At 72.1% G+C, this 54,540-nt stretch carries 55 protein-coding genes and 1 riboswitch; of the genes, 38 read left to right on the forward strand and 17 right to left on the reverse strand.

Translation table 11 applies throughout. From position 1 onward, the window contains the following. Window positions 1-206 precede the first annotated feature (206 nt). The 4 genes from MKL01_RS23520 to crcB all read left to right on the forward strand — a co-directional run bounded on the left by MKL01_RS23520 (window position 207) and on the right by crcB (window position 3,388). Window positions 207-1,541, forward strand: a complete 1,335-nt coding sequence (locus MKL01_RS23520; RefSeq protein WP_243907591.1) for a hypothetical protein — start codon at window positions 207-209, stop codon at window positions 1,539-1,541. 102 nt (window positions 1,542-1,643) lie between these two features. Next, entirely contained in the window at window positions 1,644-2,075 is a 432-nt protein-coding gene (locus tag MKL01_RS23525) for an EF-hand domain-containing protein (RefSeq protein WP_243907592.1), read from the forward strand. 179 nt (window positions 2,076-2,254) lie between these two features. Continuing rightward, window positions 2,255-2,755: a hypothetical protein gene (locus tag MKL01_RS23530; protein WP_243907593.1), complete on the forward strand. Its 501-nt coding sequence runs from the start codon at window positions 2,255-2,257 to the stop codon at window positions 2,753-2,755. Window positions 2,756-2,837: 82 nt separating this feature from the next. After that, window positions 2,838-2,915: riboswitch (Fluoride riboswitch) on the forward strand. 83 nt (window positions 2,916-2,998) lie between these two features. Further along, complete coding sequence (gene crcB / locus MKL01_RS23535; RefSeq protein WP_243907594.1) at window positions 2,999-3,388, forward strand: fluoride efflux transporter CrcB; 390 nt, start codon at window positions 2,999-3,001, stop codon at window positions 3,386-3,388. A 46-nt stretch (window positions 3,389-3,434) separates the two neighbouring features. Here crcB and MKL01_RS23540 read toward each other — a convergent pair whose 3' ends face one another. Further along, complete coding sequence (locus MKL01_RS23540; protein WP_243907595.1) at window positions 3,435-4,265, reverse strand: pyruvate, water dikinase regulatory protein; 831 nt, start codon at window positions 4,263-4,265, stop codon at window positions 3,435-3,437. 503 nt (window positions 4,266-4,768) lie between these two features. Here MKL01_RS23540 and MKL01_RS23545 point away from each other — a divergent pair. The 3 genes from MKL01_RS23545 (at window position 4,769) to MKL01_RS23555 (ending at window position 6,745) form a co-directional block, all read left to right on the forward strand. Next, window positions 4,769-5,869 carry a uroporphyrinogen decarboxylase gene (locus MKL01_RS23545; RefSeq protein WP_409566318.1) on the forward strand — a complete coding sequence of 367 codons (1,101 nt, stop codon included), beginning with the start codon at window positions 4,769-4,771 and terminating at the stop codon, window positions 5,867-5,869. Window positions 5,870-5,873: 4 nt separating this feature from the next. After that, window positions 5,874-6,305, forward strand: a complete 432-nt coding sequence (hemJ, locus tag MKL01_RS23550) for a protoporphyrinogen oxidase HemJ (protein ID WP_243907597.1) — start codon at window positions 5,874-5,876, stop codon at window positions 6,303-6,305. Window positions 6,306-6,388: 83 nt separating this feature from the next. Further along, window positions 6,389-6,745, forward strand: coding sequence for a lysozyme inhibitor LprI family protein (locus tag MKL01_RS23555; RefSeq protein WP_243907598.1), 357 nt, complete (start codon window positions 6,389-6,391; stop codon window positions 6,743-6,745). Window positions 6,746-6,770: 25 nt separating this feature from the next. Here MKL01_RS23555 and MKL01_RS23560 read toward each other — a convergent pair whose 3' ends face one another. The 4 genes from MKL01_RS23560 to MKL01_RS23575 all read right to left on the reverse strand — a co-directional run bounded on the left by MKL01_RS23560 (window position 6,771) and on the right by MKL01_RS23575 (window position 9,757). After that, complete coding sequence (locus MKL01_RS23560) at window positions 6,771-7,178, reverse strand: type II toxin-antitoxin system HigA family antitoxin (RefSeq protein WP_243907599.1); 408 nt, start codon at window positions 7,176-7,178, stop codon at window positions 6,771-6,773. A 4-nt stretch (window positions 7,179-7,182) separates the two neighbouring features. Then, window positions 7,183-7,470 (reverse strand): type II toxin-antitoxin system HigB family toxin, encoded by a 288-nt coding sequence (locus MKL01_RS23565; RefSeq protein WP_243907600.1) that lies wholly within the window; start codon window positions 7,468-7,470, stop codon window positions 7,183-7,185. 143 nt (window positions 7,471-7,613) lie between these two features. Continuing rightward, complete coding sequence (hisG, locus tag MKL01_RS23570; RefSeq protein WP_243907601.1) at window positions 7,614-8,606, reverse strand: ATP phosphoribosyltransferase; 993 nt, start codon at window positions 8,604-8,606, stop codon at window positions 7,614-7,616. Further along, entirely contained in the window at window positions 8,603-9,757 is a 1,155-nt protein-coding gene (locus tag MKL01_RS23575; RefSeq protein ID WP_243907602.1) for an ATP phosphoribosyltransferase regulatory subunit, read from the reverse strand. Before MKL01_RS23575 ends, hisG begins: the two co-directional genes overlap by 4 nt. A 180-nt stretch (window positions 9,758-9,937) precedes the next feature. On the opposite strand from MKL01_RS23575, the gene MKL01_RS23580 reads away from it, so the two are divergent. Both MKL01_RS23580 and MKL01_RS23585 read left to right on the forward strand, forming a co-directional pair. Beyond that, window positions 9,938-11,626, forward strand: coding sequence for a methyl-accepting chemotaxis protein (locus MKL01_RS23580; RefSeq protein ID WP_243907603.1), 1,689 nt, complete (start codon window positions 9,938-9,940; stop codon window positions 11,624-11,626). Between the two features lie 45 nt (window positions 11,627-11,671). Then, window positions 11,672-12,982 carry a histidine-type phosphatase gene (locus MKL01_RS23585; RefSeq protein ID WP_243907604.1) on the forward strand — a complete coding sequence of 437 codons (1,311 nt, stop codon included), beginning with the start codon at window positions 11,672-11,674 and terminating at the stop codon, window positions 12,980-12,982. Between the two features lie 9 nt (window positions 12,983-12,991). On the opposite strand, the gene MKL01_RS23590 is transcribed toward MKL01_RS23585, so the two are convergent. The 3 genes from MKL01_RS23590 to MKL01_RS23600 all read right to left on the reverse strand — a co-directional run bounded on the left by MKL01_RS23590 (window position 12,992) and on the right by MKL01_RS23600 (window position 15,706). After that, the gene (locus MKL01_RS23590; RefSeq protein WP_243907605.1) at window positions 12,992-13,246 is read right to left on the reverse strand and encodes a hypothetical protein; all 255 of its coding nucleotides are present in this window, start codon (window positions 13,244-13,246) and stop codon (window positions 12,992-12,994) included. 68 nt (window positions 13,247-13,314) lie between these two features. Continuing rightward, window positions 13,315-14,838: a histidine--tRNA ligase gene (gene hisS, locus MKL01_RS23595; protein WP_243907606.1), complete on the reverse strand. Its 1,524-nt coding sequence runs from the start codon at window positions 14,836-14,838 to the stop codon at window positions 13,315-13,317. Window positions 14,839-15,202: 364 nt separating this feature from the next. Continuing rightward, window positions 15,203-15,706, reverse strand: coding sequence for a DUF3429 domain-containing protein (locus MKL01_RS23600; protein ID WP_243907607.1), 504 nt, complete (start codon window positions 15,704-15,706; stop codon window positions 15,203-15,205). A gap of 425 nt (window positions 15,707-16,131) precedes the next feature. Between MKL01_RS23600 and rho the strand changes: the two genes are divergently transcribed. From rho to MKL01_RS23655, 11 genes are all read left to right on the forward strand, one after another. Continuing rightward, the gene (rho, locus tag MKL01_RS23605; protein WP_243907608.1) at window positions 16,132-17,484 is read left to right on the forward strand and encodes a transcription termination factor Rho; all 1,353 of its coding nucleotides are present in this window, start codon (window positions 16,132-16,134) and stop codon (window positions 17,482-17,484) included. A gap of 299 nt (window positions 17,485-17,783) precedes the next feature. Next, window positions 17,784-18,395, forward strand: coding sequence for a Maf family protein (locus tag MKL01_RS23610; RefSeq protein ID WP_243907609.1), 612 nt, complete (start codon window positions 17,784-17,786; stop codon window positions 18,393-18,395). A gap of 11 nt (window positions 18,396-18,406) precedes the next feature. Further along, window positions 18,407-19,402 (forward strand): cation diffusion facilitator family transporter, encoded by a 996-nt coding sequence (locus MKL01_RS23615; protein ID WP_243907610.1) that lies wholly within the window; start codon window positions 18,407-18,409, stop codon window positions 19,400-19,402. Continuing rightward, window positions 19,399-20,250 carry a shikimate dehydrogenase gene (locus tag MKL01_RS23620; protein ID WP_243907611.1) on the forward strand — a complete coding sequence of 284 codons (852 nt, stop codon included), beginning with the start codon at window positions 19,399-19,401 and terminating at the stop codon, window positions 20,248-20,250. Before MKL01_RS23615 ends, MKL01_RS23620 begins: the two co-directional genes overlap by 4 nt. Next, on the forward strand, window positions 20,247-20,885 hold the full coding sequence (gene coaE / locus MKL01_RS23625; protein ID WP_243907612.1) for a dephospho-CoA kinase: 639 nt from the start codon (window positions 20,247-20,249) through the stop codon (window positions 20,883-20,885). Before MKL01_RS23620 ends, coaE begins: the two co-directional genes overlap by 4 nt. Window positions 20,886-21,007: 122 nt before the next feature. Next, the gene (locus tag MKL01_RS23630) at window positions 21,008-21,169 is read left to right on the forward strand and encodes a hypothetical protein (RefSeq protein ID WP_409566319.1); all 162 of its coding nucleotides are present in this window, start codon (window positions 21,008-21,010) and stop codon (window positions 21,167-21,169) included. Window positions 21,170-21,242: 73 nt separating this feature from the next. Continuing rightward, window positions 21,243-21,965 (forward strand): DNA polymerase III subunit epsilon, encoded by a 723-nt coding sequence (gene dnaQ / locus MKL01_RS23635; protein WP_243907613.1) that lies wholly within the window; start codon window positions 21,243-21,245, stop codon window positions 21,963-21,965. Window positions 21,966-22,228: 263 nt separating this feature from the next. Continuing rightward, window positions 22,229-23,449 carry an alpha/beta hydrolase family esterase gene (locus tag MKL01_RS23640; RefSeq protein ID WP_243907614.1) on the forward strand — a complete coding sequence of 407 codons (1,221 nt, stop codon included), beginning with the start codon at window positions 22,229-22,231 and terminating at the stop codon, window positions 23,447-23,449. Window positions 23,450-23,549: 100 nt separating this feature from the next. Next, window positions 23,550-24,428, forward strand: a complete 879-nt coding sequence (locus tag MKL01_RS23645; protein ID WP_243907615.1) for a TIGR01459 family HAD-type hydrolase — start codon at window positions 23,550-23,552, stop codon at window positions 24,426-24,428. A 29-nt stretch (window positions 24,429-24,457) separates the two neighbouring features. Continuing rightward, window positions 24,458-25,282, forward strand: a complete 825-nt coding sequence (locus MKL01_RS23650; protein ID WP_243907616.1) for a 2-keto-4-pentenoate hydratase — start codon at window positions 24,458-24,460, stop codon at window positions 25,280-25,282. 102 nt (window positions 25,283-25,384) lie between these two features. Beyond that, window positions 25,385-25,621, forward strand: a complete 237-nt coding sequence (locus MKL01_RS23655) for a hypothetical protein (RefSeq protein ID WP_243907617.1) — start codon at window positions 25,385-25,387, stop codon at window positions 25,619-25,621. A gap of 25 nt (window positions 25,622-25,646) precedes the next feature. On the opposite strand, the gene MKL01_RS23660 is transcribed toward MKL01_RS23655, so the two are convergent. Continuing rightward, the gene (locus MKL01_RS23660) at window positions 25,647-26,354 is read right to left on the reverse strand and encodes a response regulator (protein WP_243907618.1); all 708 of its coding nucleotides are present in this window, start codon (window positions 26,352-26,354) and stop codon (window positions 25,647-25,649) included. Next, entirely contained in the window at window positions 26,351-26,899 is a 549-nt protein-coding gene (locus MKL01_RS23665; protein WP_409566320.1) for a MarR family winged helix-turn-helix transcriptional regulator, read from the reverse strand. Before MKL01_RS23665 ends, MKL01_RS23660 begins: the two co-directional genes overlap by 4 nt. A 168-nt stretch (window positions 26,900-27,067) precedes the next feature. Between MKL01_RS23665 and MKL01_RS23670 the strand changes: the two genes are divergently transcribed. The 3 genes from MKL01_RS23670 to MKL01_RS23680 all read left to right on the forward strand — a co-directional run bounded on the left by MKL01_RS23670 (window position 27,068) and on the right by MKL01_RS23680 (window position 29,351). Beyond that, a complete protein-coding gene (locus tag MKL01_RS23670; protein ID WP_243907619.1) occupies window positions 27,068-27,580 on the forward strand; it encodes a DUF305 domain-containing protein in 513 nt (170 codons plus the stop codon). A gap of 67 nt (window positions 27,581-27,647) precedes the next feature. Continuing rightward, window positions 27,648-29,015 carry an 8-oxoguanine deaminase gene (locus MKL01_RS23675; RefSeq protein ID WP_243907620.1) on the forward strand — a complete coding sequence of 456 codons (1,368 nt, stop codon included), beginning with the start codon at window positions 27,648-27,650 and terminating at the stop codon, window positions 29,013-29,015. Between the two features lie 78 nt (window positions 29,016-29,093). Further along, window positions 29,094-29,351, forward strand: coding sequence for a type II toxin-antitoxin system prevent-host-death family antitoxin (locus MKL01_RS23680; RefSeq protein WP_243907621.1), 258 nt, complete (start codon window positions 29,094-29,096; stop codon window positions 29,349-29,351). Between the two features lie 94 nt (window positions 29,352-29,445). On the opposite strand, the gene MKL01_RS23685 is transcribed toward MKL01_RS23680, so the two are convergent. Both MKL01_RS23685 and MKL01_RS23690 read right to left on the reverse strand, forming a co-directional pair. Continuing rightward, complete coding sequence (locus MKL01_RS23685; RefSeq protein WP_243907622.1) at window positions 29,446-31,119, reverse strand: formate--tetrahydrofolate ligase; 1,674 nt, start codon at window positions 31,117-31,119, stop codon at window positions 29,446-29,448. Between the two features lie 371 nt (window positions 31,120-31,490). Beyond that, window positions 31,491-33,359: a tetratricopeptide repeat protein gene (locus MKL01_RS23690; RefSeq protein ID WP_243907623.1), complete on the reverse strand. Its 1,869-nt coding sequence runs from the start codon at window positions 33,357-33,359 to the stop codon at window positions 31,491-31,493. A gap of 376 nt (window positions 33,360-33,735) precedes the next feature. Between MKL01_RS23690 and MKL01_RS23695 the strand changes: the two genes are divergently transcribed. Then, window positions 33,736-34,563: a DUF3800 domain-containing protein gene (locus tag MKL01_RS23695; protein WP_243907624.1), complete on the forward strand. Its 828-nt coding sequence runs from the start codon at window positions 33,736-33,738 to the stop codon at window positions 34,561-34,563. Window positions 34,564-34,706: 143 nt separating this feature from the next. Here the strand turns inward: MKL01_RS23695 and MKL01_RS23700 are convergent, their stop codons facing one another. Next, window positions 34,707-36,380, reverse strand: coding sequence for an electron transfer flavoprotein-ubiquinone oxidoreductase (locus MKL01_RS23700; RefSeq protein ID WP_243907625.1), 1,674 nt, complete (start codon window positions 36,378-36,380; stop codon window positions 34,707-34,709). 406 nt (window positions 36,381-36,786) lie between these two features. On the opposite strand from MKL01_RS23700, the gene MKL01_RS23705 reads away from it, so the two are divergent. After that, complete coding sequence (locus MKL01_RS23705; protein ID WP_243907626.1) at window positions 36,787-37,665, forward strand: uracil-DNA glycosylase; 879 nt, start codon at window positions 36,787-36,789, stop codon at window positions 37,663-37,665. 143 nt (window positions 37,666-37,808) lie between these two features. Then, on the forward strand, window positions 37,809-38,720 hold the full coding sequence (locus MKL01_RS23710) for a neutral zinc metallopeptidase (protein ID WP_243907627.1): 912 nt from the start codon (window positions 37,809-37,811) through the stop codon (window positions 38,718-38,720). A gap of 136 nt (window positions 38,721-38,856) precedes the next feature. Here the strand turns inward: MKL01_RS23710 and MKL01_RS23715 are convergent, their stop codons facing one another. Beyond that, window positions 38,857-39,117 carry a hypothetical protein gene (locus tag MKL01_RS23715; RefSeq protein ID WP_243907628.1) on the reverse strand — a complete coding sequence of 87 codons (261 nt, stop codon included), beginning with the start codon at window positions 39,115-39,117 and terminating at the stop codon, window positions 38,857-38,859. A 239-nt stretch (window positions 39,118-39,356) separates the two neighbouring features. Between MKL01_RS23715 and MKL01_RS23720 the strand changes: the two genes are divergently transcribed. After that, complete coding sequence (locus MKL01_RS23720; RefSeq protein ID WP_243907629.1) at window positions 39,357-40,979, forward strand: ABC-F family ATP-binding cassette domain-containing protein; 1,623 nt, start codon at window positions 39,357-39,359, stop codon at window positions 40,977-40,979. Between the two features lie 170 nt (window positions 40,980-41,149). Beyond that, the gene (locus MKL01_RS23725; RefSeq protein ID WP_243907630.1) at window positions 41,150-41,629 is read left to right on the forward strand and encodes a hypothetical protein; all 480 of its coding nucleotides are present in this window, start codon (window positions 41,150-41,152) and stop codon (window positions 41,627-41,629) included. A 176-nt stretch (window positions 41,630-41,805) separates the two neighbouring features. Here MKL01_RS23725 and mnmE read toward each other — a convergent pair whose 3' ends face one another. After that, the gene (gene mnmE / locus MKL01_RS23730; RefSeq protein WP_243907631.1) at window positions 41,806-43,131 is read right to left on the reverse strand and encodes a tRNA uridine-5-carboxymethylaminomethyl(34) synthesis GTPase MnmE; all 1,326 of its coding nucleotides are present in this window, start codon (window positions 43,129-43,131) and stop codon (window positions 41,806-41,808) included. 116 nt (window positions 43,132-43,247) lie between these two features. Here mnmE and bla point away from each other — a divergent pair, with 116 nt between their 5' ends. The 5 genes from bla (at window position 43,248) to MKL01_RS23755 (ending at window position 47,592) form a co-directional block, all read left to right on the forward strand. Beyond that, on the forward strand, window positions 43,248-44,129 hold the full coding sequence (bla, locus tag MKL01_RS23735; RefSeq protein WP_243907632.1) for a class A beta-lactamase: 882 nt from the start codon (window positions 43,248-43,250) through the stop codon (window positions 44,127-44,129). 13 nt (window positions 44,130-44,142) lie between these two features. Then, a complete protein-coding gene (locus MKL01_RS23740; RefSeq protein WP_243907633.1) occupies window positions 44,143-44,646 on the forward strand; it encodes an aminoacyl-tRNA deacylase in 504 nt (167 codons plus the stop codon). A gap of 62 nt (window positions 44,647-44,708) precedes the next feature. After that, window positions 44,709-45,059: a hypothetical protein gene (locus tag MKL01_RS23745; protein WP_409566321.1), complete on the forward strand. Its 351-nt coding sequence runs from the start codon at window positions 44,709-44,711 to the stop codon at window positions 45,057-45,059. Window positions 45,060-45,300: 241 nt separating this feature from the next. Beyond that, window positions 45,301-46,137, forward strand: a complete 837-nt coding sequence (panC, locus tag MKL01_RS23750; RefSeq protein WP_243907635.1) for a pantoate--beta-alanine ligase — start codon at window positions 45,301-45,303, stop codon at window positions 46,135-46,137. A 168-nt stretch (window positions 46,138-46,305) separates the two neighbouring features. Then, window positions 46,306-47,592, forward strand: a complete 1,287-nt coding sequence (locus tag MKL01_RS23755) for an OprO/OprP family phosphate-selective porin (RefSeq protein WP_243907636.1) — start codon at window positions 46,306-46,308, stop codon at window positions 47,590-47,592. A gap of 29 nt (window positions 47,593-47,621) precedes the next feature. On the opposite strand, the gene MKL01_RS23760 is transcribed toward MKL01_RS23755, so the two are convergent. Continuing rightward, window positions 47,622-49,067 (reverse strand): EAL domain-containing protein, encoded by a 1,446-nt coding sequence (locus MKL01_RS23760; protein ID WP_279604844.1) that lies wholly within the window; start codon window positions 49,065-49,067, stop codon window positions 47,622-47,624. A 284-nt stretch (window positions 49,068-49,351) separates the two neighbouring features. Here MKL01_RS23760 and MKL01_RS23765 point away from each other — a divergent pair, with 284 nt between their 5' ends. Together MKL01_RS23765 and MKL01_RS23770 are read left to right on the forward strand one after the other, a co-directional pair. Further along, window positions 49,352-50,224: a MipA/OmpV family protein gene (locus tag MKL01_RS23765; RefSeq protein WP_313901484.1), complete on the forward strand. Its 873-nt coding sequence runs from the start codon at window positions 49,352-49,354 to the stop codon at window positions 50,222-50,224. Between the two features lie 69 nt (window positions 50,225-50,293). Then, window positions 50,294-50,515 carry a heavy-metal-associated domain-containing protein gene (locus tag MKL01_RS23770; RefSeq protein ID WP_243907639.1) on the forward strand — a complete coding sequence of 74 codons (222 nt, stop codon included), beginning with the start codon at window positions 50,294-50,296 and terminating at the stop codon, window positions 50,513-50,515. A 78-nt stretch (window positions 50,516-50,593) separates the two neighbouring features. On the opposite strand, the gene MKL01_RS23775 is transcribed toward MKL01_RS23770, so the two are convergent. After that, window positions 50,594-50,743: a hypothetical protein gene (locus MKL01_RS23775; protein ID WP_243907640.1), complete on the reverse strand. Its 150-nt coding sequence runs from the start codon at window positions 50,741-50,743 to the stop codon at window positions 50,594-50,596. A gap of 384 nt (window positions 50,744-51,127) precedes the next feature. Here MKL01_RS23775 and mnmG point away from each other — a divergent pair, with 384 nt between their 5' ends. The 3 genes from mnmG to MKL01_RS23790 are packed head-to-tail and all read left to right on the forward strand — an operon-like array spanning window position 51,128 to window position 54,535. Beyond that, window positions 51,128-53,014 carry a tRNA uridine-5-carboxymethylaminomethyl(34) synthesis enzyme MnmG gene (mnmG, locus tag MKL01_RS23780; protein ID WP_243907641.1) on the forward strand — a complete coding sequence of 629 codons (1,887 nt, stop codon included), beginning with the start codon at window positions 51,128-51,130 and terminating at the stop codon, window positions 53,012-53,014. A 31-nt stretch (window positions 53,015-53,045) separates the two neighbouring features. Then, complete coding sequence (rsmG, locus tag MKL01_RS23785; protein WP_243907642.1) at window positions 53,046-53,678, forward strand: 16S rRNA (guanine(527)-N(7))-methyltransferase RsmG; 633 nt, start codon at window positions 53,046-53,048, stop codon at window positions 53,676-53,678. Further along, on the forward strand, window positions 53,678-54,535 hold the full coding sequence (locus tag MKL01_RS23790; RefSeq protein ID WP_279604840.1) for a ParA family protein: 858 nt from the start codon (window positions 53,678-53,680) through the stop codon (window positions 54,533-54,535). The genes rsmG and MKL01_RS23790 overlap by 1 nt, the downstream gene beginning before the upstream one ends. The last annotated feature ends 5 nt before the right edge of the window (window positions 54,536-54,540 follow it).

Below are 54,540 nucleotides of genomic sequence, written 5' to 3' on the forward strand. Positions count from 1 at the left end.
AAGCTGCGCCTGCGCGCCGAGCAGACCCGCCGGGTCGAGGCCGGCACCGCGATTCCCGCCGGGAGCAACCCGTGGTGATTCTTTTGAGTCTTCCGCGATGCGCGATTGCCCTCCCCCCTCTGCGGGGGAGGGTGGCCCCCGGAGGGGGTCGGGAGAGGGGAGCCCGGCTTCCGGAGAGGACTGAGCCCGTCAGGTCGGGCGAGACCATGCCCGAAGCAGCGCTCCCCTCGCCCCCCCTGCTCCGCAGGGGACCCTCCCCCGCAGAGGGGGGAGGGAGGGCGCGCATCCTGGCCGCCCTGCTCCTCACCCTCCTCGCCCCCCTCCTCGCCCCACGCGCCGCCCGGGCCGAGATCGAGCCGGGCGACCTCACCCTCACGGTCACCGCGGAGCTGAACGGCAACAGCGCCCCCTTCCCCCGCGAGATGGTGCTGTTGAAGATCCACGGGGTCTACCGGCAGCCGATCCTGCTGGAGGAAGTGGTGCAGCCCTCGCTGGCGAACTTTTCCTGGACGCAGCTCGGCCGGGACCACTGGAGCAAGGCCAAGCTTCCGGACGGCCAGAGCGCCATCGCGTTCGACCGCACCGTGGCGGTCTTCCCCCACCATGCCGGCCAGTTCACCATCGAGCCGTTCACCCACAAGCTCACGGTCAACGACGTCGGCGAGCGCCGGGTGGTCGAGGTCCGCTCGACGCCGATCCCGTTCCCGGTGACGCCCTGGACCGCCCCCACGGGCGGCCCGGACGTCCCGGAGCCCTGGTGGCTGCCCGCCAGGGACGTGGCGATCACCGATTCCTGGAGTCCGGATCCCGAGACCGTGAAGGTCGGCGAGACCACCCGGCGGATCGTCACCCTGGAGGCCCAGGGCATGGTCGCCGAGGGCCTGCCGCCCCGGCCGGTGATGCGCACCCGCGGCATCATCACCTTCGCGGGTCCCGTCACCCGCGAGACCCTGCTGACCCCCTCCGGACCGGTGGCCCGGGCCACCTACCAGTGGGACGTGAAGCCCGGCGTGCCCGAGATCATCCCCCTCGACGCCATCGCGATCCCGTGGTTCGACACCGGCACCCGCACGATGCGGGAGACCGAGATCCCGGCCCGGCAGATCGGCGGCGGCCTCCCCGACCGCGCGACCGACCGGGCGCCCCCGCCGATCCCCTCGCCGCTCGTGGTCGCCGGTGCGGCGCTCGCGGCCTTCGGGCTCGGACTGGCGCTGATCGGCTTCGGCCTCGGCCGGCCGCGCCTGCGCCTCTCCGGCCCGGCCCGGCGCGCCCTGCGGGCGACGGCCCGCGCGGGGGACCCGGCCGGGTTCCGCGCGAGTCTGGACGCGGCGATGCGCGAGGCCCCGGATCTCGCCCGGATCTGGCGGGCACGGCCCGACCTCGCGGCGGCCTTCGCGGCCCTCGACCGATCGGTCTTCGGAGCCGGGGGTGCGGGCGGCCCGGACCTGCCCGCCCTGGCCCGCGCCCTGTCGCGCTCCGAACCGGTCGCCGCGGAGCCCGGGCCGGACCGCCTGGCGCCGCTCGACGGGCCGGCCCGCTGATCGCCGCCGGGGCGATCCAGGCTTTGTGAAGACCCGTCCGGGAACGGCCCGCGCCGCGGCGATTTGGGCTGCCGGCGCTGATCGCCACCGGAGATGTCATCCATGCCCGCGACCCTGCACCGACCCGCCCGTGCGCTCGCCGCGACGCTGGTCGCCGCCCTCGTCCTGCCGGCCGCGCTCCCGACCGCGGCCTCCGCCCGGTCCTCGGGGACCGAGCGCACCCTGAAGATGGTCGACACCGACAACGACGGCACGATCGATCTGGCCGAGGCCCAGGCCGCCGCCGGCAAGACCTTCGACGCCGCCGAGAAGGACAAGGACGGCACCGTCGACGCCAAGGAGCTGAAGGGCCGGGTCAGCAAGAAGGACCTGAAGGCGGCCGACACCGACGCCGACGGCACCCTCGACCGCAAGGAGTACCTCGCCCTGGCCGAGAGCCGCTTCAAGGCGGCCGATCCCGACGGCGACGGCAAGCTCGACGCCAAGGAACTCAAGACCGCGGCCGGACGGAGCCTGCTGCAGCTCCTCAAGTAAGGCCGCCGGCCCGGACGAGCGCCGTTGCACAGTTCCTGAGCAAGTATTATTCCTGTGCAACGGCTCAAGATCTGAGCAGGCATCAATATCTTGCACGTCATTGCGTCAACTGAATTGCCTCCGTAGGGTCTCGATCACCGAGCGACAAGCATCGGGTCGAACAATCTGGGAGGCACGCGATGGCACGCACGAACGAGGTCAAGGACAGGTTTCGCGCACGGCTGCAGGAGGCCGATGCCCGCAGCAACGATTTCCGCAGGAAGCTGCTGGAGGACGGCGCCCGGGCGCTGGAGCCGGTGGTCGGGGTGCTGAACCTCATGGCCGAAGTCCTCAACGAGGAGGACAACGTCCACGGCAGCATCAGCGGCCTCGAGGCCAAGATCGATCAGGACAACTTCATCAGCCTCTGCGCGCAGCTGCGCGGGACCGACACCGAGCAGAAGATCAAGATCAAGTACGGTCCGGAACTCGGCGGCAGCAACTACATCTCGGTCTCGGGCCTGAACCAGCGCTACAACGAGCGCCTCGTGCCGGGGGCCGCGAGCTGCGCCGTCGGCCGGACCGTCGGCAGCGACATCCAGCTCGACGAGCATCGGGGGGACGAACTCGCCGAGGTGGTCCGCGAGGTGGTGGAGGATTTCTACGCCGCCCAGATCGAGCAGCGCAGCCATTTCGCCTAAACGCGCTGACGCCCCCGCGGATCCGGAGGCGGGACGGGTCCGCAAAACCCGATTCCCCTTTGCGGCGTCCTGCGCTAAGCCTGCCCGCGATGGGGATGGAGCTCCCCGACAACCGCCCGGCGCACCGATCCTGTGCCGGGCTGATGGCTCCTACCGCACGGGCGCGCCTCCGCGGCCCGCGGTGGGGCCGTGTGCCGAAGCCGCGACATGACGGGGCCGCCCGACCGTACAGGAAGGGCAGGCATGATCAACACCCTCATCGTCATCCTCGGGGCCGGGCTCGGAGGCGGGGCCCGCCACGGCGTCAACGTGGCGGTGGCGCGGCTGCTGCCGGGCCTCGGCTTTCCGCTGGCCACGCTGATCATCAACGTGCTGGGCTCGTTCCTGATGGGGGTGCTGGCGGAAGGCTTCGCCCTGCGCGGCGCGGCGGGCCATCCGGCCCGGCTGTTCCTGACCACCGGGGTGCTCGGCGGCTTCACCACCTTCTCGACCTTCTCGCTCGACGCGATCAGCCTGTACGAGCGCGGCGAGACGGCGGCGGCCGCCCTCTACGTGCTGGCCTCGGTGGCGGCGGGGCTCGCGGGTCTGCTCGCGGGCCTCGCCCTGGTCCGGTCGGTCCTGAGCGGGGGTTGAACGGGTCCCGGTCTCGAACGGCCCGCGGCCTTCGGAAGCCCGGGCCTCAATCGGCGATGAACTTCAGCCGGTGGTCGCGGTGGAGATCGACGATCGCCGCCGCGGTCTCCTCGATGGAGCGCCGGGTCACGTCGATGGTCGGCCAGCGGTTCTTCGTGAACAGCCGGCGGGACGCGGTGATCTCGTCGGCCACCGCCGAGCGGTCGACATACATCGAGGATTCGTCGGCGTTCAGGCTGGACAGCCGGTTCTGGCGGATCTGCACGATCCGCTCCGGCGAGGCGAACAGGCCCACCACCAGGGGCTTGCGGGCGCGCTCGAGGGCGGGCGGCAGCGGCATCCCCGGCACCAGCGGCAGGTTGGTGGTCTTGAGGCCGCGATTGGCGAGGTAGATCGAGGTCGGGGTCTTCGAGGTCCGGCTGACCCCGAGCAGGATCACGTCGGCCTCCTCCAGGTCCTCGGGCAGGTTGCCGTCGTCGTGGGCGAGCGTGAAGTTCATCGCGTCGATGCGCTTGAAATACTCCGCGTTGAGCATGTGCTGGGCGCCGGGCCGGGCGGTGGTCTCGGCGCCGAGATAGGCGCGCAGCAGGTCGTGGACCGGCCGCAGCACCGACAGGCAGGGCGACCCGGTCTCCCGGGCGACCTCCTCCAGCCGCTCGCCGAGGTCGCCCCCCACCAGGGTGTAGAGCACGAGGCCCGGCGCCGCCCGGATCTCCGAGATCACCCGGTCGAGCTGCGCCGCCGAGCGCACCAGCGGGTAGACGTGCTCGATCGCCGACACGCCCTCGTACTGCGCGGCGGCCGCCCGCCCGACATTGATCAGCGTCTCGCCGGTGGAGTCGGAGACGAGGTGGAGGTGGAAATAGCTGCGGCCCATCCGGTCGTCTCCGCGGTCGCTGTCCTGCCGGGACCGCGTTGTCCACCGTCGGCCGCCAGGGGAGTCGATGAGTGTGGATAGGATGCCGCGTCGGGCCGGTCCAGGGCGATTCCGTTGCGCACTATCGACTCCGCCGTTCACAGGCGGATGATCGGCGCACGCGGAATCCGCCCCGCTGGGAGAATCCGGGACGAATCCGCGGCCGCACAGGACTCGGCGCTGCCAAGCGGCTGCCGGATCTGGCCGTTCTGGCAAGATGGAGCGAATCCTTTAAAGCTCCGTTAACGGCGCGGCGGCGGGGACCGCCTGTGGACCGGATTGCGCTCCCGACATTCCGGCCCCCAAGAGAAAAAACAGAGTCCTAGATTCTCTCTTTTCTTTTCGAAGGGGCCTGTGTGGGGATCGCGGCGCCGCGACTCGACACGGGGCGCGCCGACGGGCATGCGGGATGGGCTGAGCGGGTGGGAGCGCAGATGACGGGGACGCCGCAGGTGGGTCGCAGGATGATGCGTGTCCTCGACGGGGAGACGATCGGGCCGCCCCCCGCCTGGATGATGCGCCAGGCCGGCCGCTACCTGCCGGAATACCGGGCGACCCGGGCGGAGGCGGGCTCGTTCCTCGACCTCTGCTACAATCCGGATTTCGCCGTCGAGGTGACGCTCCAGCCGATCCGCCGCTTCGGCTTCGACGCCGCGATCCTGTTCTCGGACATCCTGGTCGTCCCCCACGCGCTCGGCCAGGACGTGCGCTTCGTGGAGGGCGAGGGGCCGCGCCTCGATCCGCTCGACGGCCGGGGGGCGTTCTCGCGGCTGCGGGAGGCCGGCGATCCGGCGGTGATGGCGCATCTCGCCCCGGTCTTCGAGACGGTGCGACGGCTGCGCGCCGAACTGCCGGGCGAGACCACGCTGCTGGGCTTCTGCGGTGCGCCCTGGACGGTGGCGAGCTACATGATCGGCGGCCGCGGCACGCCGGACCTCGCCCCCGCGCGGGCGCTGGCCGAGGGCGACACCGCCCTGGTCGACGCCCTGATCGACCGGCTCGTCACGGTGCAGACCGATTACCTCGTGCGCCAGCTCGAGGCCGGCGCCGACGCCGTGCAGATCTTCGAGTCCCATGCCGGCACCCTGCCGCTCGCCGTGCCGGCCTCCGGCGGGGTCGTCGAGCCCGTGGGCGACGTCGCCGAGAGCGCCCTGCCGGATGCCCCCGCGGCCGACGCCCTCACCCGCTGGTCCCTGCAACCCATCGCCCGCATGATCGCCGGCGTCCGCGCCCGCGTGCCCCACGCGAAGATCATCGTGTTCGCCCGCGGCTCGGGTCTCGACGGCCATGCCCGGGTGGTGCCGGAGACGGGCGCCGACGCGGTCGGGGTCGATTGGGGCGTGGATCTGAAGGCCCTGCGGGCCCGGGTGCCGGCCGCCACGGTGACGCAGGGCAACCTCCATCCCGACACGCTGATCGCGGGCGGCGCCGCCCTCGACGCGGCGGTGGATGCCGTGCTGGCGGCCACCGCGGGGCTGCCCCACGTGTTCAACCTCGGCCACGGCATCACGCCGCAGACGCCGGTCGCCCATGTCGAGCGCATGCTCGCCCGGCTGCGCGGGTGAGAGCGTGCTGTACGACTGGATCAAGGCCGGGCACGTCATCAGCCTGATCGCCTGGATGGCGGGGATGCTCTACCTGCCGCGGCTGTTCGTCTACCACGCCGGCCTGCCGCCGGGCTCGGAGGCGCAGGCCGCGACCTTCAAGGTGATGGAGCGCCGCCTGCTCAAGGCGATCATGACCCCGGCGCTGATCGCCACCTGGGTGTTCGGGCTGATCCTCGCCGGGATGAGCGGCTACTACGCGGCTCCGTGGCTGCAGGCGAAGGTCGTGCTGGTCCTGGCGATGTCGGGGATCCACGGCTGGCTCGCCCGGATGGTCAAGGACTTCGCGGCCGACCGGAACACCCGCGCGCCCCGGTTCTACCGGGTGCTCAACGAGGTGCCGACGCTCCTGATGATCGGCATCGTTATCCTGGCGATCGTCAAGCCGGGCCTCTGATCCGGGGATCCTGTGATCCCCGCCGGATTCCCCACGCCCCGACGCGGCGCGGAGCCTTTGCACCGCCGGGCCGTTGGGAGGCCATGACGAAGCCGCTCCTCCTCGCCGCCTTGCTAGCCGCCCTCGCCGGCTCGACCGCCGCGCCACCCGCCCGGGCCGCGAGCTTCCCCTGCGCGAAGGCCGGGGCCCCCGACGAGACGGCGATCTGCGCCCATCTCCCGCTCAACGACCGGGACGTCGAGATGGCGACCCGGTTCGAGATCCTGAAGAGCGTGCTGCCGATGGGCGGCCAGGCGAAGCTGCGCGACGATCAGGAGGCGTGGCTGCAGGAGCGCCGGACCTGCGGCGCCGACGTCGCCTGCCTCACCACGGCCTACGACGCCCGGCTCAAGGTGCTGCGCGGGGTGCTGGCGGAGTTCGCCAAGCAGGGGCCGCAGTAGAGATCGACGCAAACACGCCGGATCCCTACAGACCGAGGAACATCGCCGCCGGGAACGCGAAGCGCGCGCTCAGGGCCCGGGCCTGACGGATGTTGATCTGACGCTTGCCGCTCAGGATCTCCGAGACGACGGATTGCGGACCTACCTCCGGCAGCTCACCCTGGCCGAGGCCGCGTTCGTCCATGATGTAGCGCAACGCGGCGGCACCGGTGACCTGCGGCATGGGGCGCTGCGCCGCGTCGTAGGCCTCGATCAAATCGCCCATGCGGGAGGCGAGAACCGCCAGGGGATGATCCTCGTCCTCGCCGATGAGGCTCAGGATCTGGTCCATGGCCTGGACCAGCCGATCGTAGTCACGTCGGTTCGCCGGGGCGGTCAGCAGGGGGGCGACGTGCGGCCAATGCGCGACGGCCTTCTCCACGAGGGTGGTCATCGATCTACCCCTTCCATTTGCCCTTGTCGTACGTGGCGTGATCCATAATAGCTTGGATATAGATCTTCTTGTATTTATATTGAACGACAGAAATTAAACTCAATTTTTTGCCGCCGATATCGAACACATGCAGGCGACCGACCTTGTCGGTTGCCGAAAACAGCGCTTTCATTTGAGCGAAGTCGCGCGGTTCCGAACTCCTTATCAGTCGATACCGGGCATCGAGCGCATCGGCGGCATGGGGCCATGTCCGCTTGGCCTCCCAGATCCGCGCTTGCGTGATGACGTGCATGGGTTCGAGGCCACATCGCAGTGTGCGATGCGCGCAGGCCGGTGTCACGGCGAGAAGCGACCGCCGGCGCAAAGCGGCCCGCGCATGCCAGTGGCGAATGCCGGCGCTGTCCGATCAGCAACGCGCGCTTTTGAGCCGGCTCGTTACAACCGCGCCAGCAGCCGCTCCGCCAGGGGATTCTCGGCCGCGAAGGCGTAATCCACCCGCCGCACCGTCACGGCCCGCGCCCCGGCCTCGACCAGCGCCCCGGCGAGCTCGAACACCGCCCCCTCGGGGCAGCGCAGGACGATCTCGCCCTCGGGTCCCTCCGGGGCGCCGTAGGGCAGTTCGGCCTCGTGCAGGCCCGCGAGGCTGGCGAGGTCGATCGTGCCGCTCTCCGGCAGGGCGGCCCGCACCTCCCGGGTCGTGCGGGCGCGCTCCTCGGCGGCGATCCGGCCGAGGACGGTGCGGAGCGCGGCCCGCTGGCCCTCGCCCCACGGAGCCCGGAGCGACGCCACGAGGTTGGCCTCCGAGCGCAGGATGATCCCGTCGTCCAGGATCTTCAGGGCGTTGGCGCCGAGCGTCGCCCCCGTGGTGGTGATGTCGACCACGATCTCGGCCGAGCCCGCCGCCGGTGCCCCCTCGGTGGCGCCCAGGCTCTCGACGATCCGGTAGTCGGCGACGCCCTTCTCGGCGAAGAACCGCCGGGTCAGGTTCACGTACTTGGTGGCGACCCGCAGGCGCCGCCCGTGCCGGGCGCGCATGCCGGCCGCGACCTCGTCGAGGTCGGACATGTCGCGCACGTCGATCCAGGCCTGGGGCACCGCCACCACCACGGTGGCGTTGCCGAAGCCGAGCGGCGTCAGCAGCTCCACCTGGCCGCGCACGTCCGGCAGGGTCTCGCGGATCAGGTCCTCGCCGGTGACCCCGAGATGGGCGGCGCCCGAGGCGAGCTGCGCGGCGATCTCCGAGGCCGAGAGGTAGCGCACCTCGACGTCGGGGACGCCCAGCAGCTTGCCCCGGTAGTCGCGGGCGCCCGCTCCTTGCGCGAGCTTCAGCCCGGCCCGGCCGAAGAACGCGTTGGCGTTCTCCTGCAGGCGACCCTTGGACGGGACGGCGAGGATCAGCGGCATGGCGGCCGGGTCCGAGGACGTCATCGGCCGGCTCCCGCCACGCGCGCGATCCAGAAGGTGCAGCCCACCGCCGGAAGCGGGACCGGGCTGCCGAGATGGCCCAGCAGGCCGTCGTAGCGGCCGCCGCCGACCAGGATCGGCCCGTCGCCCCAACCGTCCCCCTCGGTCACCTCGAAGATGAAGCCGGTATAGTAGTCGAGATTGCGGGCGAAGCCGCCCTGGAAGCGGAACCGCTCGATCGGCAGGCCCCGGGCCGCGATGAAGCCGGTGCGCTCCTCGAACAGGTCGAGGGCCGCCGCGAGCGCGTCGTGCCGGAGGTTCGCGTCCGCCACCAGGGCCCGCAGGTCGCGCGCCGCCGCGTCCGGGTGGCCCCCGATGGCCCGGTAGCGGTCGAGCACGGCGCGGTTCTCGGCGTTGAGCCCGGCCCCGCCATGGGCTTGCGCGGCCGCCTTGGCGAGGAAGCGCTCGGCGATCTCGCCGGCGCTGCGCCCGCCCACCGCCGAGATCCCGGCGATCGCCAGCACGTCCTCCACGAAGGCGCGCACGCCCCGGGGATCCTGGCCCTGGATCGCCGCCAGCAGGCCCGCATGGGGGTCCTCGGGCCGGACGCCCTCGGCGCCGTTGGTCACCGCGTCGAGCGAGCGCCCGGCCGCGAGCGCCCGGAGCGTCCGGCGCTTGGCCGCGGGCGGCACCGCGAGGCCGTCGAGCAGCGCCACGGTCAGGCCCATGTCGCCGAGCCGCACCGCCGGAGCGACGCGGCCGAACAGCGCGAGCCCCTCGAGGGCGAGGCCCAGCACCTCGGCATCGGCCGCCGGGGTGTCGGTGCGCCCGATCGACTCGATGCCGGCCTGGAAGAACTCGTCGGGCTCGTCGGCGGCCAGCCGGAAGACCGGGCCGCAATAGCTGTAATCGGCCGCGCGCCCGTCGGCCTCGGCCCGGTGCAGGCGGCAGACCGGAATGGTGAATTCCGGCCGCAGGCACAGCTCGGCCCCGCCCGCATCCTGGGTCACGAAGATCCGCCGGCGGATATCCTCGCCCGACAGTTCCAGGAACGGCTCCAGCGGCTGCAGCACCGGCGGCGTCACCGGCCGGTAGCCCGCCGACGCCAGATGGGCGGAGAGCCGCGCGCGCGCCGCGTCCCCCGCCCCCGTCTCCCCCGCCTCCGGTCGTGTCATCGCATCCATCCTCGCGGGCGCTCTGTAGCAACCGCGACCGGCCTTGGCGACAGGGGGCGTGCCGGCCCGATGCGTCACGCAGGATCGCGCAAGGCGCGGTCCGATGACCGATAACCTTTACGGAGCTGCAACGGCGATCCGCTACACGGGCCGCTTCCGGCCCGTCATCGGTGAACGACCGTGCATCTCCCTGTCCGCCTCAGAACCCAGTTCCTGGTGCTCGCCGGCCTCATCGGGGCGATCGTCATCGCGGTCGGCACCCAGGCCGCCCTGCGCGTCTGGCAGAGTACCGCGACCACCGAGGAGATCGGCGACCGGCTGTTGCCGGCCGTCGACCTCCTGGGCGATCTGCGCGCGACCATGACCCGCGTGCGCCTGGGGGCCACCCGGGTGCTCGACGAGACCGAACCCGGCGCCCTCGCCCAGGCCCGGGACCGCAACGATGCCCGGATCGCCGAGATGCAGGGCCTGATCCGGGACGTCGCCGCCCTGCTGTCGGCGAGCCCCGATACGGCCGCGTCCATGACGGCCTTCACCGGGCAATGGCAGGCCTATCTGGAGGCCCAGCGCGGGGCCTTCGCGCTGGCGGCCGGAGGCGAGGCGGCCCGGGCCCGGACGGCCTTCAACGGTCCGGCCAATAAGCTGTACGACACGGCCTGGAAGAGCCTCGATGGCCTGAAGGGATCCGCGAGCCGGGCGGCCCGGGCCGCCACCGGGGCGGCCCGCGAGGCCAGCGCGACGGCGGTGACGACGATCCTGGTCGGCACCGGCCTCGGCACGGTCCTGGCGCTGGCCCTGATGGCGTGGCTCGCCCGGGACATCGCCGGGCGCGCCCTGTGGGTCGCCGCCGCCATGACGGAGCTGGCCGCCGGCAACGCCGCGGTCGCCGTGCCCTGCACCGAGCGGCGCGACGAGATCGCCGAGATCGCCCGGGCCGCCCTCGGTTTCCGGGCGAGCCTGGAGCGCAACCGGGCCCTCGAGGCCGAGACCGCGCTGGCCCGGGCGGGCGCGGAGGCCCAGCGCCGGGCGGCGATGCAGAGCCTGGCGACGGCCTTCGAGGGCAGCGTCGGCGGGGTGATCGTCGCGGTGACGGACGCCGTCGCCCAGCTCCAGACCACGGCCGGAAGCATGAGCGCGATCGCCGCCCAGGCCTCGGCCCAGTCGGGGGGCGTCGCCCGGGCGGCCGAGGACGCCGCCGGCAATGTCGGCACGGTGGCGGCCGCCGCCGAGCAGCTCGGCGCCTCGGTTCAGGAGATCGGCCGGCAGGTTCAGGCTTCGGCCAGCTTGGCGCAGGGGGCGGTCGCGGAATCCGGCCAGACCGCGGCCCTCGTGGAGGATCTCAGCGCCGCCGCGTCCCGGATCGGCGACGTGGTCGCGCTCATCTCCGGCATCGCGGCCCAGACCAACCTCCTGGCCCTCAACGCGACCATCGAGGCGGCCCGGGCCGGGTCCGCCGGCCGGGGCTTCGCCGTGGTCGCCTCCGAGGTGAAGGCCCTGGCCGAGCAGACCACCCGGGCCACCGCGGAGATCACCGGGCAGATCGGCCGGATCCAGGCCTCCACCGGCCAGGCCGTCGGGGCGATCGGCTCGATCACCGCCCGCATCGAGGAGATCAGCGGCGTGGCGACCTCGATCGCCGCCGCCGTGGAGCAGCAGTGTGCAGCCACCCAGGAAATCGTCCGCAACGTGTCGGAGGCCGCCGCCGGGACCAGCGCGGTGACCGGCAACGTCGCGGGCCTGGCGGGGGCCGCCGACGAGACCGGGGCCGCTGCCGCCCAGGTCCTGGCCTCGGCGCAGGCCCTGTCGCGCGAGTCGGGACGGCTCGGCGCCGCCGTGGGGCAGTTCCTGTCCGGCCTGCGGGCGGCCTGAGCCCGGGCCGCCGGATCATTCCATGCGGAGACGGGGGCGACCGTGATGGCTCGGAGGATCCCGCAGGTGCCCGGCCGGGGGCGAGGCCCGAGGGTTGCAGTCTCGGGCACCGCGTCCGCGTGCATCGCCCTCGCGATCCTCCTGTCGGCGCAGGCCCCCGTCCGGGCCGAGCCCCGGCTGGAGCGCGTGGTGATGGTCTCCCGCCACGGCGGGCGCGCGCCGACCGCTTCGCCGGCCGCCCTGGAGGCCAGGACCGGCCGGCCCTGGCCGGCCTTTCCCGGCGAGCCGGGGGATTTGACGCCGCACGGCGTCGAGGCGCTGTCCCGGATGGGGGCCTACCTGCGGAGCGTCTATGCCCGGGCGGAGCTGCTGCCCGAGACCGGTTGCCCGGCGCCCGACGCCGTGCAGGTCTGGGCGGACGGCGCCACGAACCGCACCCGCCGGAGCGGGCATGTCCTGGCCGATGCCGTCGCGCCGGGCTGCGGCCTCGTCGCCCGCCACGGGCCGGCGGGTGCTTCCGATCCGGTCTTCGACAGCGGTCGCGTCTGCCCCCTGGATCCGGCCGAGGCCCTGGCGGCGGTGCAGGCGCGCACGGCGGGGGGGACCGCCGTGACCGACAAACCCGCCGACAAGGCCATCGCGGCGCTGAAGCGGATCCTGGGTCCGGGTGCCTGCAAGGCGGTTCCGGCGGCCTGCCTCGAGGGCCCGAGCACGCTGGTGGCCACGCCCGCCGGGCCGAGGATCGACGGTCCGCTGGCGCTGGCCGCCACGGTGTCGGAGGCCCTGCTCCTGGACTACGCCGAGGGCCTGCCGGCCGATCAGGTCGCCTGGGGACAGGGCGCGCCCGAGACCCTGGCCCAGATCCTCCCCGCCCACCGGCGGTGGGCCGACCTCCTGCGCCGGACCCCCGGGATCGCCCGGTTCCGCGCCGCGACCCTGCTGCGGATGCTCGCCGACCTGCTGACGGGCGAGGCGCCCCGGGGCCTCGGCGTGCCGCCGCTGGGGTCGAGCGCGCGCCTCGTCGTGCTGGCCGGGGACGACACCACCCTGTCGAGCCTGTCGGGCGCCCTCGGCCTCGGCTGGTCGCTGCCGGGACAGCCGGACCCCACGGCGCCCGGCACCACCCTCGCCTTCGAGGTCTGGCGCAACCCGGAGACCGGCGCGCGGACGGTGCGGGTCCGGGTCTACGCCCAGACCCTCGACCAGCTGCGCTCCGCCCGGCCGCTCGGTCCCTTCGACCCGCCGGTGTCGCTGCCGCTGGCGATCGGGATCTGCCAGGCGCGGGAGGGCGCCTGCGGCCTGGAGACCTTCGCGGCCAATGTCCGCGCCGCGATCCCGCCCGTCTGTCTCCGGTAGCGCCCGCGCTCAGAGCGGCCGGGCGCTGCCGAGGCGCGCCCCGCGGGCCCGCCGCAGGGGCTTGCGCCGGGTCAGGGCCGCCATGGCGGGGGCGCCCGCGACGCCGGCGCTGAGGATTGGGGCGCTGCCGGTTCCGGGCGTGGCCGCCGCGACGGCGCTCGGCAGGGGACCGGGGATCGGGCGGCCTGCCCAGGCCGGGGCCGCGCCGGCCAGAACCAGCCCGGCCGCCAGGACCAGGGTCTTCGACAGGATCTCGGCGCGCATCCCCGGCTCTCCCGGCCGACGGCGTCGCGGCCCAGACCCGGGATCAACGCGGCCGGAGCCGGGGCGTTTCAACCGGCGGTGGATGAGAAATGCCGGGCCAGCACGGCGCGGACCTGCGCCACCAGATCGGCCTCCGGGCAGGAAAACTGGGCCGGCCGCGCCGCCTTCCACTCGGCGTTGCTGGCGATCGACTCGGCCGCCCGGGCGCCCTCGATCAGGTCCTTGATCTGGACCTCGCCGGCCAGCCGCTCGTTCGAGCCCTGGATGACCGCCACCGGGGCGCGGCGCCGGTCGGCATATTTCATCTGCGCCTTCATGCCGGCGGAGCCGAGATAGAGTTCGGCCCGGATGCCGTCCGCCCGCAACTGGGCGACCAGCCTCTGGTAATCGGCCATGTTCTCCCGGTCGAGGACCAGCACCACCACCGGCCCGGGGGTCTCGACGCCGGCCAGCAGCGGGCTGCCCACGAGCTGCAGGGCCGCGAACAGCCGCGAGACGCCGATCGAGAAGCCGGTCGCCGGCACCGGCTCGGCCCGGAACCGCCCGACGAGGCCGTCGTAGCGCCCGCCCCCCGCCACCGAGCCGAACCGCACGGTCTGCCCGTCCTCGTTGGTCACCGGGAAGGTCAGCTCCGCCTCGTAGACCGGGCCGGTGTAGTATTCGAGCCCGCGCACCACGCTCGGATCGGCCCGGATCACGTCGTGGCCGTAGCCAGCGGCGGCGCAGAGGCGCATGATCGCGTGCAGTTCGGCGATGCCCTCGCGGCCGGTCTCGGACTCGCCCACCGCCTCGTGCCAGCCGGCGAAGAACTTCTCCCAGAACGCCATCCGGTCGGCGCCGTCGCCGGCATCGGCCTGGAACGACACGTAGGCCAGGATCCGGGACACCGCCGTCGCGTCGAGGCCGGCGCCCTTGGTGAAATCGCCGCTCTCGTCCTTGCGGCCGGCGCCCAGCAGGTCGCGCACGCCGTCGACGCCCAGCCGGTCGAGCTTGTCGATGGCGCGCAGGACCGTGAGGCGCTGGCCGGCCCGGTCGGGACCCGCCAGCCCGATCGCCTCCATGACGCCGTCGAGCACCTTGCGGTTGTTGACCTTGACCACGTACTGGCCGCCCAGCCCGAGCCGGTCGAGGGTGTCGGCCATCAGCATGCAGGTCTCGGCATCGGCCGCCACCGAACCCGCCCCGACGATGTCGGCGTCGAACTGCATGAACTGGCGGAACCGGCCCGGCCCCGGCTTCTCATTGCGGAAGACGGCGCCGGCCCGGTAGCTGCGGTAGGGCTTCGGCAGCGCGTCGAAATGCTCGGCCACGAACCGCGCGAGCGGCGCCGTGAGGTCGTAACGGAGCGACAGCCACGCCTCGTCGTCGTCCTGGAACGAGAACACGCCGGCGTTCGGGCGGTCGAGGTCGGGCAGGAACTTGCCGAGCGCCTCCGTGTACTCGACGAAGGGCGTCTCCAGGGCCTCGAAGCCGTAGAGCTCGAAGCTCCTGCGGATCGTCTCCAGCATCCGCCCCTGCGCGGCGATCTCGTCGGCGCGGCGGTCGACGAAGCCGCGGGGCAGGCGGGGTTTCAGGGTCTCGGGCTTGGACATGGGATCGTGTTCGCTTCTCGCGGACCCGGAGCCCGGGTCCGGATTGAGTCGTCTCCCCGGCGCGGCGGAGATCCTGGGGTCGGGCTCTAGAACATGACGGGCGAAAGGGGAATTCGGTTCGCGGATGTCGCCCCGAGCTTGGCCGGGCGCCTGCCGTCCGCGGCGCCCCTTTTCCCGGGCGCCTGCAGCGTCAGCGGAATGCGACCCGGGATCCGGCACACGAAGCGCCGCCGAAGCGGCACGCTATCCGAGGGGTGCGACGCGTAAACGTCGACCTTGCCGCGGATGGACGCTGCGCACCGTCCCGCACCGGGTCCCGCTCCGCTTCGCCTGTCCGGGAAAGGGGGCGCCGCATCCGGCAACCTCAGTACGGCGCCGTCAGCTTCAGCCACAGGAGGGCCGCGAGGCTCACCACGGCGATGGGCATCTGCAGTGGGCGCAGGCGGGCATGGGCGAGCGGCACCGTCCCGGCCCGGGCGGCGATCGGGTCGAGGATCCCGATGGCCGCGTAGCCGAGGATCAGCATGGCGAGCGCCGGCACCGCCTTGCCCATCACGGCGGCGCACAGGCTGAACAGCCCGAGCCCGTACAGGACCAGCATGGTCACGATCTGCGACAGGTGCGGGCCGCCCTCGGTCCGGAAGCTGACGCCCCGGTGCACCCCGGCCAGGAACAGCAGGATCGAGGCGGCGTAGAGCAGGGTGAACAGGGCCACCAGGTAGTCGAGGGGCTGCCCGTTCAGCCACCAGGCCGCGCCGGCGCCGACCGCGATCGGCACCATGGGGCCGAAGCCGAAGACGAGGTCGAGCCAGGGGATCCGGCGCGGCTCGTGGGCGATGATGGTGCGTCCGGTGGCGTCGTCGCGCATGGTGCTCAGGTGGGTTCCCGGGTGGATCTCTGTTGCGCTGCGGCGCCGGCACGATGAACGGTCCCGCGGGAGCCCGGTTCCGAACCGGCCCGGCCCGCGTGCCGCGCCGGGCCGCGGGCCTGCGTACCGGGCGCGCCTTCCGGAGCCCAGCCCCCGGGCGTGCGGAGCCGATCCTGACGATCCGATCTTGCCGGACGCTTGCGACCACTTGAGTGCGGTGAAGAAACGCGTTATTTCTCCCCTGCCCTCATCACAAGGTCTGCGCCACAGCGCGCCCGTGAACCGTGAGGGTCCTGCCAAAACGGTTTCGCCAACCTGATCCTCGGGCCCCTCGCCTCAGCGCGGCCCGCCCTTCGGCGCCCGTCCCCCGGGTGCTTGGCACAGAACCGGCCCTCCCACCTTTCTCGTCGGTTGCAAGACACCCCATGACGCCACATCCCGACGCCCTCGCCGACCTCGAGACCGCGGAGCCGGCCGCCGATCTGCCGACGATGCCCGCCGCCCTCGAAGGCGTCCGCGAGGTCAAGCTCCAGGACCTCAAGTCCAAGACGCCCACCGACCTCACGGCCTTCGCCGAGGAGGTCGAGGTCGAGAACGCCTCGACCATGCGCAAGCAGGAGTTGATGTTCGCGATCCTGAAGCAGCTCGCTGCCAAGGAGGTCGAGATCATCGGCTCGGGCACCGTCGAGGTGCTGCAGGACGGCTTCGGCTTCCTGCGCTCCTCCGACTCGAACTACCTGCCCGGTCCCGACGACATCTACATCTCGCCGACCCAGATCCGCCGCTTCGGCCTGCGCACCGGCGACACCGTCGAGGGCCCGATCCGCGGACCCAAGGACGGCGAGCGTTATTTTGCCCTTCTCAAGGTCAACACGATCAACTTCGAAAATCCGGAAAAAATCAAGCACAAGGTCCACTTCGACAACCTGACGCCGCTCTTCCCGACGAAGCGGTTCAAGCTCGAGCTGGACAACCCGACCAAGAAGGATTTCTCCCCGCGGATCATCGACATCGTGGCGCCGATCGGCAAGGGCCAGCGCGCCCTGATCGTGGCGCCGCCGCGCACGGGCAAGACCGTGCTGATGCAGAACATCGCGCAGTCGATCACCCTCAACCACCCCGAGTGCTACCTGATCGTGCTGCTCATCGACGAGCGGCCCGAGGAGGTCACCGACATGCAGCGCTCGGTGAAGGGCGAGGTCATCGCCTCGACCTTCGACGAGCCGGCCACCCGCCACGTGCAGGTCGCCGAGATGGTGATCGAGAAGGCCAAGCGCCTCGTGGAGCACGGCCGCGACGTGGTGATCCTGCTGGATTCCATCACCCGGCTCGGCCGCGCCTACAACACCGTGGTGCCGTCCTCCGGCAAGGTGCTCACCGGCGGCGTCGACGCCAACGCCCTGCAGCGGCCCAAGCGCTTCTTCGGCGCCGCCCGCAACATCGAGGAGGGCGGCTCGCTGTCGATCATCGCCACGGCGCTGATCGACACCGGCTCGCGCATGGACGAGGTGATCTTCGAGGAGTTCAAGGGCACCGGCAACTCCGAGATCATCCTGGACCGCAAGGTCTCGGACAAGCGCATCTTCCCGGCGATCGACATCACCCGCTCGGGCACCCGCAAGGAGGAGCTGCTGGTCCCGCCGGACGCCCTCAAGAAGACCTACGTGCTGCGCCGCATCCTCAACCCGATGGGCGTCACCGACGCGATCGAGTTCCTGCTCGACAAGCTGCGCCAGACCAAGAGCAACAGCGACTTCTTCGACTCGATGAACACCTGAGACGGCGATACGAAGGGCACTGTCCCGGATCTCATCCGCGCGTCCCCCTCCCCCCTCTGCGGGGGAGGGAGAGAAGCGGAACGGGATTCAGCCACTCCCTGTCCCGCCGCGGCACGGAACGGCTTGGCGCGGCGATCCGGCCGTTGACCTTCCCCTAACCGGTCCCTGCCAATGTCGGCCCTGGGCGCCAGGTTGCGTATCGGCCCCGCGACAGCCCCGCCGGCCGGTCCAACCCGGCGGCGGGGCTCGTCGCAGCGCCCCCGACTTGCACCGGCCGCCGGATCCGTGACACTGGCGCGATGCTCCGCTCGCCCTGGACCGGCTCGGCCCCGCTCCTCCTCGCCTCCACCAGCCCGACCCGGCGCCTCCTGCTGGAGAGCGCCGCCCTGCCCGTCGAGACCGCCGTCCCCGACGTGGACGAGCGCGCCCTGGAGGCGGCGGGCGCCGGCCTGTCGCCCCGTGACCTCGCCCTGCGGCTCGCGCGCGCCAAGGCCGATTCGGTGGCGGCCCGGTTCCCCGGGCGGCTCGTCGTCGGCGCCGACCAAGTGCTCGACCGCGACGGCACGGTGTTCCACAAGCCGGCCGATGCCGCCGAGGCCCGCGCGCAGCTCGCCCGGCTCGCCGGCCGGACCCACGCCCTCCATTCCGCCGTCGTCCTGGCGGGGGCGGTCGAGGACGCCTTCGTGGCGACCGCCCGCCTGACCCTGCGCGCCCTCGATGCCCGGGCCATCGCGGCCTATGTGGAGTGCGCCGGCGAGGCCCGGGTGCGGTCGAGCGTCGGCGGCTATCAGCTGGAAGGGCCGGGCATCCACCTGTTCGAATCGGTGGCGGGGGATCACAGCACCGTGCTGGGCCTGCCGCTGCTGCCGCTCCTCGCGCGCCTGCGCGCCGCCGGGTATCTGGATTTCTGAGGGAGCACCGCTTGGCCGGGCACGACCATTCTTTGCATGCCGACCCGTCCCACGGCGGCCACTCCCATGCCGGCCATTCCCACGGCGGCCATTCCCACGGCGGCCATGCGCATCTCCCGAAAGACTTCGGGCCGGCCTTCGCCATCGGCATCGCGCTCAACACCGCCTTCGTGGGGATCGAGGCGGCCTACGGCTACCTCAGCAACTCCATGTCGCTTGTGGCCGATGCCGGCCACAACCTGTCGGACGTGCTGGGCCTCGCGGCCGCCTGGATCGCCACGATCCTGGTGCGCCGGCGCGCCACCGCGCGCTTCACCTACGGCTACCGGGGCTCCTCGATCCTGGCCGCCCTGTTCAACGCCGTGTTCCTGCTGATCGCCATGGGGGCGGTCATCTGGGAGGCGCTGGTCCGGCTGGTCCATCCGGAGCCCGTGGCGGGCGCGACCGTGATGGTGGTGGCCGCCGTGGGGATCCTGGTCAACGGCGTGACCGCGTGGCTCTTCGCCAGCGGCGCCAAGGGCGACATCAACCTCCGCGGCGCCTTCCTGCACATGGCGGCCGATGCCGCGGTCTCGGCCGGGGTGGTGATCGCCGGCCTGGTGATCCTGCTCACCGGGTTCACCTGGCTGGACCCCGCGGTCAGCCTCGTCATCGCGGGTCTCGTGGTCTGGGCGACCTGGGGCCTGCTGCGCGACAGCGTGGCGATGTCCCTCGACGCCGTGCCGCCGGAGATCTCCCCCGAGGCGGTGACGGTCTTCCTGCGCGACCAGCCCGGCGTCGCCGACCTGCACGACCTGCACATCTGGCCGATGAGCACCACCAGCGTCGCCCTCACGGTCCATCTGGTGATGGTCGCGGGTCACGAGGCGCATCGCCAGCCCGGCAACGGCTTCCTGACCGCGACCGCCGAAGGCCTGCGCGCGCGCTTCGGGATCGGCCACGCGACCCTGCAGATCGAGGAGGCCGGCGGGCCGGCCTGCCGCCTCGCCCGCGACTGCGCGGCATGAGCGGATCGGCGATCCCCCGCGCCTTCGTGGTCGGCCACCCGATCGCGCATTCGCGCTCGCCCCTGATCCACCGCCACTGGCTCGCCGAGCACGGGCTCCCGGGCTCCTACGAGCGCCTGGACGTGGCTCCGGAGGCCTTCCCGGACTTCGTCCGCGGCCTGCCGGGATCGGGCTTCCGGGGGGGCAACGTCACCCTGCCCCACAAGGAGGCGGCCGCTGCGCTGGCCGATTCCCTGACGCCGCGGGCGGAGCGGATCGGCGCCGTCAACACCCTGGTGATCGGACCCGACGGGCACATCCGCGGCGACAACACCGACGCGCCGGGCTTCTGCGCCCATCTCGACCAGAGCCTGGGGGCGGCCTGGCCGGGGCGCGCGGGCGGCACCGCCCTGGTGCTCGGGGCCGGCGGGGCGGCGCGCGCCATCGTGGTCGGGCTCGCCGAGCGCGGCGTGGCCCGCATCCGGATCGCCAACCGCACCCCGGCCCGGGCGGAGGCTCTGGCCGCGCTGGCGCCGGGGATCGGCGCGGCCCTCGCCTGGGACGACCTCCCGGCCGCCCTGGCGGACGCCGGGCTCCTCGTCAACACCACCTCCCTCGGCATGCGCGGTCAGCCGCCCCTCGACATCGACCTCGCGCCCCTGCCGCCGGACGCCGCGGTGGCCGACATCGTCTACGCCCCCCTGGAGACGCCGCTCCTCGCCGCGGCGCGGCGGCGGGGTCTCGCGGCGGTGGACGGGCTCGGCATGCTGCTGCATCAGGCGGTCCCGGGCTTCGAGGCCTGGTTCGGCCCGCGCCCGACCGTCACCCCGGCGCTCCGGGACCGGATCGTGGCGGATCTCGCCCGATGAGGGCGAAGGCCGGGCCGGGCCCCGTCGTCCTCGGGCTCACCGGCTCGATCGGCATGGGCAAATCCGCCACCGCGGGGATGTTCGCCGCCCTGGGCGTCCCGGTTCACGATGCCGACGCCGCGGTCCACGCCCTCTACGGGCCCGGCGGCGCGGCCGCCGCGGCGATCGGCGCGGCCTTCCCCGGCGTGCTCGATCCCCGGGGCGGCGTCGACCGGACGCGCCTGCGCGCGGCGGTGCTCGGCGCCCCCGACCGGATGGCGGCGCTGGAGGCGCTCGTCCACCCGCTGGTCCGGGCGGCCAGCGCGGCCTTCCTGGAGCGGCACGCGGGGGCCCCCCTCGTCGTCCTCGACGTCCCGCTCCTCTTCGAGACCGGCGGCGAGGCGCGCTGCGACGCCGTCGCGGTGGTGAGCGCCCCGCCGGAGGTCCAGCGCGCCCGGGTGCTGGCCCGCCCCGGCATGACCGAGGCGGCCTTCGCGGCGATCCTGGCCAAGCAGATGCCCGATGCCGAGAAGCGCGCCCGGGCGGATTTCGTCATCGACACGAGCCGGGGCTTCCCGGCGGCCGAGGCCGAGGTGGCGGGGATCGTGGCCCGGCTCACGGCGGGGCGTGCGTCGCCGCACCGGATCGGGGCATGACGCGGTCCCGCCGCCACGGGTCGGGGGTTGTCGTCTCAGTGGGGTGATCCGGCCGTAGGGGCATGATGATGAGCAGGTGTCTCGGAGGTCGCGATCGGATTGGTTCGGCCCGCATCCTGGCCGTGACCGTCCTCGCGTTGCTCGGCGTCGCGCCGGCCCGGGCCCAGTACGCCGCCTCCTGCCCGCCGCCGAAGAAATTCGCGGCCGGCGCCTGCGTCGCCGCCTGCCCGGCCGGGTACGAGGACCAGGGGCGCGTCTGCGTGTACCGCAACATGTCCCGGTGAGGCGCGTACGGCGGGTTAACCGCGCCGGCCTATCCGGTTAAGCTCCATCCCCCGCCTGCGAGCCGCGAGACCCATGCTGCGCGAGATCGTCCTCGACACCGAGACCACCGGCACGGAGGCCAGGGGCGGCGACCGGCTGATCGAGATCGGCGCGGTCGAGCTCCTGAACCACATCCCCACGGGCCGGACCTTCCACCGCTACTGCAACCCGCAGCGGCCGGTCTCCGAGGGCGCGTTCAACGTCCACGGCCTGTCCGACGCGTTCCTGTCCGACAAGCCGGTCTTCGCCGCGATCGTCGGCGACCTCCGGGCTTTCCTGGCCGACGGACGCCTCGTGATTCACAACGCGCCCTTCGACGTCGGCTTCCTCAACATGGAATACGCCCGGCTCGGGGCCGACGCGCCGCCGCCGATCCGGCTGGAGGACGTGGTCGACACCCTGCCGATGGCCCGCCGCAAGCACCCCGGGGCGGCCAACAACCTCGACGCCCTCTGCAGCCGCTACGGCATCGACAACACCCGGCGCACCAAGCACGGGGCGCTCCTCGACGCGCAGATCCTGGCCGAGGTCTATGTCGAGCTGCTCGGCGGCAAGCAGACCAGCCTCGGGCTCATGGAGGCGGCGGTCACGGCCGCGGCCGCCGGATCGGTCGCCCAGCCGGCGACCGCGGCCGCGCCCCGGTTCCACCGGAGCCGGCTGACGGACGCGGAGCGGGCCCGGCACGACGGCTTCCGGGCGAGCCTCGGTCCCGCCGCGATCTGGGGCGACTACATCGGCGCGGACGATCCCGCCTGATCCGCCGCCGCCACCCTCACTCCGACCTGTGCCGGAGGGTGTTGCCGCATCGCACGCCGATGTTTATTGCAATGCACAATGCGCCGGAGACGGACCCTCGCGTCCGATGGTGAGGATGGCCCATGCGGTGGCTCAGGCGTGTACGTCCCGATCCCCGTGGGGATGCTGAGGCAGGCGATGCCGAGGCCAAGCAGGCAGGGGCCGGCCATCCAGGAACCAAGCATGCGGGGGCCGGAACCGCTGGGGCGAAGGGACGCGAACGCATGACCGAGGATTTCGGCGGCCGCGACGGCGAGCGTGACGCCCGGGGCGGCGCGTGGCCGTTCGCCGACATGATCGAGGCCACCCGTCTGACCGGCCTCGGCCGGCTGGAGGAGGCGACCGCCCTGATTCAGCGGAGCCTCGGCGGCCAGAAGGCCGCGCCGCCCCAGGAGCCCGCGGGTCCCGACGCGGCCGCCGGCGGATCCGAGGCATCCCGCGGCGGCGCGACGGAATCCGGCGCGCGGATGCGCGAGGTGATGGGGCAGGTGGTGCGCGGCCTCGCGCCGGTGCTGAAGGGGCTCGGCAACCCGCTGCGGTCCCCGGCGCCGCCGACCGACCGGAAGCGCCCCGCCGGGGGCGCGTTCGTGGCCCTGAGTCATACCGAGACCGCCGGCACCCGCGAGTACAAGCTGTTCATCCCGAGCCATCCGGACAGGCGGGCGCCGCTGATCGTGATGCTGCACGGCTGCACGCAGAACCCGGACGATTTCGCCGCCGGCACCGGCATGAACGCGCTGGCCGAACGGGCGGGCGTGTACGTCGCCTATCCGGCCCAGAGCCGTCAGGCCCATGCCCAGCGCTGCTGGAACTGGTACGAGCCCCGCGACCAGGCCCGCGGCTCGGGGGAGCCGGCGATCATCGCGGGCCTCACCCGCGCGGTGATGGCGGAGCACCCGATCGACCCGGCCCGGGTCTACATCGCGGGCCTCTCGGCGGGCGGCGCGGCGGCCCTCACCATCGCCCGCGCCTATCCGGATCTCTTCGCCGCCGTGGGGGTGCATTCGGGGCTCGCCGCCGGCTGCGCGCGCGACCTCGGCTCGGCGCTGATGGCCATGCAGGTCGGCGCCCCGGGCCTCGCCGCCACGACGCCGTTCGGCGCGCCCGCCCCGGCGACGCGCGTGCCCACGATCATCTTCCACGGCGAGGATGACGGCACGGTCAGCGTGCGCAACGCCGACCAGGTGCTGGCGCAGGCCGGCCTCGCGGGCCTGACCGCGCGCTCCGAGACCATCGAGGGTCGCGGCCATCCCTTCACCCGCACCCGCTACCGGGACGCCGCCGGCCGGGTGGTGGTCGAGGATTGGCGGGTGCGCGGCGCCGGCCATGCCTGGTCGGGCGGCCGCCCGGAGGGCAGCTACACGGACCGCGAGGGACCCGACGCCTCCCGGGCGATGCTCGACTTCTTCGCCGAGCACCGCCTGGGACCCGCCGGACGGCCCTGAGGGGTTTCCGAAGGGCCGCGCCCCGGCGGACCGCTTGCAGGGCTCCGCCCGGCACCCGCAAAAGGTCCCGGACCTTTCGAAACCAGGACTTTCACCGACCATGACCGCCATCCCGACCCTCGCGGGCCTCGCCGAAGTCGCCGACCGGTACGACCTGATCCTCTGCGACGTCTGGGGCGTGCTGCACGACGGCCAGACGGCGCACGGGCCGGCCGGCGCGGCGCTGATCCGCTTCCGCGGCCTGCCGGGACCGCGGCCGCGCCGGGTCGTCCTGGTGTCGAACGCCCCGCGGCCGGGGGACGGGGTCGGGCGCATCCTCGACCGGTTCGGCGTTCCGCGGGAGGCCTACGACGCGATCCTGACCTCGGGCGACCTCACCCGCGACCTGATCGCCCAGCGCCCCGGCGCCCGGATCCGGCATCTCGGGCCGGAGCGCGACCTCGGCATCTTCCAGGGCCTCGACCTCAGCCTCGTCCCGGAGGCGGAGGCCGACCTCGTGGTCTGCACCGGCCTGTTCGACGACCGGAGCGAGACCGCGGACGATTACCGGCCGGAGCTGACGCGCCTCGCCGCCCGCGGGCTGACGATGATCTGCGCCAATCCCGACCTCGTGGTCGAGAGCGGCAACCGGCTGATCCCCTGCGCGGGCCTGCTCGCGGCGGCCTACGCGGAGGTCGGCGGGGACGTGATCTACGCCGGCAAGCCGCACCGGCCGGTCTACGAGGCGGCGCTCGCCAAGGGGGCGGACCTGACCGGTGCGCCCGTCGACCCGACCCGGGTCCTGGCGATCGGCGACGCGATCCGCACCGACATCGCGGGCGCGCGCGGCTTCGGCCTCGCCAGCCTGCTGGTGGCCCGGGGCATCCACGCGGAGGAACTCGGCGTCACGGCCGCGCACCACCGCCTCGGCGACGTGGCGGACTGGCTCGGCCGGCAGGCGGTGCACCCGGACGCGGTGATCGAGCGGCTGGTCTGGTAGAGTCGGGCCCCGCACCCTACAGCGGGGCCATGACCGCGCCCGTTTCCGCCGCCGCCCACGCCCGGACCATCCTGGCCGCCCACGGGCATCGCCGCCAGATCCCGCCGCTGACCGGCGGGGATGCCGCCCTCGACCTCCCGGCCGCCTACCGGGTGGCCGCGGAGGTCCGGCGGCTCCGGGAAACCCGGGGCGAGCGGCCGGTGGGCCGCAAGATCGGCTTCACCAACACGACGCTCTGGGAGCGGTACGGCGTCCGCGCCCCGATCTGGGGCCACGTCTACGACACGACCCTGCGCGACCGGAGCGCCGTGACGGGACCGGTGGCGCTCGACGCCTTCGTCGAGCCGCGGATCGAGCCGGAGATCGTGTTCGGCCTCGCCCGCGCGCCTGAGCCCGGCATGGACGCGGCGGCCCTGCTCGACTGCCTCGCCTGGGCGGCGGCCGGCTTCGAGATCGTGCAGTCGCTCTATCCCGGCTGGCGCTTCGCCGCGCCCGATACGGTCGCGGCCTTCGGGCTGCACGGCCTGCTGGTGGTCGGCGACCGGGTCCATATCGCCGCGGCGGATCGGCGGACCTGGATCGGCGCGCTCGAAGGCTTCACGGTCGATCTCCTGCGGGACGGCGCCGTCGCCGATCGCGGCGGCGGCCGCAACGTCCTCGGCACCGGGCCCCTGGCGGCCCTCGGGCACCTCGTCGATGTGCTGGCTAACGATCCGGATTCGCCGCCGCTCGCGGCCGGTGAGATCGTCACCACCGGCACCCTGACCGACGCGCTGCCGCTGGCCTCCGGGCAGGTCTGGAGGCTGCAGCCCGCGGGACTTCCGCTTCCCGGCCTCGACCTCGCCGTGATCTGAATCGCCCGGCGCGCGTTGTCGGGCGGGGATCGCGCGGATTTTCGGGTCGGCTCCGGACGTCAGGCATTGGTGATGGTTAGCCGACATGCCAGATGCTGGGACATGCCTGGACGCCTGCGGAGACGCTACACGACCTTCCTCGTCTCCGTCACGACGGGGCGGTCCGGCCGTGGCCGGAGCCCGACGGTCTACGCGGTGATGAAGCCCGGCGCCGAGGAGGCGCTGGAGGCGGTCCGCCCCCTGACCGAGCCGGGGGCGGTCCTCACCATCGTGGGCAGCCTGTCCACCCGGCTCGCCAAGACCCTCAAGCTGAAGCCGGACGAGCCGCGCGCGGTGTGAGACGGCCCGGCTTGCGGCCGGGCTCTCAGTCCACCGCGAGCCGGTAGCCGACCCCCCGCACGGTCTGCAGGAAGACCGGGTTGGCGGGGTCGACCTCCGTCTTGCGGCGCAGGCGGTTGATCTGCACGTCGACGGTGCGCTCCGCCGCCGCGCCGCCGGGGCCCGCGAGCTGCTCGCGCTCGACATTGGCGCCCCCGGCCGCCGCCAGGATCGTCAGGATCTCGCGCTCCCGCTCGGTGATGCGGATCAGCTCGTCGTCCCGGCGGAGCTCGCCCCGGTCGATCCGGAACGCGAACGGCCCGAAGGTCACGGCCTCGGCGGCCGCCTCGCGCGGGCGCAGGCCGCGCTTGATGATGTTGTGCAGCCGGAGCGTCAGCTCCCGCGGCTCGAACGGTTTCGGCAGGTAATCGTCCGCGCCGATCTCCAGCCCCATCACCCGGTCGTTGGTGTTGGAGCGGGCCGTGAGCATCAGGATCGGCACCCGGGACGTCTCGCGCACGCTGCGGGCGTAGTCGAAGCCGTTCTCGCCGGGCATCATGACGTCGAGCACCATCGCGTCGAACACCACGCTCTGCGCCCGGGCCCGGGCCTCCGCGGCGCTCGCCGCCGCGGTGACGCGAAACCCCTGGTCGGTGAGGTAGCGGGACAGCAATTCGCGCAGGCGGCGGTCGTCGTCGACCACCAGGACGTGCGGCGCCTCGTCGGGCAGCTCGGCCCGGGGTGCGGTCGTCACGCGCCCTCCCCCCGGGCGCCGCAGCCCCCGGCCCCGCGCCGCGCCATCAGACGCTGGACCGCGGGGCGGTCCTCCGGCTCGATCATCGCCATCAGGAAATCCTCCGGGGAGCCCCGCGCGTCCGGCGCGGCGAGCGCCCGGGCGAGGCGGCGGGCCTGGACGCGGGTGAGGTCGGCCGCGAGCCCCGCGCCGGAGTCCGTGCAGTACAGGAGGCGCTGCCGCCGGTCGCTCGAACCCGGCTTCTGCGCGACGTAGCCCTGCCCGATCAGGTCCTTGAGCACCCGGTTGAGGCTCTGCTTGGTGATCCGCAGGATGTCGAGGAGTTCGGCGATGGTCAGCCCCGGATAGCGGTCGACGAAGTGCAGCACCCGGTGGTGCGCCCGGCCGAAGCCGTAGGCGGCCAGGATCCGGTCGGGATCGCCCACGAAGTCCCGGTAGGCGAAGAACAGGAGTTCGATCAGGTCGTCGCTGCCCAGGGCGGCCGTCGCCGCACCCGGACCGGGTTTCGCCGCGAAAATCCCCTCGCGCGGGGCTGTCCGTGTCACGGCGCGGCCGCTCCCAACGGGTGATAGGTCAGTCCCCGTGACGTTTCTCAAGCACGCCGGAATCCGTCAACCCTGGCCGCCGCCGGCGGCGTCTCGCGGAGCGTTGACCTTCCCAGCGTGGCAACCCGTAGCGTGCCCGAATCGAAATTCGGACGGATGGGTGGACGTATGCGGCATCTCGGGCTGGCTCTGTGCCTCGGGCTCGTTCTGACGGCGGGCCCGGGCTTCGCCCAACGGACGTCCGGCGACCCGGCCCCGCCGCACCACATGTCCGGGCCCGGTCCGGGGTCCGGCGGCGACACGCCGGCGGTCCAGGGCTTCAAGGCCGCGCACGGGGCGATGATGCGCGCCATGGCGGTGCCCTATACGGGCGACCCGGACGTCGATTTCCGGCTCCAGATGATCCCCCACCACCAGGGCGCGATCGGGATGGCGCAGGTCGCCCTCGACCACGCGAAGGATCCCTGGACCCGGCAGCTCGCCGAGGCGGTCATCGTCGAGCAGCAGCGGGAGATCGCCGAGATGGCGGCGTGGCTCACCGGGCGCGGCGTGCCGGTGCCCCCCGGGACCGGGACGACCCACATCCTGCGGGCGGGATCCTACCGGAGTCTGACCCCCGAGGCCGGGACCCGGGCGGAGTCGCGCGGCCAGTCCTGGGCGCCCGGCGCGGGGATCCGTTAGCGCGCCGGGCTTGCCGGCCGTCCGGCCGCTCCGCTACGCATCGCCTGTCGGGGATTCGGGGAGCATCATGGCCGAGGCAGCTGAACCGGAGGCCCGCCGCCTCTGGATCCGGGACCCGCTGGCGATCCTGGCCGACGGGGCCGGGGGCGGCATCGTGGTGGCGGGCAGCCGCATCGTCGAGCACGTGGCGGCGGGCGCCCGCCCCGCCGGCCCGGTGGCCGAGACCTTCGACGCGTCGCGCCACGTGGTCATCCCGGGGCTGATCAACACCCACCACCACGCCTTCCAGACCCTCACCCGCGCCCATCCGATCGCGATCAACAAGCCGCTCTTCCCCTGGCTGAAGGCGCTCTACACGGTCTGGGGGCGGATCACCCCGGAGGCGTTCCGGCTGGCCACCCGGGTGGCCTATACCGAGCTGCTGCTCTCGGGCTGCACCACGGCGGGCGACCACCATTACCTGTTCCCGAAGGGCCTGGAGGATTCGGTCGACGTCCAGGTCGACGAGGCCCGCAGCCTCGGGATCCGCGCGGCGATCACCCGCGGCTCGATGAGCCTGTCCGACCGGGACGGCGGCCTGCCCCCCGAGACGCTGACGCAGGACGATGACACGATCCTCGCCGATTGCGAGCGGGTGCTGAACCTGTTCCACGACCCTGCCCCCGGCGCCATGGTGCAGGTCGGGCTCGCGCCGTGCTCGCCCTTCGCGGTGACCCAGCGCCTGATGCGCGAGAGCGCGGAGCTGGCCGCCCGGCACGGATGCCGCCTGCACACCCATCTCGGCGAGACGCTCGACGAGGACGCGTTCTGCCAGTCGATGTTCGGCTGCCGCCCGGTGGATTACCTGGAGCAGGTCGGCTGGATGACCGACCGGGTCTGGCTCGCCCACGGCATCCATTTCAACGATGCCGAGGTCGCCCGGCTCGGCAAGGCCGGGGTCGGCGTGTGCCATTGCCCGACCTCCAACATGACCCTGGCGTCGGGCCGGTGCCGCACCTGCGAGCTTGAGGCGGCGGGCTCCCCCGTGGGCCTCGGCGTTGACGGCTCGGCCTCCAACGACAGCTCGAACCTGATGGAGGGCGTGCGCCACGCCCTGATGATCAACCGCCTGAGCTACGGGGCGGAGGCGGTGACCCACCTCGACGCGCTGCGCTGGGCGACCGAGGGCTCGGCCGCCTGCCTCGGCCGCAGCGATATTGGCCGGATCGAACCGGGCCGGGAGGCGGATCTCGCGCTGTTCACCCTGGACGAGCTGCGCTTCTCCGGTGCCCACGACCCGCTCGCCGCGCTGGTCCTGTGCGGCGCCACCCGGGCCGACCGGGTGATGGTGGCGGGGCGCTGGCGGGTGATCGACGGGCAGCCGCTCGGGGTCGATACCGGGATGCTGCGCGAGGCGCATTCCCGGCTGGCGGTGGCGCTGTTCGGGGGCGCATAAATCCTGGTTTCAAAAGGTCCGTGACCTTTTGCGGGTGCAGGGCGGCGCCCTGCTGAAGGCCTGTAGGGGATGTCAGGCATGGCAATCACCATCCTCACGAGCCGGGCGTTCGATCAGGACATCGAACGCGCCATGAAGGCAGCGGCCGAGGGACCCGTTTTCATCACGGATCGCGGCCAGCCCACTCACATCCTGCTCAGCATTGCCGAGTATCGGCGGCTCACGGGACAGGAGCTCAGCATCGTGGAGGCCTTGGGATGGCCGGCCGGCGTTGAGGATATCGAGATCACGTTCCCGCGTTCCGGCGATCTGCCCAGGGCCGTTGATCTCTCCTGACCGCCTCAGCGACGACCGGTGTAGTCCTGCTGATCCCGTGGGATCGTTCCGCGCAGCCTTGAGCCGACCTTCGGATGAAGGCCGCGCGGACTTCTCAGAACAGCCCGTCGATCTGCCCGTCGGCGTCCAGCCGGATCGTGTCGGCGGCCGGCACCCGGGGGAGACCCGGCATGGTCATGATCTCCCCGCAGATCGCCACCACGAAGCCGGCGCCGGCCGAGAGCCGGACGTCGCGCACGCCCACGACATGCCCCTCGGGCGCGCCCATCAGGCTCGGATCCGTCGAGAACGAGTACTGCGTCTTGGCCATGCAGATCGGCAGGTTGCCGTAGCCGTCCTTCTCGAAGGCGGCGAGCTTCTGGGCCGCCTTGGTCTCGATCTGGATGTCGGCGGCGCCGTAGAGCTTGGTGGCGATGGTCCGGATCTTCTCCGCCAGCGGCGCCTCGGTCTCGTAGGCGTGGCGGATCGGCGCCGGCTCGGCCTGGCTGAGCGTCACCACGGCGCGGGCCAGCGCCTCGGCGCCGGCGCCGCCCTCCGCCCAGTGGCGGCAGGTGATCGCCTCGACGTCGAGTTTTTCGCGACAGAGATCCTTGAGCCGGGCGTGCTCGGCGTCGGTGTCGGCGTGGAAGTGGTTGACCGCCACCACCACCGGCAGGCCGAAGCCGCGCAGGTTGGTGACGTGCCGGGCGAGATTGGCAAATCCCTTCTCCAGGGCGCCGATATTCTCGCCCCCGAGGTTCTTCTTGTCGACGCCGCCATGCATCTTCAGGGCGCGGATCGTCGCCACCACCACCACCGCCGAGGGGGTCAGGCCCGCCTGCCGGCACTTGATGTCCAGAAACTTCTCCGCGCCGAGATCGGCGCCGAACCCGGCCTCCGTGACCGTGTAGTCGGCGAGCCTCAGGCCCGCCCGGGTGGCGATCACCGAGTTGCAGCCGTGGGCGATGTTGGCGAAGGGGCCGCCGTGGATCAGCGCCGGGCTGCCCTCCAGCGTCTGCACGAGGTTCGGCTGCAACGCATCCTTGAGCAGCACCGTCATGGCGCCGGTGGCCTTCACGTCCTTGAGGGTGACGAGCTTGCGGTCCCGGGTCTCGGCGATGACGATCCGGCCGAGGCGCTCCTCCAGGTCGGCCAGATCCTTGGCGAGGCAGAACACCGCCATCACCTCGGAGGCCACCGTGATGTCGAACCCGTCCTCCCGGGGGAAGCCGTTGGCGACGCCGCCGAGCGACTGGGTGATCTGGCGCAGCGCCCGGTCGTTCATGTCGACGACCCGGCGCCAGTGGATGCGGCGCACGTCGATGTTGAGCTCGTTCGCCCAGTAGACGTGGTTGTCGATCAGCGCGGCCGCGAGGCTGTGGGCCGACGTGATGGCGTGGAAGTCGCCGGTGAAGTGCAGGTTGATCTGCTCCATCGGCACGACCTGGGCCTTGCCGCCGCCGGCCGCCCCGCCCTTCATGCCGAAGCAGGGCCCGAGCGAGGGCTCGCGCAGGCAGATCATGGTCTTGGCGCCGATGCGGTTCAGCGCGTCGCCGAGGCCGACCGTGGTGGTGGTCTTGCCCTCGCCCGCGGGCGTCGGGGAGATCGCCGTCACCAGCACGAGCTTGCCGGGCTTCCGGCTCTCCAGCCCGGCGATGTAGCCGTGGTCGATCTTGGCGATGTGCCGGCCGTAATTGTGGAGCGCGTCATCCGGGATGCCGAGCGTCTCGGCGACCTGCGCGATCGGCTTCAGGGTCGCGGCGCGGGCGATCTCGATGTCTGACGGCATGGGCGTTCCCTCCCTGAGTCACGGGCTCTCGGCCCGCCGCCGGCTCTTGCCGTGCGGATGTCCGGACGTGCAGGCGGCCGCCCGCGAACAGCTGCGCAGTGTGCGTCAAACAGCCGTAAAATGCGCGTCGATTTTTATGAGGTGGCGGACAAAACAAGTTTTTGGTTCGCGCCCTGAAGTGTGCCCGCAGGGCGGCGCCGGGCCGGCTTTCCTTGCCTTACCCTCATCCCCCGCGTGAGCGGGCCTCGAAGGAGGTCTTCCAGGGATCGCGCAGCCGACTGGAGGTCTCCTTCGAGGCCTCCGCTGCGCTCCGGCACCTCAGGATGAAGGGGATTGGTTGGATGGAGCGCCCATTGCGCGACCGATCCCGCTCAGCCCCCCGACTTCTTCGCCTTGTCGGCGGCGCCGGGGGCCTCGTGCGGCTGGGGAGCCCCCTTGGGCAGCTCCGGATTCTCGGCGTTGTGCGGGGCCGCCACCGGGGCCGGCGTGGTCTCGGCCGTGGCGGTGGGCTTCTCGATCTCCGGCAGCCCGTCCTTCAGCTTCGCGTTGATCTGCGCGAGGTCGTCCGGCTCGGGGTTCAGGTCCTTGGCGTGCTGCCACTGGAACTTGCCCTCGAGGCGCCGGCCCGCGCGCCAGTAGGCGTCGCCCAGGTGGTCGTTGATGGTCGGATCGCCGGGCTTCAGCTCGACCGCCTTCTCCAGCTCGCGCACGGCGTCGTCCCAGCGGCCGAGGCGGAAATAGGCCCAGCCGAGGCTGTCGACGATCATGCCGTCCCGGGGGCTCGCGTCGGCGGCCTGCTGCAGCAGCTTGAACGCCTCGTCGATGTTGGTGTTCTGGTCGACCCAGGAATAGCCCAGGTAGTTCATCACCTGGGCCTTGGCGGCGGGCTGGCTCGCCGGCACCAGCGACAGGGCCTTCTTCAGGTCGGCCTCGGCCTTCGGCCATTGCTTGGCGCGCTCGTAGGCGGTGCCGCGGAAGTAGAAGGTCGTCCAGTAGTTCGCCAGCGGCCGGTCGCCGATCAGCGCGATGGCGCGGCTGTAGGTCTCCGCCGCCTCCTCGTACTTCTTGCGCGCCCGCTGGACGTTGCCCAGCGCGGTGATCACGTCGATGTCGTCCGGGTGGGCCTTCATGGTCGCGTCGAGGTGCTCGAGCGCCTCGTCGCCCTTGCCCATCTGCTCCAGGTTCAGGCCGACCTGGATGTCGGCGTTGAGCTTGAGCGGCGAGGCCGCGGGGATCTGCGCGTAGGCCTCGTTGGCGCGCTCGGGCTGCTTCATCCGGTCGAGCGTGTCGGCCAGCGTCAGCCGGGCGAGCGCGTGGTCGGGGGCGAGGTAGAGGGCCAGCCGCAGGTAGATCACCGCGGGCAATTCGTCGCCCTGCGTCGAGCCCGCCGAGCCCAGCCCGTACAGCACCTCGGCGGCACCCTCCTGGGCGGTGCCGATCAGCCGGGCCAGCGGCTTGCCGTCCTTGAGCTTGTCGAGGGCGTCGCGGACCAGCGGGTGGCGCGGCGAGAGCTGGTCGAAGTCGGAATAGGCCTGGATCGCCAGGTCGGTGCGGCCGAGGCTCGCTTCGGTCCGGGCATAGGCGTCGACGATGCGCAGGGTGTTGCGGTCGGCCTCGTAGGCGGCCTTGAGGCGCCGCTCGGCCTCGGCGTTGTCGCCGGTCACCGAGGCGATCAGTCCGGCATGGTAGTCACGGAAGGTATTGTAGTAGCGCTCGCCCCGGAGCTTGTTGACGGTCTCCAGCGCCTTCTTGCCGTCGCCGGCGCCCGCGTAGGACCAGGCGGTGAGCAGCGTCGCGGTGAGATCCGTGGCCGCGCCCCGGCCGCTGCGGGAGAAGTTCTGGCGGGCGGCGGCCCACTGGCCGGCCTTGATCTGGCGGACCCCGAGGGACAGGTTGGCGAGCCCGTTGGTGGGATCGCGGGCGATCAGCTTCTCGGCCGCGCGGAACGCGTCCGGCAGGGCGCCGTCGGCGAGCAGCGAGATGAAGGCGCGCTCGACCAGCTCGGCGTTGCGCGGGTCGGCCTTGACCGCCTCGCGGTAGAAGGTGGCCGCCGCCGCCGTGTCCCGGGCGGCGCCCGCGATGTAGGCGGACAGGAAGTTGCCCTCGAGGGAATCCGCGGGCTCGTAGTCGAGCACCGGGGTCGATTCCTTCGGCTGGGCGGCGAGCACGGTCTGCGGCAGCCCGGCGGCGAGCAGCAGGGCGAGCGCCGAAACGCTCCGGCGGGCGCGTGTTGTCATCATGAACCGATCGCGGCTCCTGGGCGCCGGGCCGTCGCGGGCCGGGCGCGGGAATGGCGGGGCGTCCCCGTAAAAAACGCTGGGGACACTGAACCCATCCCGCCAGCCCCGCAAGGCGAAAGGATGGCGCGGGGGGCCGGCGGGCTCGGGTGCCGGCTTCCTGCGACGGTTGCCCCGCTCACCGAGGAGGCTCGACAGGACCTCCGCCGGGATCATCGTCGGAAGGGCGGCGGTCAAGACCCCGTGAACGCTGACGTGGATGTCGAGATCCGCGATCTCGAAGGCAGCGCTGCCCGGCCAGAGTTCGAGGCGTGCGAGGGCGGAAGGTATCGATGTCGCGCACGGGCGCGATCAAGGCGCGCGGGACCAGGAATCCACCGTGACGCTCGGTCAGGATCGCGACGGCGTCGTGGTCCGGCCAATAGGCGATCGTACTGGCCCGGAACGTCCGCAGGGAGGGCCCACGGCTCCGTCGAACCAGCCGATTCACCTCATCGCTGCTCTGTGCGTCCACGAGGCGCGGATTCGCGCGATCGAGGTCGCCGTCCAGCAGATCGTAAGGGCCCATTTCGGCGTGCTGGTTTTGACGGAGGGCTTCGAACTGCATGCCGCCGATCTCTACGGCGGCAACGGCTTCTTCAAGGGTGTCAAACCCGACGAACGGATCGGCTGCATCCACGATATCCTGGATGCCCTCGCAACGCACGAGGCGACGGTCCTGTGGGCCGCCGTGGACAAGATGAAGCTCTATTCCGGCCGCCATCCGCATCGGATGGCCTTCCCGTTCCTCGTCGAGCGCCTGGAGGATTGGCTGAGCCAACCCGAACCGAAGCTCGGGCTGCTGGTCGCCGACGAGAACAAGGAGATCGAGCAGAAGCTGATTGACGATCTCGAGATCTTCAAGCTGAGCGGTACCAATATGGGCTGGCGATCGACCCAGATCAGCTCGATCGTGGATTCAATTCATTTCGTCCAATCGACAAACAACAGGCTCATTCAGTGCGTCGATATCGTCGCGTATTTCTCGCTGAAATATTATCGGCAAGAGCAGAAATTCATCAAAGACTTCCGAGAGGCCGGCACGAGCAACATCCCCTGGCCGATATGGCGTGAGGCACAACCCGATGCGGCGCCCAGCAGGAAGGCGATCCATCAGATCGGCCGGAAGCTCGACGCCCTCACGGTCGGACGGAAGGTGTTTCCCTGAAGGGGGGTCAACCGGCGCGCCATCCCGTGGGAGGCGCCGGGGCTCGGTGACCCAAACCCGCTGCCGGCTGATGGGTGGAATTTGGGACCGCCCCCGCCTCGTGTCAAACAAAGCGGGAACGGCGAGCCGCCGGGATTCCCCCATCACATGTTCGGATAGTTCGGCCCCCCCGGACCCTCCGGCGGCACCCAGTCGATGTTCTGGTTCGGATCCTTGATATCGCACGTCTTGCAGTGGACGCAGTTCTGCGCGTTGATCTGGTAGCGCACCCCATCCGAGGCGGCGGCGTCCTCCACCCACTCGTAGACGCCCGCCGGGCAGTAGCGGGACGAGGGACCGCCATAGACGTCGTGCTCGGAGCGCTTCTGCAGCTCCATGTCGCGGATCTTGAGGTGGGGCGGCTGGTCCTCCTCGTGGTTGGTGTTCGACAGGTAGACCGAGGACAGCCGGTCGAAGGTCAGCTTGCCGTCGGGCTTCGGGTAGGTGATCGGCGTCACCTCGGCGAGCGGCTTGAGGCAGGCATGGTCGGGCTTGCCGTGCGCGAGCGTGCCGAACGGCGAGGCGCCGAGGATGCTGGTCGCCCACATGTCGATCCCGCCCAGCCCGACGCCCACCAGCGTGCCGTAGCGCGACCAGAGCGGCTTGACGTTGCGCACCGCCTTGAGGTCCCGGCCGATCGGGCTGTCGCGCCAGCCGGCCTCGTAGGCGGTGAGCTCGTCGCCCGCGCGGCCCGCCTTCAGGGCGTCCGCGATGGCGTCGGCCGCCTGCATCCCGGACAGCAGCGCGTTGTGCGAGCCCTTGATCCGCGGCACGTTCACGAACCCCGCCGAGCAGCCGACCAGGCAGCCCCCCGGGAAGACCAGCTTCGGCACCGATTGCCAGCCGCCCTCCATGATGGCCCGCGCGCCGTAGCCGATGCGCTTGGCCCCCGCGAAGGTCTCGGCAATCATCGGGTGGGTCTTGAAGCGCTGGAACTCCTCGAACGGCGACAGGGTCGGGTTCTCGTAGTTCAGGTGGGTGACGAAGCCGACCGAGAGCAGGTTGTCGTCGAAATGGTACAGCCAGGAGCCGCCGCCGGCCCTGTTGGGCAGCGGCCAGCCCATGGTGTGGCGCACCAGCCCCGGCTCGAAGGTCGAATCCGGCAATTGCCAGAGCTCCTTCACGCCGAGCCCGTACTTGAAGTGGTCGCTGTGGCGGTTGAGGGCGAAGCGCTGGATCAGCCCCTTGGTGAGGTTGCCCCGGGCGCCCTCGCCGAACACCGTGTACTTGCCGCGCAGCTCCATGCCGCGGGTGTAGTCGTCCCGCGGATCCCCCGAGCGGCCGATGCCCAGGTCGCCGGTGGCGATGCCCGCCACCGCGCCGGCCTCGTCGAACAGCACCTCGGAGGCCGGGAAGCCCGGATAGATCTCGACGCCGAGCGCCTCGGCCTGGGCGCCGAGATACTTGCATACGTTCGAGAGCGAGCCGACGAAGTTGCCGTGGTTCGACATGAGCTTGGGGAAGAACACGTTCGGCAGGGAGACGCCGCTGTTCTTGGTGAGCATCATGAACTCGTCGCGCTGGACCGCGGTCTTCAGCGGCCGCTCCGGATCGGTGCGCCAGTCCGGCAGCAGGGCGTCGAGGCCGATCGGGTCGATCACCGCCCCGGACAGGATGTGGGCGCCGACCTCGGAGCCCTTCTCGACCACGACGACGGAGATCTCCTCGCCGATCTCGGCGGCGCGCTGCTTCAGGCGGATCGCGGTGGCGAGCCCGGCCGGGCCGGCGCCGACCACGACCACGTCGAAATCCATGCTCTCGCGTTCGGGCAGCGCCATCCTCGCCTCTCCTTTTCTTCTTCCGAACACCGATCCGTCGCCGGGCCGGCAGTCCTGCTGCCGTCTCAAGCGATTCCAAGCTGGAAAGGCAAGTTGCCGACGCCGAGACCAAAGGCAAAGTTCCCTTTGCCGCACCGGGGGGGTTAGGGCGTATTCCCATCCACCCTCCTCATCCTGAGGTGCCGGAGCGCAGCGAAGGCCTCGAAGGAGCCCTCCAGGGATCGCGCGGCTGGCTGGAGGGCTCCTTCGAGGCCCGCTGACGCGGGCACCTCAGGATGAGGGGGCTGGATGGGACGATCCGTTCCGGGCATGCCGGCTTCGCGCTATTCGGTCACGCAAGTCCTTGCCACCCGGAGCGATTCGGCGAGTTGTCCACAGGTCCCGGCACTCCCACATGACAGATCACATGCCGAGCCCCACCGACGCGCAAGCCGACCTGATCGCCTATCTCGACTTCCACGTGGAGGCCGGCGCCGACGCGGCCCTCGACGAGCACCCGCACGACCGCTTCAACGAAGCCGATGCGCCGGCGCCCGCCCTGCGCGCGCCGCGTCGGCCGGCGCCCCGGGTCGCCGAACAGCCCGTCGGCCCGGTCGCCAACACGCTCGTGCCGCCCCCCGGCGCGGCTCCCCCCGCCGCGCCGCCCCGCACCTTCGGCCGCGCCGCCAGCGCCCAGCCCGACGAGGCGGCATCCGACGCCCGCGCCCGGGCTCGGCAGGCCAAGAATCTCGACGAGCTGGAAAAGATCCTGGCGGAGTTCGACGCCTGCCCGCTGCGCTTCACCGCCAAGAACCTCGTCTTCGCCGACGGCAATCCCGAGGCGCGGGTGATGTTTCTCGGCGAGGCGCCCGGGGCGGACGAGGACCGGATCGGCAAGCCGTTCATGGGCCGCTCGGGCCAGCTCCTCGACAAGATGATGGCGGCGATCGGCCTCGACCGGACCAGCGCCTATATCGGCAACATCGTGCCCTGGCGGCCCCCGGGCAACCGCAACCCGACGCCCCAGGAGGTCGCGGTCTGCCGGCCCTTCGTGGAGCGGCAGATCGAGCTGGTGGACCCGGACATCATCGTCTGCCTCGGCGCGCCCGCCACCCAGACCCTGTCGGGCACCAAGGACGGCATCCTGCGGACCCGCGGACGCCTGTTCCCGTACGCCCTGCCGAACCGGGAGGTGAAGCTCCTGGCCACGCTCCATCCGGCCTTCCTGCTGCGCCAGCCCGCGCAGAAGCGCCTGGCGTGGCGGGATTTCCGCGCCCTGCGGTCCCTGCTCGACGGGAAAGCTTGACCGCGCGCGCGGAACCGGGTCTCCCCTCCCGCCATTAGAGCTTCGTTCCCGCCGGTGCTTCGCCGCCGTCCGGACAGAACGACGCACAGCAGACCGCGTCCTGCCCGAGGCGGCCGGCGCAGCATCGATGGCGGGACCCGACCATGCGCTGGGACGATCTACGCAGCTCCGACAACGTCGAGGATCGCCGGGGCGAGGGCGGCGGGGGCGGCATGGGCTTCCCCGGCGGCGGCGCCGGCGGCCTCGGCATCGGCACCATCGTGGTGCTGCTGATCATCAGCTACTTCACCGGCATCAACCCGGCGATCCTGATCGGCGGCGCCCAGCAGATCGGCGGCGGCCACAGCCAGCAGCAGGAGCAGCCCGCCGACCCGCAGACCCAGGCCAAGCGCCGCCAGGCGCCCACCGACGAGAGCGGCCGGTTCGCCTCCAAGATCCTGGGCAACACCGAGGACGTGTGGAGCCAGATCCTGCCGCAGCAGACCGGCAAGCAGTACACCCCGACGACGCTGGTGCTCTACACCGGCGGCACGCGCTCGGGCTGCGGCTCGGCCCAGGCCGCGATGGGCCCGTTCTACTGCCCGCTCGACAAGAAGGTCTATCTCGACACGGGCTTCTTCAAGGAGATGGCCTCGAAGTTCGGTGTGAAGGGCGACTTCGCCTACGCGTACGTCATCGCCCACGAGGTCGGCCACCACGTCCAGGACGTGCTGGGCATCCTCGGCAAGGTCCAGACGCGCCAGCAGCAGGCCTCCAGCAAGACCGAGGCGAACGCCCTGTCGGTGCGGATCGAATTGATGGCCGACTGCCTCGCCGGCGTCTGGGCCAAGAACTCCAACGACAAGTACGCCGAGCTGGACCAGGGCGACATCGACGAGGCGCTCAACGCCGCCGCCCAGATCGGCGACGATTCGCTGCAGAAGCGCTCCCAGGGCTACGTGGTGCCGGACTCCTTCACCCACGGCTCCTCGGCCCAGCGCCAGCGCTGGTTCACCGCCGGCTACAAGAGCGGCCAGACCAAGGCCTGCGACACGTTCCGGACGGCCGACAACTGAGGCGGCGGGTTTCGGGATAGTTCGAGGCAAGACCTGGCACGCGCCCTCCCTCCCCGCAGAGGGGGGAGGGGGACGCGTGGCTCTCAGTCAGACGCTGCGCAACGAATCTGAAGATCTTTGGAAACACATGCGTCGGTCACCCCCGGCTCAACCGCCGCGCGTTGGCCTGGACCTTCCGCCGGTAGCTGCGGATCACCTTGTCGTTCGAGGCGCCCGCGGCGAGCATCAGCGCCGCCTCGCCCGCCGCCATGATCTTCTCGGTCACCATGAGCTGCGCCTCGACCTGCGCGGCCGGGCCACCGAAGGCGAACATCGCCATCCGCTGCGCGATCACCCCCTGGGCCTCGAGGCCGAGCATCGCCATGTCCAGGCTCGTCGTCCACCAACCGCAAAACATCGTGTTCCTCAAAGGTGTCCGGAACGGCCAAGCCCGACCTCATATAGGTCGGCGCGGTTTCCGGCGCGGCAGGGAAACGACGTAGCTCGCCGAATGGGGCCGAAAAGCCGCACCGAGCCGGTGACGGCCACGGTTGCGTCGGACGCAGGGCGCCCCGCGGACGGCCCCGTCTTTGCACCGTCTCGATCCATGCCGTAAGCGCCCCGGAGCTTCCCCCCGACACGGCCGCACCTCCTCGCATGATACGCCTCGACAAGATCACCAAGCAGAACGGGCGGCAGCTCGTCTTCATCGAGGCCTCGGCCGCGCTCCAGCGGGGCGAGAAGATCGGGCTGGTCGGCCCGAACGGGGCCGGCAAGACCACGCTGTTCCGGATGATCATCGGCCAGGAGCAGCCCGACGAGGGCCAGGTCGCCGCCGACCGGGGCATCACCATCGGGTATTTCAGCCAGGATGTCGGCGAGATGGCCGGCCGCAGCGTCGTCACCGAGGTGATGGACGGGGCCGGCCCGGTGAGCGCGGTGGCGGCGGAACTTGCCGCGCTCGGCGCGGCGCTGGCTGACCCCGAGCGGGCCGACGAGATGGACGCGCTGATCGAGCGCTACGGGGAGGTCCAGGCCCGGTTCGAGGAGCTCGACGGCTACGCCCTGGAGGGCCGCGCCCGCGAGGTGCTCGACGGCCTGAGCTTCAGCCAGGCGATGATGGACGGCGATGTCGGCGCCCTCTCGGGGGGCTGGAAGATGCGCGTGGCGCTCGCCCGCATCCTGCTGATGCGCCCGGACGTGATGCTGCTCGACGAGCCGTCGAACCACTTGGATCTCGAGAGCCTGATCTGGCTCGAATCCTTCCTGAAGGCCTATGACGGCGCCCTGCTGATGACCTCGCACGACCGCGAGTTCATGAACCGCATCGTCACCAAGGTCATCGAGATCGACGGCGGCGCGCTGACCACCTATTCGGGCGACTATGCCTTCTACGAGGGCCAGCGGAAGCTCAACGAGGCGCAAGCCCAGGCGCAGTTCGATCGCCAGCAGGCGATGCTGGCGAAAGAAATCGCCTTCATCGAGCGGTTCAAGGCCCGGGCCTCCCACGCCGCCCAGGTGCAGAGCCGGGTGAAGAAGCTCGACAAGATCGAGCGCGTGGAGCCGCCCCGGCGGCGGCAATCGGTGGCGTTCGAGTTCCAGCCGGCGCCGCGCTCCGGCGACGACGTCGTGATGCTGAAGAACGTGCACAAGCGCTACGGCAGCCGCACGATCTACGAGGGCCTCGACTTCTCGGTGCGGCGCAAGGAGCGCTGGTGCGTGATGGGCATCAACGGCGCCGGCAAGTCGACGCTCCTCAAGCTCGTCACCGGCACCACGGAGCCGGACGACGGCTCGGTCACGGTGGGCGGCAGCGTCAAGCTCGGCTACTTCGCCCAGCACGCCATGGACCTGCTCGACGGCGACCGCACCGTGTTCCAGACCCTGGAGGAGGCCTTCCCGCAGGCCGGCCAGGGCTCGCTGCGGGCGCTCGCCGGCTGCTTCGGCTTCTCGGGCGACGACGTCGAGAAGCGCTGCCGGGTGCTCTCGGGGGGCGAGAAGGCCCGGCTGGTCATGGCGCTGATGCTCTACGACCCGCCGAACTTCCTGGTGCTCGACGAGCCGACCAACCATCTCGACATGGGCACCAAGGAGATGCTGATCGCGGCGCTCGGCGCCTACGAGGGGACGATGCTGTTCGTCTCCCACGACCGGCATTTCTTGGCGGCCCTGTCGAACCGGGTTCTGGAGGTGACGCCGGAGGGCATCCACCAGTATGGCGGCGGCTACACCGAGTACGTGGCCCGCACCGGCCAGGAGGCGCCGGGCCTGCGCGGCTGACAGGCCGTCGTCGCGGGCGCCGCCACGCGATCCGGCGCGGGCGCGACCGCGGTGCGCGTGGGGCCGCGGGGTGGCGCGGCGGCCGACCGGACGCCCTGCGACCGGCGCTCCGCTATCGCCCCGCCCCGGCCCGCGCTAGGCTCTGCCGAAACGGCCCTGCGTGAGACGCCGTGCGACGCCTGCTGAAGTTCCTCCACACGATGGGGTCCGCCGGATTGCTGGGGGCGATGGCGGCCCTGGTCGTCATGCTGAGCCTCGCGCCGGCGCCGGCCGCCCTCGCCGGCTACGCGGCGGTCCGGGGGGCGATGGGGGCCGTGGCCACCTGGATCTTCCTGCCGTCCCTCGCCCTGTGCCTGATGTCCGGCCTGCTGGCGATGGCGCTCAACCGCGCCTACCTCAACGCCGGCTGGGCCTGGCTGAAGCTCGCCACCGGCGTCCTGATGTTCGAGGGCGGGCTGGTCTACGTGCAGGGACCGATGAGGCGCGAGGCCGAGCAGAGCGCCGGGGCCCTCGCCGGCCTGATCGATCCCGCCGCGCTGGCGGTCGCGCTCCCGGGCGAGCGCGGCACCCTGTGGGTGCTGCTCGCCGTATCCGCCGCCAACGTCGCGCTCGGGATCTGGCGCCCGCGGATCCTGCGCATCCCCGCCTGAGCGGGTTTTGCACCCTCGGCGGGCGACGATCCCGGACGCGCATCGGCCCCGCAGCGACCGGCCGTGCGGAGGGCGGCGCCGCGCACCGGACCTCGGGATGCGGGCCGGGCCGGGGCGGCGGTACCACCCCTGTCGCGGCCCGATCGAGCACGGCCGTGGGCGTGCCGGGCCCAGCGCTATTTTCCAATACAAAAGCCGGCAAACAAACGGTCGAGCACGTCTTCGACGCCGACATGGCCGGCGACCTCGCCGAGCGCTCGGACGGCCAGTCGCAGATCCTCGGCGGCCAGTTCCGGCAGGCCGCCCGCGCCTGCGAGCAGGCGGTCGAGATGGCCCACACAGGCTTCGAGGGCCGCGCGATGGCGCGCCCGGGTGATCAGCGCGTCACCCGGGCCCAGACCGTTCTCGGCGGCGGCCTGTATGGCGTCGAGCAACGCTTCGAGGCCTTGGCCGGTCCGGGCCGAGACGCGCAGCGCGCCCGTGCCTTCGGATTCTAATGAGCCGGCAAATAAGTCGGCCTTGGTGGTGATCGGCAGGACCGGAATCCCCGAGGCTCCGAGGTCGGGCGGGTCGTCTCCGGGTGGCACCAGCAGGAGCACAAGGTCGGCCGCGTCGATGCGGGCCTGGGTCCGGACGATGCCCTCGGCCTCGAGGGAATCCGCAGTCTCGCGCAGCCCCGCCGTATCCACCAGGATCACCGGCAGGCCACCCAGGTCCAGGCGGACCTCGATGGCATCGCGGGTGGTGCCGGCGATCTCCGAGACGATGGCGACATCCCGTCGGCTGAGGGCGTTCAGGAGGGTCGATTTGCCGGCGTTGGGCGCACCGGCCAGGACCACCGTGAAGCCATCGCGCAACCGCTCGCCCCGGCGCCCGTCGTGCAGGGCCGCGGCGATCTCCTGGCGAAGACCGGCGACGGCGCCCAGCAGGGCAGCATCCAGCCCGGCCTCGTCCACGTCGCCCTCGTCGGCGAAGTCCAGGGCCGCTTCCGCGGAAGCGAGGCTGTCGATCGCCCGCGCCCGCCAGGCCGCGACCTGACGGCTGAGCGCCCCGTCGAGTTGCCGCAGGGCCTGGCGGCGCTGGCCCTCCGTCTCCGCGTCGATCAGGTCCGCCACCGCCTCCGCCTCGGCGAGATCCATCCGGCCGTTCAGCACCGCCCGTCGGGTGAAGGCGCCGGGGGCGGCGGCGCGGCAACCGGGCATCCGGGCCAGAGCCGCCAGCACGCCCATGCGGATCGCCGGTCCGCCGTGGAGGTGCAGCTCGGCCATGTCCTCGCCGCTATAGGTCTTCGGGCCCGGGAACCACGCCACCAGGGCACGATCGAGCTCCGTCCCATCGGCGGGGTCGCGCAGGGTTCGGAGCGCCAGCCGACGGGGCCCCGGGAGCGCGCCGCCGAACGCGACGAGGACGTGGCGGGCGGCCGGTCCGCTGATCCGGATCACCGCCACGGCGGCACGGCCGAAGCCGCTGGCGGGGGCGAAGAGGGTTTCGGTCTCGGTCATGGTTCGCGGGGTCGCGCCGGCTCTGCTTGTGTCCTGGGCGGGTTTCACGTGAAACACGCCGACCCGCTATAGCATCCCGACGCCCCGCCGTTCGGATGCGCCAGGATGCCCCCGCGATGCACAGGACCCGCCGCGACCTCTGCCGGATCCTGCTCGCCGCGCCGCTGATCCCGCCGGTGCGGGACGCGATCGCCGGGGCCGAGCCCGAACTGGCCGCCATCGAGCGGCGCCTCGGCGGCCGGCTCGGCGTCGCGGCCTTTTCGACCGACCGCGTCCTGATCCGCTACCGGGCGGACGAGCGGTTCCCCCTGTGCAGCACCGTCAAGGTCCCGGCGGTCGCCGCGGTGCTGGCGCGGGTCGATGCCGGGTCCGAGAGCCTGGATCGCACCGTGGCGTACGGTACAGACGATCTGCTCAGCTACGCGCCGGTGACCCGGAAAGCCCTGGAGGCGGCCGGCGGCACGGGGCGCCTGTCGCTCTCGGCCCTCTGCGCCGCTGCGGTCGAATGGAGCGACAACACCGCGGCCAACCTGCTCCTCGCGGATCTGGGTGGGCCGGCCGGGCTCACCGCGTGGCTGCGGAGTATCGGCGATCCGATCACCCGCCTCGACCGCACCGAGCCCACGCTCAACACCGCGATTCCCGGGGATCCGCGGGACACCACCACCCCGCTGGCGATGGGCGAGACCCTCGACCGGATCCTGCTCGGCACAATCCTGTCGGCCGCCTCGCGCCAGCGGCTGGAGGATTGGATGATCGGGTGCCAGACCGGGTTCAAGCGGCTCCGCGCCGGTCTGCCGACGGGGTGGCCGGTCGGCGACAAGACCGGCAGCGGCGACAACGGCTCCGTCAACGACGTGGCGATCCTGCGGCCGCCGGGGCGTGCGCCGGTGATCGCGGCCGTGTACGTCACCGGCGCGACGGCCCCGGCGGAGGCCTACGAATCGGCCTGGGCCGAGATAGGCCGGCTGATCGCCGCGCGGGCGGCCGCCGCCTGAGACCGGACGCCCCATGGCCAAGACAGCCCCGAAATCCACCCGGGCGACGCAGACGCTCGACACGGCGGGCATTCGCTACAGCCTGCACGCCTACGCGTACGATCCGGACGCCCGGCACATCGGCCTCCAGGCCGCCGAGGCCCTGGGTGTCGCCCCCGGCCGGGTGCTCAAGACCCTGATGGCGGCGGTGGACGGCCGCCCCGTCTGTCTGCTGGTCGCCTCCGACAGGGAGGTTTCGATGAAGCGGGTGGCCGCGGCCTTCTCGGGCAAGACCGCCGCGATGCTGAAGCCCGCCGAGGCCGAGCGACTGACGGGCTATCATGTCGGCGGCATCAGCCCCCTGGGGCAGAAGCGGCTCTTCCCAGCGGCGATCGATTCGGGCTCCCTCGGCGACCCGGGGGCGGAGATCCACATCAACGGCGGCGGCCGCGGCCTGCAGATCCGCCTGACCGAATCCGACCTCGTCGCGGTGCTGACGGCCAAGGTCGTGCCGCTCGCGGCGTCTGCCGGACCGTAAGGGCGCGTTTACCGCGTTCCCGCACGGTGGCGGCGCGCGGGCGAGGCGGGTGCGGCATGGGGATGACGGGACGCGGGATCGGGGCGGTGCTCGGGTGTGCCCTGCTGCTGGGCGGTCCCGGTGCGGCGGCCGACCTCGACATCGGCGGCGTCTCCGAGCCGGGTCCGGCTGGGACGCCGCGATACTTTCCGCGCAGCGACGGGATCGATCGCCGCCCGGTCTACGCGGTCCGGACCCGCGCGGTCCCGGTCGGCTGCACGCCGCGGCGGGCGCCGGTGCCGACCAACGCCCCCGACGATCCGAGCTATGCCGGCTCCGCCTACGGCCTGTCCCATCCGAGCTATTACGGCTTCACGCCCCCGCTGGGGGTGGACGATCCGTTCGGGCGCTCCCTGCTGCCGTATTGCCGCTGACGGGGACCCCGCCGGAGGCGGGCGGCCGTTGCCCGCGCCGCGCCATCCTGACCCCCGCCGCCCGCGGGGGCGCGGCATTCCTCGAAAAAAGGCGATGCGGATCACGACGCGCGACGCGCTCTCCTTCCCGAAAGGGGGAGGGGATTCGCGCCCAGACCGTCAAACGCGTGATCCAATTCAACCCGAAAATGCTCTAGACGGGCGACCCTGTCCGCCCGGAATCCGTCCCGTGCCCGATTCGATGCCTCAGCGATTCAGCGACCTCGCCGCCTTGCGCCAATGCGTCGCCGGCTGGCGCCACGCGGGCGAGCGCGTCGTGCTGGTGCCGACCATGGGCGCCCTGCATACGGGGCACCTCGCCCTCGTGGCCGAAGCCCGCAAAATCGGCCGCCGCACCGTGGCGAGCATCTTCGTCAACCCGACCCAGTTCGGGCCCAGCGAGGATTTCTCCCGATACCCGCGAGACCTCGAGGCCGACCTCGCGCTCCTCGGTCAGGCCGGCACGGACGCCGCCTGGACCCCCGACGTCGCCACCATGTACCCGCCGGGCTTCGCCACGCGGATCGAGGTCGCAGGCCTGTCGGAGGGGCTGTGCGGTCCGTTCCGGCCGGGTCACTTCGCAGGGGTCGCCACGGTGGTGACCAAGCTTCTGAACCAGGTTCGGCCGGACGTCGCCCTGTTCGGCGAGAAGGATTTCCAGCAATTGCGGGTGATCCAGCAGGCGGTGGCCGACCTCGATCTCGCGGTCGAGATCCGCGGCGTGCCGACGGTGCGGGAGGAAGACGGCCTCGCCCTGTCGTCCCGGAACCGCTACCTCTCGCCGGAGGAGCGGGCCGCGGCGCCGAAGCTGCACGCCGTGCTGTCCGACATCGCGTCGGCCTCGCGCAACGGCACCGCGGTGGCCGGGCGGATCGCCGCCGGAAAGGCCGCGCTGGAGGCGGCGGGGTTCCGGGTCCAGTACCTGGCGGTCTGCGACGCCCGCACCCTGGCGCCCGTCGAGCGGGTGGACGGCCCCGCCCGCGTCCTGGTCGCCGCCTTTCTGGGCCGGACCCGGCTCATCGACAATCTCGCGGTGTGAGGATTTTGGCGGCCGGGCGGTGCCGGCGCCGGGATTGCCGTCGCCGCATCGGGCTTCGTGCCCCATGGCCGCCGCGCGTCGTGGCACCCGGGTCACGCGCCCGGTGTTTTCGCGCTTTTCCAACCCACGCTGTTGGCGCCGCCGCGCCGACCTGCTCTCTGCGGCAGGGTGATCGGCATCCGCGCAGCTCCGGCCGTCCTGGCCCTCTCCCTCGCCTGCGCGCTGCCCGCCAGGGCGGCCGAGGACGCGTTCGAGGGGATGGCGGGCCCCAACGGGGAGCGCCTGCGCTACGACGAGAAGGGCCTGACCGTCACGTTTCCCGAACCCGACGTGACGCTGAATATCGGCGGCCGGCTGCACATCGATGGCGGCGCGGCGTCCTTCAGCCGGCCCGGCCTGGGCGACGCGTTCCCCGACACCGTCGCGGTGCGCCGCTCCTGGATCGAGCCGACGCTGACCATCGGCCGCGACTGGGTCATCGCCTTCCAGTACGATTTCAGCGATCCGCTCCTGCCGATCAACGACGCCTTCGTGGCCTGGAAGGGACTACCGGACACCATCCTGACCCTGGGCAACATGAAGGTGCCGTTCAGCCTCGAATGGCTGCAGAGCAACAACGACACGCTATTCGTCGAGCGGTCCCTGGCCAACGCCTTCGTGCCTGACCGCCAGTTCGGCTTCGCGGTCGGCCATAACGGGGCGGCCTGGACCGCCGTGGCCGGCGTGTTCGGCGACGCCGCCAGCAACGGCATCACGGGGAACGGCGTCGCCGCCGCGGCCCGGGTCACGGCGGCGCCGATCCTGGGGGAGCGCGAGACCCTGCATTTCGGGCTCGCGGGGATCTATCGCCGCCGCTCCCGGGGCGACGGCGACGTCAACATCTCCACCACCGCGGAGGCGTCCCTGTTCGCCCAGGCGTTCGTCGGCACCGGGGACCTGCCCGACGTGGCGGGCGTGTCCCGGATCGGCGCCGAGGTCGCCTATCGCAACGGCCCGTTCCTGATGCAGGCCGAGTACATCCACGCCGAGATCGAGCGGTTCGCGGGCGCCGGCGGCCCCGTGCCGGTCCTCGGTTTCCAGGGCGGCTACGTCGAGGCGGCCGTGGTGCTGAACGGCGCGGGCCGCGCCTACGCGCTCACCCCCCAGGGCGGCACCACCTACGCGACCTTCAAGGGGGTGCGCGTGCCCGAGGGACAGCGCGTCTCCCGCGGGGGCATCGGCGTGTTCGAGCTGGCCGCCCGCTACAGCGCCATCGACCTGAACGCCCGGGGCCTTCGCGGCGGCACCGAGCGGGACATGACCCTGGGCCTGAGCTGGTACCCCGAGCCGAACCTCCGGCTCGTCGCCAACTACGTTCACGGCCGGGTCCGGCCGGGGGACGCCCAGTCCGACCCGTTCGGCACCGCGCCGTTCTCGGTCGACACCCTGATCACGCGTCTGCAGATCTACTGGTGAGCGGGCGCCGATCGCCGGCTGGCGGGCGCTCAGACGGCGCGGCGCAGGACCGACCGGAACGGGCGCCGCTCGGGCTCCAGGTCGGTGGGCGGCGTCGGCGCCGCGCCGGCGGCGTCGGCCAGGACCTCGGCCCGTACGGGCCGCGGCGTCGCGAAGGCCGCGCCCTGCGCGTAGGGGACGTCGAGGTCGATGAGATCCGGCACGTCGGCCTCCTCGGCGACGTCCGTGGCGACGAGGCGGATCCCCGCCCGCGCAAGCGACGGCGCCGTGTCCTCGACGGCGATGTCGGAGAGCCGGCCCCGGTCGGACCCGGGCCGCAGCAGCATCCGGGCCGGCACCTTGACCTGCCCGATGCCGAGCGCCGCGAGTTCCGCCGCGTCGAAGCGCAGGTCGTCGGTGCGGTCCAGGCTGAACCCGATCCGGCCGCGCAGGGGCGCGAGCAGGCCGCGCTGACCGGCGTCGAGGCCGCGCCAGCTCGCCTGCGGCAGGGCGATCATCAGCCCCGCCAGGGTCGGGTCGTCCGCGACCATACGCGCCAGCTCGCGCAGCAGGCCGGGCTCGAACAGCGACAGGGGTGAGAGGCCGTAGGTCAGCGTGGTCCCGCTGCCGCGCCGGGCCAGGTGGCGCACCACGACGGCGGCCCGCTGCAGCATGCGGCGGTCGAGCTCGGTGGTGCGGCCGTAGCGCTCCAGGACCGGCAGGAAGGCCTCGGGCTCGGCGGCGTTCGGAACGCCACCGATCCGTAGCCGCGCCAGCGCCTCGTAGGCCACGACCTTGCGCTGGGGCAGGGTGACGACCGGCTGCAGATGGATCTCCAGCCCATCCCCTTCGAAGGCCCGGATGATCTCGGCCTCCCCGTCGGGATCGCGCGCGGGCTTCGGCGGGATCGGCCGCGGCGGGATCGGTCGCGCCGGCTCCGCCGCCGGATCGGGCCGGGCGGCGGCGACGGGCGGCCCGGACGGCGCCGGGCTCGGCTCCTGCGGCGCGGGCGCGGCCCGGGGGCGGGGCGGGGCGGCGATCGGATCCGGCTCCGCCGGGGGCGCGGCCGGCGCGGACCGGCTCTCCGGCGGGGTCTCGGAGGCGGCCTTGAGACCGGCGATCTCGGAATCCTGCGTGCTCACCACCGCGGTCAGGTCGCGGACGATGCCGCTCAACAGCCCGAACTCGACGGTCAATTCCGCGATCTGGCCCTCGAAGGCCGCCCCGGCGACCTCGGGCCGCGGCTGGGCGGTGGCGGCGGCGGTCTCGATCTTGAGCAGGCGCCGGGACAGCAGGTCGACCTCACCGGACAGCTTCTCGCAGCGCGCCTTCAGGGTCGCGATACGGCCGAGGGCGAGGCCGCCCGCTCCGGCGGCGACGGCGCCCAGCGTCAGGGCGCTCCAGAGCGGCAGGAACACGGCGAGCGGCCCGACCACGACGAGCCCCAGAAGGCCGATCGTCAACAGCCCCGCGTACCGGCCGAGGACCGGGACCATCGTCTGACCACCCGACAGGTCACGCACCGGTCGCCGAGGGACATCCCGGGCGAAGCCCCGCCGGGCGAAGACCATTCGTGAAAACATTGGCCCCCCGCGGCCGGCGCGGCAAGTCTGCAAGGCGATGCCACCGGCGCCGGGCGCGCGAATTTCCTTCCGTGTGACGCCGGCACCCGCCGAAACGTTGCTGAATCGTCACGGGCCGCACGATTGCGCGGTGCGTCGGGGGGAGTCGTGCGCCTTGTGCATGCACCGCGGATGAAAAGACGGCATAAAGCGTAGCCATGACGTCAATGCCCCAGCGTAGCCCACGAGTTCGCGCCGTCCTCGGCGCAGGCGTCCTTTTGGCCGTCTGCAGCACGACGGCGCCGCGTGCCGCCGATCTCAACGCGGATCTTCCGCGCGCCGCACCGACCTTCGCGATGATCGATCCGAATACGTGGGTCGTCACGGTGAGCGGCTCGGTGCAGGCCGTGCCGCGCTATCCCGGGGCCAGCGACTACACGGCCGTGGGCTATCCCTCCATCGACATCCGCCGGGTGGGCGAGCCGCGCCGGTTCTCGACCCCGGACGACGGTTTCAGCCTGTCGCTCTACGACAGCCCGATGTTCCGGATCGGGCCGACCGCGCGCTTCGTGCCGGGGCGCTACTATGGCGACGACCGGCGCCACCTGTTCGGCTTCCGCGACGCGCGCTTCGCGGTCGAGCCGGGCGTGTTCGCGGAGTTCTATCCGGTCTCCTTCATCCGCACCCGCGTGGAGGCGCGTCAGGGCGTCTACGGCCATCACGGCACGGTGGGCTCCCTGGCGGCCGACTACCTGATCCCGACCGAGAAGTTCCTGTTCTCCGTCGGGCCGCGCTTCAACATCGGCGATGCCAGCTTCGCGCGGAAATATTTCGGCGTGTCGCCGAGCGAGGCGGCGCTCAACGGGCGCGTGACCCCGTACGATCCGCGCAACTTCTACTCGGCGGGCCTGCTCGGCGCCGTGACCTACACGCCCAACGACACCTGGGCCTACACGGCCTTCGCCGGCTACACCCGCATCCTGGGCGCCTCCGGCGACAGCCCGCTGGTCCGCCGTCCGTTCGGCAACCCGAATCAGCTCCAGTTCGGCCTGCGCCTCGATTACGCCTTCCGGATGCCCGCGCTGTTCTGAGGACCGCCCAGGCTTGCGCGGACCGGGCGGGGCTCCGACATCCCGGCGACACGGTTCCCGGAGGCCCGCATGGACGAGACGCACGCCGAGCTGTTGATGCGCGTGGACGGGATGACGTGTGACGGCTGCGCCGCCGCGGTGACCCGCACGGTACGGCGCATCGATCCCCGAGCCGACGTTCAGGTGGACCGGGCGGCCGGGCGCGTCGCGATCCGCACGGACGCGCAGGCCCTCGTCATCGCGGACGCTCTGACCAAAGCCGGATACGCCGCCACGGCGATGACCGGCTGAGGCCGGGTCTGAGGCGCAGGGGCTTCGGCGCGAGCCGGCGACCGGCCCGGGTCGGCCTACGGGCGCGCCGGCACCGCCTCAGGAGCGCGTCAGGTACATCCCGGCCAGGAGCAGGGCGAAGCCCGCGAGCCCGAACAGGCCCTCCTTGCGCCGGGTGCGATCGAGGAAATGCGCCCAGACTCCCGCGATACAGCAGAGGGCGCCCAGGCCGATCGTGAGCGAAGGCATCTCGATCTCTCCTCTCCCGCCCGACCTGCGATGCGGAAGGCGTCGTTGTCCCGCGGGTTGCCGGCGCGGTGTCCGGTCATGACTTCGGTACAGGACAAGGTTTACACGGGCCGGGCCGCCGGGCAAGCGCCAAGGAGCCAGTCGTCGATGCGCCTGCGAAAGTACAACGGTGCTGCCGGATGGAATGCCGCGATGAACTTGTATTGAATACTTTATCCTTGCGGAACCCCGCTCGCATGCCGGGCGTCCGGCCCCCGACCGCAGGGGCGCGTTGACCGCCGCGCCCGCGCGCGCTTAGACCGGCCCCTGGATTTCGGACCCGTGGGTCCCCTCCCCCGTCGGAGCGTGGCGGCGGGATAGCAGCGAGAGGCTTCCCGGCCCGTGATGCCCACCTCCTCACTCGACCGGTACGATGTCGCGGTCATCGGCGGGGGCCATGCCGGCGTCGAGGCGGCCGCGGCCGCAGCGCGCAGCGGGGCGCGCACCGCCCTCGTCACGCATGATCCGGCCACGATCGGCGCCATGTCGTGCAATCCGGCCATCGGCGGCCTGGGCAAGGGCCACCTCGTGTGCGAGGTCGACGCCCTCGACGGCCTGATGGGTCGGGTCGCCGACGAGGCGGGCATCCAGTTCCGGCTGCTCAACCGTCGCAAAGGGCCGGCCGTGCGCGGTCCCCGCACGCAGGCCGACCGCAAGCTCTACGCGGCCGCCATGCAGGCCGCTGTGGCCGAGACCGCCGGACTGACGGTGATCGCCGGCGCCTGCGAGGATCTCACGGTCGGATCCGACGGCGAGATCCGCGGCATCGTCCTGGCGGACGGGCGCACCCTCGCCTGCGGCGCCGTGGTGCTCACCACCGGCACCTTCCTGCGCGGGCTGATCCATATCGGCGAGCGGCAGATCCCGGCGGGCCGGGTCGGCGAGGCGCCGGCCATCGGGCTGGCCCGGACCCTGGACCGCCTCGGCCTGCGCCTCGGACGCCTGAAGACCGGCACGCCCCCGCGCCTCGACGGCCGGACCATCGATTGGGCGGCCCTGGAGATGCAGGAGGCCGATGCCGAGCCGGTGCCGTTCTCGACCCTCACGGAGCGGATCACCACGCCGCAGATCCGGTGCGGCATCACCCGGACGACGCGGGCGGTCCACGACCTGATCCGCGCCAACCTGCACCGATCGCCGATGTATTCGGGCGGCATCGCCAGCCGCGGGCCGCGCTACTGTCCGTCCATCGAGGACAAGGTCGTGCGCTTCGGCGACCGGGAGGGCCACCAGATCTTCCTGGAGCCGGAGGGGCTCGACGATCCGACCGTCTATCCGAACGGCATCTCCACGGCGCTGCCCGAGACGGTGCAGCACGACCTCGTCCGGCTGATCCCCGGGCTGGTGCGGGCCGAGATCCTCCGACCGGGCTATGCCATCGAGTACGACTATGTCGATCCGCGGGAACTCGACACCGGCCTGCAGGTCAAGCGTCTGCCCGGCCTGTTCCTCGCCGGGCAGATCAACGGCACCACGGGCTACGAGGAGGCGGCCGGCCAGGGGCTGGTGGCGGGGATCAACGCCGCGCGGCACGCCGGCGGCCTCGGCATCGCGCGCTTCGACCGGGCCGAATCCTATCTCGGCGTGATGATCGACGACCTCGTCACACACGGGGTCAGCGAGCCGTACCGGATGTTCACCTCGCGCTCCGAGTACCGCCTCTCGCTCCGGGTCGATAATGCCGATGCCCGCCTGACCCCCCGGGGGATCGAACTCGGCTGCGTCGGCCCGCGCCGGGCGGCGCATTTCGCCACCGCCCAGCAGGCCCTCGACGCCGCGCGGGCGCGGCTGGACACGCTGAGCGTCACACCCAGCCAGGCCGCCGCCCACGGGATCACGCTGAACCGCGACGGCATCCGCCGGTCGGCGTTCCAGCTCCTCGCCTATCCGGAGATCGACTGGCCGGATCTCGCCCGGATCTGGCCGGATCTGGCGACGATCACGCCGCGGATCGCCGACCGCCTCCGGACCGACGCGACCTACGCGGTCTACCTGGACCGGCAGAACGCCGACATCGCCGCCTTCCGCCGGGACGAGGCCGTGAGCCTGCCCGGCGGCCTGGATTACGCGGCGATCAGCGGCCTCTCCAACGAGATGCGGGTGAAGCTGGAGACGGTGCGGCCCGGCACCCTGGGACAGGCCGCCCGGATCGAGGGCGTGACGCCGGCCGCGCTGACGCTGCTGGCTGCCCACGCCCGGCGCGGCGGCCGCGCCGCCGCGGAGGGGCGATGATGCGGCGGGTCCTCCGGACCCCGGCCCGGCCGTGACCGATCCCGGCCGCGCCCGCGTCCTCGCGGGCTCTCGTGTTTCACGTGAAACAGCAGACCGTCTCGACGTCTACGTCGCGCAGCTGCGGCGCTGGCAGCCGATCAAGAATCTCGTCGGCCCCGCGACGCTGGCCGAGGTCTGGACCCGCCACATCGACGACGCGCTGCAGCTGCTCGACCTCGCGCCGGAGGCCCGGACCTGGCTCGACCTCGGCTCGGGCGCGGGCATCCCGGGCCTGATCCTCGCCATCGCGGGGATGGAGCGCGGCATCCGGGTCGACCTCGTGGAGAGCAATGCCCGCAAATGCGCCTTCCTCACGGAGACCGCCCGGGTCACCGGAGCGCCGGTGCGGGTGCGCAATGCCCGGATCGAGGCGGTGATCGGCGATTACGTCGGCACGGAGATCGTCTGTGCCCGGGCCCTGGCGCCGATGGCGCAGCTCCTCGCCTGGACCGCGCCTCTGTTGAAAACGGGCACCACCGGTCTGTTTCCGAAGGGCCGGGACGTACAAGCCGAATTGACCCAGGCCGCCGCGCAGTGGACAGTCGTTAACGACCTCGTGCCGAGCCGAACCGATTCCGAAGCCCGGATCGTGCGCGTCACTGCCCTCGCCGCCCCGAGCCACTGATGAGCGAAGCGATCCTCGGCGATTCCGCCGACCGGTCCATGGATTCATCCATGCGACGCCCCCTGCGCGTTCTGGCGCTCGCCAACCAGAAGGGCGGCGTCGGCAAGACCACCACGGCGATCAACCTCGGCACCGCCCTGGCGGCGATCGGCGAGGACGTGCTGGTGATCGACCTCGACCCGCAGGGCAACGCCTCCACCGGCCTGGGGATCGACCGCGCGAGCCGGCGCGTCTCGACCTACGAGGTGATGTCCGGCGAAGCCTCCCTGGCGCAGGCCGTGATCCCCACGGCGGTGCCGCGGCTTTCCATCGCCCCATCGACCATGGATCTCCTCGGCCTCGAGCTGGAGCTGGCGACCCTGCCCGACCGGGCGCATCGGCTGCGCAGCATGCTGAAGAGCCTGACCCAGGCGCCGAGCCTCAGCCGGATCAGCTACGTGCTGATCGACTGCCCGCCCTCGCTCAACCTGCTGACCATCAACGCGCTGGCGGCCGCGGACGCGGTGCTGGTGCCGCTGCAATGCGAGTTCTTCGCCCTGGAGGGCCTCAGCCAGCTCCTGCGGACCGTCGAGCAGGTTCGCGGCGCGCTCAATCCGAAGCTGACCATCCAGGGCATCGTGCTGACCATGTTCGATCCGCGCAACAACCTCTCCGCCCAGGTGGTGGCGGATGTGCGCGGCTTCATGGGCGACAAGGTCTACGAGACCGTGATCCCGCGCAACGTCCGGATTTCCGAGGCGCCGTCGCACGGCAAGCCGGCGCTGCTCTATGATCTGAAATGCGCCGGCAGCCAGGCCTATCTGCGCCTCGCCTCGGAGGTGATCCAGCGCGAGGGCCGAGTACCGGCGGCGGCGTGAGCTGT

Source organism: Methylobacterium sp. J-070 (genome assembly GCF_022829385.1).
In the GTDB taxonomy this organism is placed as follows: Bacteria; Pseudomonadota; Alphaproteobacteria; order Rhizobiales; family Beijerinckiaceae; genus Methylobacterium.

What these genes read in the sequence shown, in the direction of transcription:
- MKL01_RS23525 (WP_243907592.1), top strand. Translation starts at nt 1,644, where the DNA reads ATGCCCGCGACCCTGCACCGACCCGCCCGTGCGCTCGCCGCGACGCTG.
- rho (WP_243907608.1), top strand. Translation starts at nt 16,132, where the DNA reads ATGACGCCACATCCCGACGCCCTCGCCGACCTCGAGACCGCGGAGCCG.
- MKL01_RS23520 (WP_243907591.1), top strand. Translation starts at nt 207, where the DNA reads ATGCCCGAAGCAGCGCTCCCCTCGCCCCCCCTGCTCCGCAGGGGACCC.
- MKL01_RS23600 (WP_243907607.1), bottom strand. Translation starts at nt 15,706, where the DNA reads ATGCGCGACGACGCCACCGGACGCACCATCATCGCCCACGAGCCGCGC.
- MKL01_RS23655 (WP_243907617.1), top strand. Translation starts at nt 25,385, where the DNA reads ATGCCTGGACGCCTGCGGAGACGCTACACGACCTTCCTCGTCTCCGTC.
- MKL01_RS23690 (WP_243907623.1), bottom strand. Translation starts at nt 33,359, where the DNA reads ATGATGACAACACGCGCCCGCCGGAGCGTTTCGGCGCTCGCCCTGCTG.
- MKL01_RS23760 (WP_279604844.1), bottom strand. Translation starts at nt 49,067, where the DNA reads ATGGTCCCGGTCCTCGGCCGGTACGCGGGGCTGTTGACGATCGGCCTT.
- MKL01_RS23540 (WP_243907595.1), bottom strand. Translation starts at nt 4,265, where the DNA reads ATGGGCCGCAGCTATTTCCACCTCCACCTCGTCTCCGACTCCACCGGC.
- MKL01_RS23555 (WP_243907598.1), top strand. Translation starts at nt 6,389, where the DNA reads ATGACGAAGCCGCTCCTCCTCGCCGCCTTGCTAGCCGCCCTCGCCGGC.
- MKL01_RS23545 (WP_409566318.1), top strand. Translation starts at nt 4,769, where the DNA reads ATGATGCGTGTCCTCGACGGGGAGACGATCGGGCCGCCCCCCGCCTGG.
- bla (WP_243907632.1), top strand. Translation starts at nt 43,248, where the DNA reads ATGCACAGGACCCGCCGCGACCTCTGCCGGATCCTGCTCGCCGCGCCG.
- panC (WP_243907635.1), top strand. Translation starts at nt 45,301, where the DNA reads ATGCCTCAGCGATTCAGCGACCTCGCCGCCTTGCGCCAATGCGTCGCC.
- MKL01_RS23645 (WP_243907615.1), top strand. Translation starts at nt 23,550, where the DNA reads ATGACCGCCATCCCGACCCTCGCGGGCCTCGCCGAAGTCGCCGACCGG.
- hisG (WP_243907601.1), bottom strand. Translation starts at nt 8,606, where the DNA reads ATGACGTCCTCGGACCCGGCCGCCATGCCGCTGATCCTCGCCGTCCCG.
- MKL01_RS23585 (WP_243907604.1), top strand. Translation starts at nt 11,672, where the DNA reads ATGGCTCGGAGGATCCCGCAGGTGCCCGGCCGGGGGCGAGGCCCGAGG.
- coaE (WP_243907612.1), top strand. Translation starts at nt 20,247, where the DNA reads ATGAGGGCGAAGGCCGGGCCGGGCCCCGTCGTCCTCGGGCTCACCGGC.
- MKL01_RS23685 (WP_243907622.1), bottom strand. Translation starts at nt 31,119, where the DNA reads ATGCCGTCAGACATCGAGATCGCCCGCGCCGCGACCCTGAAGCCGATC.
- mnmG (WP_243907641.1), top strand. Translation starts at nt 51,128, where the DNA reads ATGCCCACCTCCTCACTCGACCGGTACGATGTCGCGGTCATCGGCGGG.
- dnaQ (WP_243907613.1), top strand. Translation starts at nt 21,243, where the DNA reads ATGCTGCGCGAGATCGTCCTCGACACCGAGACCACCGGCACGGAGGCC.
- MKL01_RS23790 (WP_279604840.1), top strand. Translation starts at nt 53,678, where the DNA reads ATGAGCGAAGCGATCCTCGGCGATTCCGCCGACCGGTCCATGGATTCA.
- crcB (WP_243907594.1), top strand. Translation starts at nt 2,999, where the DNA reads ATGATCAACACCCTCATCGTCATCCTCGGGGCCGGGCTCGGAGGCGGG.
- mnmE (WP_243907631.1), bottom strand. Translation starts at nt 43,131, where the DNA reads ATGACCGAGACCGAAACCCTCTTCGCCCCCGCCAGCGGCTTCGGCCGT.
- MKL01_RS23575 (WP_243907602.1), bottom strand. Translation starts at nt 9,757, where the DNA reads ATGACACGACCGGAGGCGGGGGAGACGGGGGCGGGGGACGCGGCGCGC.
- MKL01_RS23740 (WP_243907633.1), top strand. Translation starts at nt 44,143, where the DNA reads ATGGCCAAGACAGCCCCGAAATCCACCCGGGCGACGCAGACGCTCGAC.
- MKL01_RS23565 (WP_243907600.1), bottom strand. Translation starts at nt 7,470, where the DNA reads ATGCACGTCATCACGCAAGCGCGGATCTGGGAGGCCAAGCGGACATGG.
- MKL01_RS23745 (WP_409566321.1), top strand. Translation starts at nt 44,709, where the DNA reads ATGACGGGACGCGGGATCGGGGCGGTGCTCGGGTGTGCCCTGCTGCTG.
- MKL01_RS23560 (WP_243907599.1), bottom strand. Translation starts at nt 7,178, where the DNA reads ATGACCACCCTCGTGGAGAAGGCCGTCGCGCATTGGCCGCACGTCGCC.
- MKL01_RS23675 (WP_243907620.1), top strand. Translation starts at nt 27,648, where the DNA reads ATGGCCGAGGCAGCTGAACCGGAGGCCCGCCGCCTCTGGATCCGGGAC.
- MKL01_RS23680 (WP_243907621.1), top strand. Translation starts at nt 29,094, where the DNA reads ATGGCAATCACCATCCTCACGAGCCGGGCGTTCGATCAGGACATCGAA.
- MKL01_RS23610 (WP_243907609.1), top strand. Translation starts at nt 17,784, where the DNA reads ATGCTCCGCTCGCCCTGGACCGGCTCGGCCCCGCTCCTCCTCGCCTCC.
- MKL01_RS23640 (WP_243907614.1), top strand. Translation starts at nt 22,229, where the DNA reads ATGACCGAGGATTTCGGCGGCCGCGACGGCGAGCGTGACGCCCGGGGC.
- MKL01_RS23650 (WP_243907616.1), top strand. Translation starts at nt 24,458, where the DNA reads ATGACCGCGCCCGTTTCCGCCGCCGCCCACGCCCGGACCATCCTGGCC.
- hisS (WP_243907606.1), bottom strand. Translation starts at nt 14,838, where the DNA reads ATGTCCAAGCCCGAGACCCTGAAACCCCGCCTGCCCCGCGGCTTCGTC.
- MKL01_RS23720 (WP_243907629.1), top strand. Translation starts at nt 39,357, where the DNA reads ATGATACGCCTCGACAAGATCACCAAGCAGAACGGGCGGCAGCTCGTC.
- MKL01_RS23620 (WP_243907611.1), top strand. Translation starts at nt 19,399, where the DNA reads ATGAGCGGATCGGCGATCCCCCGCGCCTTCGTGGTCGGCCACCCGATC.
- MKL01_RS23700 (WP_243907625.1), bottom strand. Translation starts at nt 36,380, where the DNA reads ATGGCGCTGCCCGAACGCGAGAGCATGGATTTCGACGTGGTCGTGGTC.
- MKL01_RS23710 (WP_243907627.1), top strand. Translation starts at nt 37,809, where the DNA reads ATGCGCTGGGACGATCTACGCAGCTCCGACAACGTCGAGGATCGCCGG.
- MKL01_RS23770 (WP_243907639.1), top strand. Translation starts at nt 50,294, where the DNA reads ATGGACGAGACGCACGCCGAGCTGTTGATGCGCGTGGACGGGATGACG.
- MKL01_RS23670 (WP_243907619.1), top strand. Translation starts at nt 27,068, where the DNA reads ATGCGGCATCTCGGGCTGGCTCTGTGCCTCGGGCTCGTTCTGACGGCG.
- MKL01_RS23715 (WP_243907628.1), bottom strand. Translation starts at nt 39,117, where the DNA reads ATGTTTTGCGGTTGGTGGACGACGAGCCTGGACATGGCGATGCTCGGC.
- MKL01_RS23705 (WP_243907626.1), top strand. Translation starts at nt 36,787, where the DNA reads ATGCCGAGCCCCACCGACGCGCAAGCCGACCTGATCGCCTATCTCGAC.
- MKL01_RS23775 (WP_243907640.1), bottom strand. Translation starts at nt 50,743, where the DNA reads ATGCCTTCGCTCACGATCGGCCTGGGCGCCCTCTGCTGTATCGCGGGA.
- MKL01_RS23765 (WP_313901484.1), top strand. Translation starts at nt 49,352, where the DNA reads ATGACGTCAATGCCCCAGCGTAGCCCACGAGTTCGCGCCGTCCTCGGC.
- MKL01_RS23530 (WP_243907593.1), top strand. Translation starts at nt 2,255, where the DNA reads ATGGCACGCACGAACGAGGTCAAGGACAGGTTTCGCGCACGGCTGCAG.
- MKL01_RS23590 (WP_243907605.1), bottom strand. Translation starts at nt 13,246, where the DNA reads ATGCGCGCCGAGATCCTGTCGAAGACCCTGGTCCTGGCGGCCGGGCTG.